The 57,671-nt window shown below is 68.8% G+C and carries 51 protein-coding genes and 1 riboswitch (1 of these 52 running past the window's edge); of the genes, 25 read left to right on the top strand and 26 right to left on the bottom strand.

Features of this window, described 5'->3' with window-relative positions; genetic code table 11:
• Positions 1–112 precede the first annotated feature (112 nt).
• Positions 113–2,401, bottom strand: a complete 2,289-nt coding sequence (gene metE, locus MOQ72_RS11995; protein WP_242183074.1) for a 5-methyltetrahydropteroyltriglutamate--homocysteine S-methyltransferase — start codon at positions 2,399–2,401, stop codon at positions 113–115.
• Between the two features lie 139 nt (positions 2,402–2,540).
• Positions 2,541–2,788, bottom strand: a riboswitch (cobalamin riboswitch).
• A gap of 424 nt (positions 2,789–3,212) precedes the next feature.
• Entirely contained in the window at positions 3,213–4,079 is an 867-nt protein-coding gene (locus tag MOQ72_RS12000; RefSeq protein ID WP_242183077.1) for a dioxygenase family protein, read from the bottom strand.
• A gap of 115 nt (positions 4,080–4,194) precedes the next feature.
• Here MOQ72_RS12000 and MOQ72_RS12005 point away from each other — a divergent pair, with 115 nt between their 5' ends.
• The 4 genes from MOQ72_RS12005 to MOQ72_RS12020 all read left to right on the top strand — a co-directional run bounded on the left by MOQ72_RS12005 (position 4,195) and on the right by MOQ72_RS12020 (position 8,539).
• Positions 4,195–5,001 carry an IclR family transcriptional regulator domain-containing protein gene (locus MOQ72_RS12005; RefSeq protein WP_242183079.1) on the top strand — a complete coding sequence of 269 codons (807 nt, stop codon included), beginning with the start codon at positions 4,195–4,197 and terminating at the stop codon, positions 4,999–5,001.
• A gap of 83 nt (positions 5,002–5,084) precedes the next feature.
• Positions 5,085–6,248 (top strand): CaiB/BaiF CoA transferase family protein, encoded by a 1,164-nt coding sequence (locus MOQ72_RS12010; protein WP_242183081.1) that lies wholly within the window; start codon positions 5,085–5,087, stop codon positions 6,246–6,248.
• Between the two features lie 16 nt (positions 6,249–6,264).
• On the top strand, positions 6,265–7,077 hold the full coding sequence (locus MOQ72_RS12015) for a citryl-CoA lyase (protein ID WP_242183083.1): 813 nt from the start codon (positions 6,265–6,267) through the stop codon (positions 7,075–7,077).
• Positions 7,070–8,539, top strand: a complete 1,470-nt coding sequence (locus tag MOQ72_RS12020; protein ID WP_242183085.1) for an amidohydrolase family protein — start codon at positions 7,070–7,072, stop codon at positions 8,537–8,539. The genes MOQ72_RS12015 and MOQ72_RS12020 overlap by 8 nt, the downstream gene beginning before the upstream one ends.
• A 6-nt stretch (positions 8,540–8,545) precedes the next feature.
• Here MOQ72_RS12020 and MOQ72_RS12025 read toward each other — a convergent pair whose 3' ends face one another.
• The 7 genes from MOQ72_RS12025 to MOQ72_RS45155 all read right to left on the bottom strand — a co-directional run bounded on the left by MOQ72_RS12025 (position 8,546) and on the right by MOQ72_RS45155 (position 15,524).
• Positions 8,546–9,400: an SMP-30/gluconolactonase/LRE family protein gene (locus MOQ72_RS12025; protein ID WP_242183087.1), complete on the bottom strand. Its 855-nt coding sequence runs from the start codon at positions 9,398–9,400 to the stop codon at positions 8,546–8,548.
• Positions 9,401–9,421: 21 nt separating this feature from the next.
• A complete protein-coding gene (locus MOQ72_RS12030; RefSeq protein WP_242183089.1) occupies positions 9,422–10,435 on the bottom strand; it encodes a zinc-dependent alcohol dehydrogenase in 1,014 nt (337 codons plus the stop codon).
• Positions 10,432–10,722 carry a hypothetical protein gene (locus tag MOQ72_RS12035; RefSeq protein ID WP_242183091.1) on the bottom strand — a complete coding sequence of 97 codons (291 nt, stop codon included), beginning with the start codon at positions 10,720–10,722 and terminating at the stop codon, positions 10,432–10,434. Before MOQ72_RS12035 ends, MOQ72_RS12030 begins: the two co-directional genes overlap by 4 nt.
• A gap of 36 nt (positions 10,723–10,758) precedes the next feature.
• On the bottom strand, positions 10,759–12,426 hold the full coding sequence (locus MOQ72_RS12040) for a sodium:solute symporter family protein (protein WP_242183093.1): 1,668 nt from the start codon (positions 12,424–12,426) through the stop codon (positions 10,759–10,761).
• A gap of 260 nt (positions 12,427–12,686) precedes the next feature.
• A complete protein-coding gene (locus MOQ72_RS12045) occupies positions 12,687–13,466 on the bottom strand; it encodes a patatin-like phospholipase family protein (protein ID WP_242183096.1) in 780 nt (259 codons plus the stop codon).
• 119 nt (positions 13,467–13,585) lie between these two features.
• Complete coding sequence (locus MOQ72_RS12050) at positions 13,586–14,188, bottom strand: response regulator (protein WP_242183366.1); 603 nt, start codon at positions 14,186–14,188, stop codon at positions 13,586–13,588.
• 28 nt (positions 14,189–14,216) lie between these two features.
• Positions 14,217–15,524 carry a sensor histidine kinase gene (locus MOQ72_RS45155; protein WP_242183098.1) on the bottom strand — a complete coding sequence of 436 codons (1,308 nt, stop codon included), beginning with the start codon at positions 15,522–15,524 and terminating at the stop codon, positions 14,217–14,219.
• A 71-nt stretch (positions 15,525–15,595) separates the two neighbouring features.
• Between MOQ72_RS45155 and MOQ72_RS12060 the strand changes: the two genes are divergently transcribed.
• Together MOQ72_RS12060 and MOQ72_RS12065 are read left to right on the top strand one after the other, a co-directional pair.
• Complete coding sequence (locus tag MOQ72_RS12060) at positions 15,596–16,093, top strand: RNA polymerase sigma factor (RefSeq protein WP_242183100.1); 498 nt, start codon at positions 15,596–15,598, stop codon at positions 16,091–16,093.
• A complete protein-coding gene (locus MOQ72_RS12065; protein WP_242183102.1) occupies positions 16,090–16,707 on the top strand; it encodes a methylated-DNA--[protein]-cysteine S-methyltransferase in 618 nt (205 codons plus the stop codon). The genes MOQ72_RS12060 and MOQ72_RS12065 overlap by 4 nt, the downstream gene beginning before the upstream one ends.
• A gap of 58 nt (positions 16,708–16,765) precedes the next feature.
• Here MOQ72_RS12065 and MOQ72_RS12070 read toward each other — a convergent pair whose 3' ends face one another.
• Positions 16,766–17,461: a hypothetical protein gene (locus MOQ72_RS12070; protein ID WP_242183105.1), complete on the bottom strand. Its 696-nt coding sequence runs from the start codon at positions 17,459–17,461 to the stop codon at positions 16,766–16,768.
• A 151-nt stretch (positions 17,462–17,612) separates the two neighbouring features.
• Here MOQ72_RS12070 and acs point away from each other — a divergent pair, with 151 nt between their 5' ends.
• Positions 17,613–19,727: an acetate--CoA ligase gene (acs, locus tag MOQ72_RS12075; protein ID WP_242183107.1), complete on the top strand. Its 2,115-nt coding sequence runs from the start codon at positions 17,613–17,615 to the stop codon at positions 19,725–19,727.
• Positions 19,728–19,734: 7 nt separating this feature from the next.
• Here acs and MOQ72_RS12080 read toward each other — a convergent pair whose 3' ends face one another.
• Positions 19,735–20,232 (bottom strand): DUF4396 domain-containing protein, encoded by a 498-nt coding sequence (locus MOQ72_RS12080; RefSeq protein WP_372495347.1) that lies wholly within the window; start codon positions 20,230–20,232, stop codon positions 19,735–19,737.
• Positions 20,233–20,303: 71 nt separating this feature from the next.
• Between MOQ72_RS12080 and MOQ72_RS12085 the strand changes: the two genes are divergently transcribed.
• Positions 20,304–21,317: a LysR family transcriptional regulator gene (locus tag MOQ72_RS12085; RefSeq protein WP_242183109.1), complete on the top strand. Its 1,014-nt coding sequence runs from the start codon at positions 20,304–20,306 to the stop codon at positions 21,315–21,317.
• A gap of 99 nt (positions 21,318–21,416) precedes the next feature.
• Positions 21,417–22,577: an NAD-dependent formate dehydrogenase gene (locus tag MOQ72_RS12090; RefSeq protein WP_242183111.1), complete on the top strand. Its 1,161-nt coding sequence runs from the start codon at positions 21,417–21,419 to the stop codon at positions 22,575–22,577.
• A 54-nt stretch (positions 22,578–22,631) separates the two neighbouring features.
• Here the strand turns inward: MOQ72_RS12090 and MOQ72_RS12095 are convergent, their stop codons facing one another.
• Complete coding sequence (locus MOQ72_RS12095) at positions 22,632–24,095, bottom strand: CehA/McbA family metallohydrolase (protein ID WP_242183113.1); 1,464 nt, start codon at positions 24,093–24,095, stop codon at positions 22,632–22,634.
• Positions 24,096–24,355: 260 nt separating this feature from the next.
• Here MOQ72_RS12095 and MOQ72_RS12100 point away from each other — a divergent pair, with 260 nt between their 5' ends.
• Positions 24,356–25,813, top strand: a complete 1,458-nt coding sequence (locus tag MOQ72_RS12100; RefSeq protein ID WP_242183115.1) for a DHA2 family efflux MFS transporter permease subunit — start codon at positions 24,356–24,358, stop codon at positions 25,811–25,813.
• A 10-nt stretch (positions 25,814–25,823) separates the two neighbouring features.
• Here the strand turns inward: MOQ72_RS12100 and MOQ72_RS12105 are convergent, their stop codons facing one another.
• The 3 genes from MOQ72_RS12105 to MOQ72_RS12115 all read right to left on the bottom strand — a co-directional run bounded on the left by MOQ72_RS12105 (position 25,824) and on the right by MOQ72_RS12115 (position 28,030).
• A complete protein-coding gene (locus MOQ72_RS12105) occupies positions 25,824–26,879 on the bottom strand; it encodes an LLM class flavin-dependent oxidoreductase (protein ID WP_242183117.1) in 1,056 nt (351 codons plus the stop codon).
• The gene (locus MOQ72_RS12110; RefSeq protein WP_242183119.1) at positions 26,879–27,403 is read right to left on the bottom strand and encodes an SRPBCC family protein; all 525 of its coding nucleotides are present in this window, start codon (positions 27,401–27,403) and stop codon (positions 26,879–26,881) included. The genes MOQ72_RS12105 and MOQ72_RS12110 overlap by 1 nt, the downstream gene beginning before the upstream one ends.
• Before the next feature lie 129 nt (positions 27,404–27,532).
• On the bottom strand, positions 27,533–28,030 hold the full coding sequence (locus MOQ72_RS12115; RefSeq protein WP_242183121.1) for a winged helix-turn-helix transcriptional regulator: 498 nt from the start codon (positions 28,028–28,030) through the stop codon (positions 27,533–27,535).
• A 316-nt stretch (positions 28,031–28,346) separates the two neighbouring features.
• Between MOQ72_RS12115 and MOQ72_RS12120 the strand changes: the two genes are divergently transcribed.
• Both MOQ72_RS12120 and MOQ72_RS12125 read left to right on the top strand, forming a co-directional pair.
• Positions 28,347–28,904, top strand: coding sequence for a TetR/AcrR family transcriptional regulator (locus tag MOQ72_RS12120; protein ID WP_242183123.1), 558 nt, complete (start codon positions 28,347–28,349; stop codon positions 28,902–28,904).
• 76 nt (positions 28,905–28,980) lie between these two features.
• Complete coding sequence (locus tag MOQ72_RS12125) at positions 28,981–29,799, top strand: aldo/keto reductase (RefSeq protein ID WP_242183125.1); 819 nt, start codon at positions 28,981–28,983, stop codon at positions 29,797–29,799.
• 4 nt (positions 29,800–29,803) lie between these two features.
• Here the strand turns inward: MOQ72_RS12125 and MOQ72_RS12130 are convergent, their stop codons facing one another.
• Both MOQ72_RS12130 and MOQ72_RS12135 read right to left on the bottom strand, forming a co-directional pair.
• Positions 29,804–30,388 (bottom strand): thiamine pyrophosphate-dependent enzyme, encoded by a 585-nt coding sequence (locus MOQ72_RS12130; RefSeq protein ID WP_242183128.1) that lies wholly within the window; start codon positions 30,386–30,388, stop codon positions 29,804–29,806.
• Entirely contained in the window at positions 30,385–30,936 is a 552-nt protein-coding gene (locus MOQ72_RS12135) for a thiamine pyrophosphate-binding protein (RefSeq protein WP_242183130.1), read from the bottom strand. The genes MOQ72_RS12130 and MOQ72_RS12135 overlap by 4 nt, the downstream gene beginning before the upstream one ends.
• 344 nt (positions 30,937–31,280) lie before the next feature.
• Between MOQ72_RS12135 and MOQ72_RS12140 the strand changes: the two genes are divergently transcribed.
• The 10 genes from MOQ72_RS12140 (at position 31,281) to MOQ72_RS12185 (ending at position 44,335) form a co-directional block, all read left to right on the top strand.
• Positions 31,281–32,297: a Bug family tripartite tricarboxylate transporter substrate binding protein gene (locus MOQ72_RS12140; RefSeq protein WP_242183132.1), complete on the top strand. Its 1,017-nt coding sequence runs from the start codon at positions 31,281–31,283 to the stop codon at positions 32,295–32,297.
• A gap of 1 nt (position 32,298) precedes the next feature.
• A complete protein-coding gene (locus MOQ72_RS12145; RefSeq protein WP_242183134.1) occupies positions 32,299–32,778 on the top strand; it encodes a tripartite tricarboxylate transporter TctB family protein in 480 nt (159 codons plus the stop codon).
• 5 nt (positions 32,779–32,783) lie between these two features.
• Positions 32,784–34,298: a tripartite tricarboxylate transporter permease gene (locus tag MOQ72_RS12150; RefSeq protein WP_242183136.1), complete on the top strand. Its 1,515-nt coding sequence runs from the start codon at positions 32,784–32,786 to the stop codon at positions 34,296–34,298.
• A gap of 25 nt (positions 34,299–34,323) precedes the next feature.
• On the top strand, positions 34,324–35,910 hold the full coding sequence (locus tag MOQ72_RS12155; protein WP_242183138.1) for a sensor histidine kinase: 1,587 nt from the start codon (positions 34,324–34,326) through the stop codon (positions 35,908–35,910).
• Positions 35,907–36,563, top strand: a complete 657-nt coding sequence (locus MOQ72_RS12160) for a response regulator (protein WP_242183140.1) — start codon at positions 35,907–35,909, stop codon at positions 36,561–36,563. The genes MOQ72_RS12155 and MOQ72_RS12160 overlap by 4 nt, the downstream gene beginning before the upstream one ends.
• A gap of 96 nt (positions 36,564–36,659) precedes the next feature.
• On the top strand, positions 36,660–37,451 hold the full coding sequence (locus tag MOQ72_RS12165; protein ID WP_242183142.1) for an FkbM family methyltransferase: 792 nt from the start codon (positions 36,660–36,662) through the stop codon (positions 37,449–37,451).
• Positions 37,448–39,133 carry an ArnT family glycosyltransferase gene (locus MOQ72_RS12170; protein WP_242183144.1) on the top strand — a complete coding sequence of 562 codons (1,686 nt, stop codon included), beginning with the start codon at positions 37,448–37,450 and terminating at the stop codon, positions 39,131–39,133. The genes MOQ72_RS12165 and MOQ72_RS12170 overlap by 4 nt, the downstream gene beginning before the upstream one ends.
• A 27-nt stretch (positions 39,134–39,160) precedes the next feature.
• A complete protein-coding gene (locus tag MOQ72_RS12175; RefSeq protein ID WP_242183146.1) occupies positions 39,161–41,080 on the top strand; it encodes an acyl-CoA dehydrogenase family protein in 1,920 nt (639 codons plus the stop codon).
• A 218-nt stretch (positions 41,081–41,298) separates the two neighbouring features.
• On the top strand, positions 41,299–43,365 hold the full coding sequence (locus tag MOQ72_RS12180) for a TRAP transporter permease (RefSeq protein ID WP_242183148.1): 2,067 nt from the start codon (positions 41,299–41,301) through the stop codon (positions 43,363–43,365).
• Positions 43,355–44,335, top strand: a complete 981-nt coding sequence (locus MOQ72_RS12185) for a TAXI family TRAP transporter solute-binding subunit (protein WP_242183151.1) — start codon at positions 43,355–43,357, stop codon at positions 44,333–44,335. Before MOQ72_RS12180 ends, MOQ72_RS12185 begins: the two co-directional genes overlap by 11 nt.
• Before the next feature lie 229 nt (positions 44,336–44,564).
• Here the strand turns inward: MOQ72_RS12185 and MOQ72_RS12190 are convergent, their stop codons facing one another.
• The 5 genes from MOQ72_RS12190 to MOQ72_RS12210 form a co-directional block, all read right to left on the bottom strand.
• A complete protein-coding gene (locus MOQ72_RS12190; protein ID WP_242183152.1) occupies positions 44,565–45,779 on the bottom strand; it encodes an MFS transporter in 1,215 nt (404 codons plus the stop codon).
• Between the two features lie 212 nt (positions 45,780–45,991).
• The gene (locus MOQ72_RS12195) at positions 45,992–47,416 is read right to left on the bottom strand and encodes an ABC transporter substrate-binding protein (RefSeq protein WP_242183154.1); all 1,425 of its coding nucleotides are present in this window, start codon (positions 47,414–47,416) and stop codon (positions 45,992–45,994) included.
• 203 nt (positions 47,417–47,619) lie between these two features.
• A complete protein-coding gene (locus MOQ72_RS12200) occupies positions 47,620–48,771 on the bottom strand; it encodes an MFS transporter (RefSeq protein WP_242183156.1) in 1,152 nt (383 codons plus the stop codon).
• Between the two features lie 105 nt (positions 48,772–48,876).
• Positions 48,877–49,803 (bottom strand): ketopantoate reductase family protein, encoded by a 927-nt coding sequence (locus MOQ72_RS12205; RefSeq protein WP_277953961.1) that lies wholly within the window; start codon positions 49,801–49,803, stop codon positions 48,877–48,879.
• 97 nt (positions 49,804–49,900) lie between these two features.
• Positions 49,901–51,253, bottom strand: coding sequence for an HNH endonuclease signature motif containing protein (locus tag MOQ72_RS12210; RefSeq protein ID WP_242183160.1), 1,353 nt, complete (start codon positions 51,251–51,253; stop codon positions 49,901–49,903).
• 640 nt (positions 51,254–51,893) lie between these two features.
• Between MOQ72_RS12210 and MOQ72_RS12215 the strand changes: the two genes are divergently transcribed.
• A complete protein-coding gene (locus MOQ72_RS12215; RefSeq protein ID WP_242183162.1) occupies positions 51,894–52,415 on the top strand; it encodes a lytic polysaccharide monooxygenase auxiliary activity family 9 protein in 522 nt (173 codons plus the stop codon).
• 63 nt (positions 52,416–52,478) lie between these two features.
• On the opposite strand, the gene MOQ72_RS12220 is transcribed toward MOQ72_RS12215, so the two are convergent.
• From MOQ72_RS12220 to MOQ72_RS12230, 3 genes are read right to left on the bottom strand one after another with little or no spacing between them, the layout of a single operon-like run.
• Positions 52,479–53,180 carry a YqjF family protein gene (locus MOQ72_RS12220; protein WP_308197871.1) on the bottom strand — a complete coding sequence of 234 codons (702 nt, stop codon included), beginning with the start codon at positions 53,178–53,180 and terminating at the stop codon, positions 52,479–52,481.
• Between the two features lie 3 nt (positions 53,181–53,183).
• Positions 53,184–54,215, bottom strand: a complete 1,032-nt coding sequence (locus tag MOQ72_RS12225; RefSeq protein ID WP_242183166.1) for a type III polyketide synthase — start codon at positions 54,213–54,215, stop codon at positions 53,184–53,186.
• Positions 54,216–54,220: 5 nt separating this feature from the next.
• Complete coding sequence (locus tag MOQ72_RS12230) at positions 54,221–55,015, bottom strand: class I SAM-dependent methyltransferase (RefSeq protein ID WP_242183168.1); 795 nt, start codon at positions 55,013–55,015, stop codon at positions 54,221–54,223.
• A 27-nt stretch (positions 55,016–55,042) separates the two neighbouring features.
• Here MOQ72_RS12230 and MOQ72_RS12235 point away from each other — a divergent pair, with 27 nt between their 5' ends.
• Both MOQ72_RS12235 and MOQ72_RS12240 read left to right on the top strand, forming a co-directional pair.
• Entirely contained in the window at positions 55,043–55,858 is an 816-nt protein-coding gene (locus MOQ72_RS12235) for a UbiA family prenyltransferase (RefSeq protein ID WP_242183170.1), read from the top strand.
• Between the two features lie 125 nt (positions 55,859–55,983).
• Entirely contained in the window at positions 55,984–57,582 is a 1,599-nt protein-coding gene (locus MOQ72_RS12240) for an alkaline phosphatase D family protein (protein ID WP_242183172.1), read from the top strand.
• Here MOQ72_RS12240 and MOQ72_RS12245 read toward each other — a convergent pair whose 3' ends face one another.
• Positions 57,583–57,671: the final stretch of a class F sortase gene (locus MOQ72_RS12245; RefSeq protein ID WP_242183174.1), read on the bottom strand. Its footprint extends 571 nt past the window's final position; the window shows 89 of its 660 coding nt (coding positions 572–660); its start codon lies off the right edge, out of view — the gene reads right to left on this strand; its stop codon occupies positions 57,583–57,585.

The following is a 57,671-nucleotide window of genomic DNA, read 5'->3' on the forward strand; positions in this document are numbered from 1 at the left end:
CCCCCCCCCCCCCCCCCGCGGTCCCCCGCCCCCCCCCCCCCCCCCCCCCCCCCGGCGGGGGGGGGGGGGGCGCCGGCCCCCCCCCCCCCCCCCCCCCCCCCACGACCGGTGATCAGCACAGCGAGCGGCGCACCTCGGCCGTCGCTTCGACCATGTGCTCAAGCGCCTCCTCGACCTCGGCGTAGCCGCGGGTCTTCAGGCCGCAGTCCGGGTTTACCCACAACCGTTGCGCCGGAACGGCGTCCAGCGCGGCCCGCAGGAGACTGGCGACCTCGGCGACGTCCGGCACGCGCGGTGAGTGGATGTCGTAGACGCCAGGACCGACACCGCGTCCGAAGCCGACCGCGTTGAGGTCGCCGAGGACCTCCATGTGCGAACGGGCGGCTTCGATGCTGGTGACGTCCGCGTCCAGCGCCACGATCGCGTTGATCACGTCGCCGAACTCCGAATAGCACAGGTGGGTGTGGATCTGGGTGGACTCGGCAACGCCGCAGGTGGCCAGCCGGAAGGCAGCCACCGCCCACGCCAGGTACTGCTCGTGCCGCGCCGCGCGCAACGGCAGCAGCTCGCGCAGGGCCGGTTCGTCGACCTGGATGATCCGGATACCGGCGGCCTCCAGATCGCTCACCTCGTCCCGGATGGCCAGCGCGACCTGCGCGGCGGTGTCGGCCAGCGGCTGGTCGTCGCGGACGAACGACCACGCCAGGATCGTGACCGGCCCGGTGAGCATGCCCTTGACCGGTTTCTCCGTCAGCCGCTGGGCGCAGGTCGCCCACTCGGTGGTGATCGCCTTCGGCCGGGAGACGTCGCCGAACAGGATCGGCGGGCGCACGCAGCGCGACCCGTAGGACTGCACCCAGCCGTTGTCGGTGCTGGCGAAGCCGTCCAGGTGTTCGGCGAAGTACTGCACCATGTCGTTGCGTTCGGGTTCGCCGTGCACCAGGACGTCTAGGCCGAGCTCTTCCTGCAACCGGATGACCCGTTCGACCTCGTCCCGCATCCGCTGCTGGTACGAGGCCCGGTCGATGCGGCCGGAGCGCAGCGCGGCACGTGCCTTGCGAATGTCCGCGGTCTGCGGGAACGATCCGATCGTCGTAGTCGGCAACAGCGGCAGCGACAAGGACTTCTGCTGGGCCACGCACCTTTCGGCGTACTCGCTGCGTTGCGTGGACTCCGGTCGCAGCGCCTGCAACCGGGCCCGGACGCGGTGGTTGCGCACCCGGTCGGCGTTCGCGCGATCGGCAACCGCGACGCGAGCCGCGGCCAGTTCCTCGGCCACCGCGTCGCGGCCCTCGCGCAACGCTCGTCCGAGCACGACCACTTCGCGAACCTTCTGGTCGGCGAACGCCAACCACGACTTGACCTGCGGGTCGATGTTCGGTTCCGCCGCCACGTCGTACGGCACGTGCAGCAGCGAACAGGACGTGCTCACGGCCACCTCCCCAGCTGAACCCAACAGCGTGGCAGCCGTCGCGAGCGCCTTGTCCAGATCGGTGCGCCAGATGTTGCGGCCATCGACCAGCCCGGCCACCAGCGTCTTGTCCCGCAGCCCGCGAATCGAGGACAGCGCGTCCGCCGTCGCGCGTCCGGCGACCAGGTCGACACCGAGCGCCTCGACCGGGCAGGACGCCAGCAACTCCAACGCCTCGCCGAGATCACCGAAGTAACCGGCGACCAGCAGATTCGGACGCTCGGCCAGGTCACCAAGCCTGCGGTAGGCGTCGCGCAGCGCGGCCAGCTCCACCGGCGAGCGGTCGGCGGCGAACGCGGGCTCGTCGAGTTGCACCCATTCGACGCCCTCGCGGCGCAGTTCCACCAGCAGCTGCGCGTAGGCGTCGAGTAGTTCGGGGAGTTTGTCCAACGGCCGGAACGACTCCGCGGCCCCGGTCGCCGACTTCGACAGCAGCAGGAACGTCAAGGGGCCGACCAGCACCGGGCGCGTGGTCACGCCTTCCTCGGCGGCCTCCCGGTACTGCTCCACCGGAGTTCGGTCGGCCAGCGAAAACCGGGTGCCAGGATCTATTTCGGGCACCAGGTAGTGGTAGTTGGTGTCGAACCACTTCGTCATCTCCAGCGGCGGCGTGGCTGCCACTCCACGCGCCATGGCGAAGTAGGTGTCCAACGGGCTCAACCCCAGGCTGGTGTAGCGCGGCGGGACCGCGCCGAAAGTGACCGCAGTGTCCAGCACCTGGTCGTAGAACGAGAAAGTGTTGCTGGGCACCGAATCCAGCCCCGCGTCTCGCAGCGAGTGCCACGTGTCGGCGCGCAGCCTGCGGGCGATCTCGCGCAGTTCTGCCTCGCTGCTGCGTGACGCCCAGTAGCTCTCCAACGCGCGTTTGAGTTCCCGGTTGAGGCCGATCCGGGGGTAGCCGAGTACGGTCGATCCGATCTTGCTGGTCAACGCCCTCTCCTCGCGAGCTCGACGACGGGTGCTCCGAGGTGCGGCGAAGGGACGGGCGAACCAAGCCAGCGCCGCGCGGCGGCTACCAGCCGATCATCCGCCAGGTCTTCCCGCGAGACCTCGGATCCGCGCGCACCACCGGGTACGCGCACCGGCGGCAGGTCTTCGGACTCGCGGGCACCTCCCGGTCTGTGCCGGGCGTTCCTACTGGCCGTCGCTTCCCAGGCACGCGTGCCCAGTGCTGATCCCGGTCGCCTGCGACCGGGGACGGCGGTCGTTCCCACTCACCGCTGCGGGGCAGTCCCGGATTCGCACCGGGTTCCCTCTTGCCTCGTCCACCCGCAGCCACCGGCCGGGGGCGGACGAACCACCAGCACCTCGGAGATTACCGACTGGCGAGCCGTTGGCAAGGGCCCGCGGCACGCGCACCGCGTCGGCGATCGGATCGGCTGCCGCGCTGAAGTCGCCGTCCACCACGCCACGGCTGTGGAGGTATCGTCGATTTCCCGGCACAGGCCCTCGAACCGCTCCGCCAGCTGCGGGGCGCGGGCGCGGAGCTCGGTCAGGTCCTCATGTTGGTCCAACGCCTCGGACAGCAGCATCGCACGCCCCTGTTCGGCCAGCACCGCCGCGCGCTCCAGATCCCCCGCGCCGATGGCGCAAGCGGTGGCGTCCAAGGCCAAACCGGCCAGTTCCGCCAGCCAGTACTCCCTCGTGCGCCGTTCGAGATCCCGCGACGCGACCTGGGGCAGCAATCCCACCCCAGTTGCCAACGACGGACCGCTGTGCCGGTAGCAAGGCCCGACCAGGCTCAGCCGCTGGTCGGTTCCAGGACGAAGTCGTAGGTGGCGTGCAGGTAGGGCTGGTCGATCGAGTTGCCGTCCGGTGTCTCGCCCGCTGGCCGCTCGGCGAATTCGACCACCAGCGCGTCCTTGGTGCCGAAGACCACGTCGCTGTCGAGGTACTGGGCACCGTTCTGGAACAGGTGGGTGATCAGCTTCCGGTGGCCGGGCTCGTCGATGAGGAAGTGGATGTGGGCCGGGCGGAAGTGGCTGATGTCCGTCTTGCCGATCAGGTCGCCGACCGGGCCGTCCATCGGAATCGAGTAGCCCAGCGGCGCGATGGTACGGACGCAGAACGTGCCGTCCTCGCGCGTCTGGTACTTGGCGCGCAGCCGGGCTTCGTCGACCTCCGCGATCTGCGATTCGTAGTAGCCCTCGGAATCAGCCTGCCACACGTCGAGAACCACCGACGGCATGGGTTTTCCGTCGGTGTCGGTGACCTTTCCGGTGATGAACAGCGGTGTGCCGGGCAGGCCGTCGGACATGTCGTGGCCGAACGGCACCGGCGGTGAGCCGTCGATGTGGAACGGGCCGAGCACGGTGGCCGGGGTCGCGGCCGGTGAGAAGCGGTTGTTCAGCTGCACGACGAGCATGCTCAGCCCGAGGACGTCGGAGGCGAGGATGAATTCCTGCCGCTTGTCGTCGCTGGCCTGCCCGGTGGCGGTGAGCCATTCGATGGCCGCCAGCCACTCGTCCTCGGTGAGCTCGACTTCGCGGGCGAACTCGTGGATGTGCCGCACCAGAGCGGTCATCAACTCCGCCATCCGCGGTGCGTGCGCGGTGCCCCACCGCTGGAGGGCGATCTCCGTAATGTTGTCGTCGTTGACGAACGCCATGGCGAACTTCCTCCTTGCGGACATGCGTCCGTGTCACGGACATCGTGGCGGAAGGGATCCGCTCGTGGCAAGGACGTCGCTGCCGCGCCGATCCCGGACCGGATAGCCTGCGGTCATGCGTCGTGACGGCAACCCCGAGTTCATCGAGGCCCTGGCCAGGGGACTCGACGTCCTCCGCTGCTTCCGGCCTGGACCTGCGGCGATGTCGCTGTCCGAAGTCGCCACGGCCGCGGACCTGGCCCGGCCCACCGCACGCCGGATCCTAATCACCCTCGAACAGCTCGGGTACGTGCGGCTCACCGACGGCGGCTTCACCCTCACCCCGCGAGTGCTCGAACTCGGCATGGCCTACATCGGTACCAGCAATCTGTGGGAACTGGCCAGACCACATCTCCGGGAGCTCGTGCAGACCACGCACGAGTCGTGTTCGATCGCCCAGCTCGACGGGTCGGACATCGTGTACGTGGCGCGGGTGGCCGTGCCGAAGCTGGTGACCCTCGCGGTGACGATCGGCACCCGCTTCCCCGCGCCGCCGACCTCGCTCGGCAAGGTGCTGCTCGCCGACCTGCCGAGCACCGAACTGGACCAGGTGCTCGACGAACCCAGCCGGTCCGGGATCACCCCGAGATGGCAGCCCGATCGCGACGAGATCGACGCGGCGCTGCGCGACGTGCGCGCCAAGGGTTGGGCCGCCACCGACGAGCAGCTCGCGCCCGGCATCCGCTCGATCGCGGCCCCGATCCGCGACGGTGACGGTCGAGTCGTCGCGGCGGTGAACGTCAACGCGCACGCCGCGGAGACCACAATGGACACCCTGGTCCACCACCACTTGCCGTTGCTGCTGCGGGCCGCGAGCGCCATCGCGGCCGACTGGGATGTCTGGCGCTCCCGTCCGATCGAGGTCATCACCAGCGCTCGTTGAGAAGCGTTGACATGCGGGCGGTGTTCCGCGCACGATAACGGACGTTCGTCCGCTGTACGGACGTCGCTCGCTTGGGAGGTGCAGTGACAGGCACCGACGGCTCGGCGGGACCGCTCGCCGGATTGTTGATCGCAGACTTCTCCCGCATCCTCGCCGGGCCATACGCCACCATGCTGCTGGCCGATCTGGGCGCCGAGGTGATCAAGGTCGAGTCCCCGGCGGGCGACGACACCCGCACCTGGATCCCCCCGGAACGGGACGGGGTGGCGACCTACTACCTCGCGATCAACCGCAACAAGCGGTCGATCAGCCTCGACCTGGCGGATCCGGACGATCGCGCGGCGGCCCGCGAACTCGCCAGGCGCGCCGACGTCCTCATCGAGAACTTCAAACCCGGTGGACTGCGCCGGTTCGAACTGGACTACGCCTCGGTCAGCGCGACCAACCCAGGGGTGATCTACGCTTCGATCAGCGGGTTCGGCACGGCCGGTGGCGCCGCGCTGCCCGGCTACGACCTGCTGGTGCAAGCCGCGTCCGGGCTGATGAGCCTGACCGGTGACGCGGACGGCCCGCCGTACCGCGCCGGGATCTCGGTGTTCGACCTGATGACCGGGATGCACGCCGCGATCGGCATCCTCTCGGCGCTGCACCACCGCGAGCGAACCGGCGACGGCCAGCACGTCGAGGTCAACCTGCTCTCCTCGGCACTGTCCACTCTGGTCAACCATGCCACCGCCCACGTCGCCGGGGGCGTGGTGCCGCACCGCATGGGCAACGCGCACCCCAGCCTGTTCCCGTACGAGCCGCTGCCGACGGCGGACAAGGACCTCATCATCATCGCGGGCAACGACGGCCAGTTCCGCATCCTGTGCCGCGAACTCGGTTTGGACCAACTCACCACTGACGAGCGCTTCCTGCACAACGAGGACCGCACCCGAAACCGCGAAGAACTCCGGCCACTGCTCGTGGACAAGCTCAGGCAGCGCTCCGCTGAAGATTGGTTCCGGAGGTTGTCCGCGGCGGGCGTGCCGTGCGGTCCGATCAACCACGTCGACGACGGCGTGGCGCTGGCCGACGAACTCGGCCTCGATCCCGTCGTGCGCCTGGGCGCCGGGGCCGACGCGGTGCCCCTGATCCGCAACCCGATCTCGCTGTCGGCGACCCCGACCCGCCACGTCCTGCCACCACCGGGGCTGAACCAGCACGGCGACGAGATACGCGCCTGGCTCGCCGAACCCGCCGACTGATCCGAGGAGCGACCGCGTGTCCGACGAATCCCAGGGCTACCCCACCTCGATCGGTACTTCCGACGCCACCACGATCAAGCTCCTCGGCCACGACCTCGCCGGGGAGTTGCTGGGCGAGGTCGGTTTCGGCGAACTCGCCTTCTGGCTGACCACGCTGCGCCGCCCGACGCGATCGGAAGTCCGCGTGTTCGAAACCGTGCTAGTCGCGTTGGCCGACCACGGCTTCACCCCGACCGCGATCGCAGCGCGCCTGACCCTGCTGTCCGCACCCGAATCAGTGCAGGGCGCAATGGCCGCCGGTCTGCTCGGCGGTGGGTCCCGGTTCCTCGGCGTCACCGAGGACACCGGCCGCTTCCTCGCCGAAACGCTCGCCGAGGGCACCGAAACTCCCACTACCGAACGGGAATGGGACGCGCTGGCCCGCAGTGCGATCGAACGCCGCCGCGCGCAGCGGAAACTCGTCCCCGGTCTCGGTCATCCCGTCCACAAGGGACAGGATCCGCGAACCCCTGTCATAATCCGCATCGCACGCGAAGAAGGGCAGTACGGCCCGCACCTGGCGCTCTTCGAGGCGATCGGGCGAGTGGCGCCCGACGTGCTCGGCCGGGCGCTACCGCTCAACGGGGCCGGTGTCTGCGGCGCGGCGCTCGCCGACCTCGGCCTGCCGATCGAACTCCTGCGGGGCTACGCCCTGCTCGCACGGGCGGCCGGGTTGCTCGGCCACCTCGCCGAGGAACTGCGGCATCCCATCGGAAACGACGTCTACCTCTCCGTCGACCGCAACGCGCACTACGCCGACCCGAGCAGCGAGGTGCAACACGATGCCTGATCCGCAGGTAGCTGACTTCACACCAGATCGGCCCGTGCTGCTGCGCGGTGCGACCGTGCTGTCCATGGACCCGGCGATCGGCGTGCTCGACCGCGGCGACGTGCTGGTCCGGGGCGACCGGATCGAACAGGTGGGGCGGGACCTCGCCGTCCCGGACAACGCGGTCAAGGTGGACGCGACCGGTGGCATCCTCATGCCCGGCATGGTGGACACGCATCGCCACATGTGGCAGACCGCGCTGCGCGGCCTCGGCGCGGACTGGACGCTGTCGCAGTACTTCTCCTTCTACTACCTCAACTGGGGCCAGCTCTTCCGCCCAGCCGACATCTACGCGGGAAACGTGCTCTCCGGCATCGAGGCGCTCGACGCCGGTGTGACGACCACGGTGGACTGGTCGCACGGGCTGCAGACCGTCGAGCACGGCGAGGCGGCGGTCGAGGCGCTGCGCGCGCTGCCCGGTCGATTCGTCCTGGCATACGGCAACATCCTCGGCGCGCCCTGGGAATGGGCCAACGACAGCCGATTCCGGGACTTCGTGAGCCGTTACTTCAGCGCGCCGGACGAAATGCTCAGCCTGCAATTGGCGTTCGACGTCACCGGCGACGCGGAATTCCCGGAGCGGGGCGCGTTCGAGGCCGCCAGGGAGCTCGACCTCCCGGTGACCACCCACGCGGGCGTGTGGGGTGCGACGACCGATGATGGCATCCGGCTGATGTGGGAACACGGCTTCATGACGCCGAAGGTCACCTACGTGCACGCCACCACGCTGGCCGAGGACTCCTACCAGCGGATCGCGGCTTCCGGTGGCACCGCCTCGGTTTCGACGGAGAGCGAGCAGAGCGCGGGCCAGGGCTACCCGCCCACCTGGCGGCTGCGCAAGCACGGCATCCCGGTGTCGCTGTCGATGGACACCAGCGTGTGGTGGAGCGCCGACCTGTTCTCCGCCATGCGGGCGACGCTGTCCGCGGACCGGTCGCGCGAGCACCTGGAAGCCCACGCGCGCGGCGAAACGGTGGTGCACAACAAGCTCCGCGCCGCGGACGTCGTGGACTGGGCGACGATGGGTGGTGCCCGTGCGATCGGCCTCGACCACCTCATCGGCTCGTTGACGCCGGGCAAGAAAGCCGATCTCGTGCTGCTCAAGAACGACCGGTCACCAGCGATGTTCCCGATCCTGCATCCCCACGGGCACGTCGTCTACCAGGCCGGTCGCGGCGACGTGCACACCGTGCTGGTCAACGGCCAACTGGTCAAGTACCAGCACCAACTGGTCGGGATCGACCTCGAACGGGCCCGCACCGACGTCGCCGCCACGGTGGAGCACATCCACGCCGGGATGGGCGAGGAGGCGTGGCGGCAATGCATGGCACCGGAGATCCCGGAGACGGAGCTGATCCCGAATCCCTACACCTACGCGGAATACCGGGGCGACGGTGTCGCGGTGCAGCAGACCGACTCCTGAGCCCGGTCAGCCGGAATAGGGCAGCACGGCCTGGCCGCGGCCCGCCTCCGGCACCCGGAACACCGCGCCCGCCAACGGGTGGTCGGCCAAGTCGGTACCCACCTGGGAGGTCGTGATGTACAGGTCGGTCAGGCCGGGGCCGCCGAACGTGCAGGCGGTCACCTTCGGCGCGGGCACTTCGACGCGGTCGACGAGTTCACCGTCCGGCGAGTAGCGGTGCACGGCTCCCCCGCCCCACAGCGCGACCCAGATGTGCCCCTCCGCATCCACGGTGAGCCCGTCCGGCGCACCGGCTTCCGGTGCCACCTGCGCGACGTGGCGGCGGCTGCGCAGCTCGCCGTCGACGTAGTCGAACGCGTCGACGCACTGCGTGGGGGTGTCCACGTAGTACGCGGTCGATCCGTCCGGGCTCCACGCGAGGCCGTTGGAGATCGTGACTTGGTCGACGACGACGGAGACTGAGCCGTCGGCGTCCAATCTGTACAACGAACCCCTGCCGGGTTCGCTCTGGTAGGACATCGATCCGCAGTAGAAGCGGCCGTCGGGATCACAACCGCCTTCGTTCATCCGCACCGTCGGATCGCTCCAAACCTCGCCGAACGGCCGCACCTCGGTCAGGTCGTCGTCGGCCAAGGCGAACCCCCGCTCCAACGCGAGCACCGCGCCACCGCCGATTCGCGGTCGCAGCGCGGCCGCCACCGATCCGACGTGGGCGCGAAGCACCTCGCCGGTCGCCTGGTCCAGCGTCAGGACGTCCCCGGCCAGCATGTCCACCCAGCGCAACCCCGGCCAGTCCCGGTGCCACACCGGACCTTCCCCGTGGTGCGCGCACGGGTCGGTGAGCTGCTCTGCTTCGGTCATGGGGCGTCTCCTCTGATGCTGTCAGGGGTGCAGGAGGACCTTCACGATCTTGGCACGTTGTTCGGCTCCGACGCGCAGTGCCTCCGCCGCGTCGTCGAGCCCGAACTCGCGGCTGATGATCCGGGCCGGGTCGAGCGCGCCGCTGGCGAACGCCCGCACCGCGTGGACCCAGGCTCGGGAGGGCGCGCCGAACACCGTGTGCAGCGTGATCTGGTTGAGCGTGAGGTGTCCCGCCGACAAGCCTTGTCCGTCGTAGGCCGGAATCCCGGTCAGCACGACGCGCCCGCCTCGGCGGACCAGCCGGGTGGCGACGTCCGCGGTGCCGGACGCACCCGCGGCTTCCAGCACCGCATCGAAACGCCCGGAGTGCTGCGCTGCCTCGTCAGGGCCCAACGATGTGGTAGCCCCGCAGGTCGCGGCCAGTTCCGCGCGCGCTGGCTCGGCGTCGATGACGACCAGTTCCGCCGGTGCCGCCGCGGCCAGCAACTGCGTGGCGAGCAACCCGAGGCTGCCTCCCCCGACGACCGCAACCCGCTCACCAGGCACGGTTGCCAGCTTCAGGCATGCCTCCGCCACGCAGGCAGCCGGTTCGAGCGCTGCCGCGGCCCGCAGATCGGCGTGCGGGGGCAGCACGTGCAGCAGACGTGCCGGGATGGTCAGGTAATCGGCCCAGGCGCCGGGCTGGGTGAACCCCGTCTCGTCGTACCCCGCGCTGCACAGGTTGTTGTCGCCGCGACCGCAGGCCGCGCAGACCTGGCAGTTGCGAAACCCCTCGCCGACCACGGGTTGGCCGACCAACTCGGCGCGGACGCCCACACCGACCTCGACCACGGTGCCAGACCACTCGTGGCCGGGTACGACGGGGTAGCGAACGAGCTCCGGTGGGCGTCCGCCGGTGAACAGTTCGCGGTCCGATCCGCAGATCCCGGTCCACGCCACCCGGACCAGGGCCTCCCCCGGCCCTGGCGGCACCGGCTCGGCGGACCCCACCCGCAGGCTGCCCGGTTGATCGATGGTGACTGCGCGCGGGTTCATTCGGCGTTGTCGTGCTTGAGCGGACGCCGCCAGACCCAGAGGACGAACAGCGCGCCGACGACCACCATGGCCAGTCCCGTCCACAGGTTGATGTTGATCCCCTGCGACTTCGCCAACCCGTCCTCGGTCGGGAACAGACCGGCACCACCGATCAGCAGGCCGTAGAGCAGGAACAGCCCGCCGATCACCGTCCGGACGTCGAAGAGCGTGCGCGCTGTTCCGGACTGCTCCTCCAACTCCGCGACAGCCGCCGCGTGCCTGGTGCGCTCAACCGCGTCTTCCCGCATTCGGTTCCTCCTCGCGCGTTGCGGAATCATCCTGGCTCAGACCGAGAACGGCAGGTAGCAAAGTGCGGCCAAGACTATGGCGCTCCACCCGAGCACGGCCGGACGCCGGTACCAAACCGAGTCGCCCGGTGCCCGCGCACCCGCCGAGCGGGCAGCCGCCCTGGTGTAGACGAGCCCTTCCAACTCGGCGTCCGTTTTGGGCGATGTCGCCAGCGCGATCGGCACGCTGACCGCGACGTCCACGCAGAAGGCGATCATCGAGGAAATCATGTTCGCGCCCTGGTCGGTGCTGATCGGCACCATCCCGTTCTTGTACGCCGCGTAGAAGCTGATCGGTGCGAGGGTACCGATCAGCAGTCCCCAGAACCCGGCCTTCGCGGTCATCCGCTTCCAGAACAACGCCAGGATGAACGTCGCGAACAGCGGAACGTTGAAGAACGAGAACAGGGTCTGCATGTAGTTCATGATGTTGCTGAACGACGCCGCGATGAACGCGGTGCCCATCCCGATCAGCACGCCGACGGCGGTGATGACCCGCCCCACCCGCAGGTAGTGCGCATCGGGCATGCCCGGCTTCAGGTACGCCTGCCAGATGTCGGTGGTGAACACCGTGTTGAAGCTGGACACGTTGGCCGCCATGCCCGCCATGAACGACGCCATCAGGCCCGTCACCGCGAGCCCCAGGACGCCGTTGGGCAGCAGATCGCGCATCAGCAGCGGGATCGCGTCGTTGTACTCGTAGCCGCTGCCCGGTTGTCCGATGCCGGGCTCCACCAGCAGCGCGATGATTCCCGGCAGCACCACGATCAGCGGGATGAAGATCTTCGGGAAGGCCGCGATCAGCGGAGTCCGGCGGGCCGCCGAGAGGTTCTTCGCCGACAGCGAGCGCTGCACCTCCGCGAAGTTCGTCGTCCAGTAGCCGAACGACACGGCGAACCCGAGGCCGAGCGTGATGGTCAACCAGTTCGCGCCGAGCGGGTTCTCCTGCCCGATCCCGGTGCCGCCCCACGCGGTGAGGAAGTCCGCGCCCGGCCCTGCCACGACCTTGTCGATGAGCCCGTCGATGCCCCCGACGCGCGCCAGTCCCAGCACCGTCAGCGGGATCAGCGCGGCAACGATCACGAAGAACTGCAGGACCTCGTTGTAGATCGCGGAGGACAGCCCGCCGATGACGATGTAGGCGAGCACGAAAACGCCCGCGACCAGGATCGAGACCGGCAGCGGCCACCCGAGCAACGCGCGCAGCACGATGGCCAGCGCGTACAGGTTGACCCCCGCGATCAACACCGAGGCGACCGCGAAGATCACCGCGCTGAGCAGGTGCGAGGACTTGCTGAACCGCAGCAGCAGGAACTCCGGCACGCTGCGGACCTTGGAGTTGTAGTAGAACGGCATCATCACCAGGCCCAGGAAGACCATCGCGGGAATCGCGCCGATCCAGTACCAGTGCACCGTGTAGGCGCCGTACTGCGCGCCGTTCGCCGCCATGCCGAGGATTTCGGTCGCCCCGAGGTTCGCCGACACGAACGCCAGCCCGGTCACCCACGCGGGCAAGGACCGTCCGGACAGGAAGAAGTCCAGGCTGTTGCTGACGCTGCGCTTGGCAGCCAGCGCGATTCCCAGCACCACTACGAAGTAGACGACCAGGATCAGGTTGTCCATCCAGTTCATCGACAGGCGCAGGTCGTCGGCGAGTACACGCATGGTTGAGAATTCCTCGTCTTCATCGGCGAAGTCGGGCGGCCGGTCACCGGTCAGTCCGTTTCGTCCGACTGGTCGGACATTGTTCGAAAGGCCCCGCACACCGCGTCCGCCCCGGAGATGTTAGCGATAACACGGCAAGCGTCAACCCCCGCGAAATCTCCCGGCCACACAAACCTTTCGAAAGCCGCAAAACGACAAGTCAGGTTCGAGTCGATGCGGCTCGATCCCGCCAGCCCGCCCGTGCGACTACATCATTTCTGTTAACGATCACACCGTGCGACGACCACATCAACACGGCGGCCCCGCTGGGCGAGATCGCGCAGCTGCCAACTCGTCGTGCGATAGCCGCGCTCGATGAGCCTGCTCGTCCGGGAGAACGTCCAACCCGTGCCTGGGCTGGCGGCACCGCCGAGCACGAGAACCCGGCGGTCGTCGACCGGGGCTGACGACCGGTACCCGACGGGGCGAGGCCAGCGGGTCGTCGGCAGTGCGATCACGGTCGCGGCGCCGAGCTCGAATGCCTCGGCGATGGGGAGGTCGTGCCGGATTCCCCCATCGATCAGCCGGACACCGTCGATCTCAACGGCGGGGAGCAAGAACGGGATCGCGCAACTCGCGAGCAGCGCGGGAAGCAGCGGTCCGCCGCTGAGGACGTGTTGTCGACGAGTTCCGCCGTCGGTCGCGAGCACGAACAGCGGCACGGCGAGTTGTTCGAAGGTGCACCGGGGCGAGAGGACCGATTCGGCGAGTCGGCCCAGTCCCGCATTGCTGAACACGGCCCCTCGATCGCGCATCGATCCGCCGTCCAAGCAGAAGAGATCCCGTGCACCAGCGCGCCGCCACAGGGCGTCCAGATGTGCGACCGCCGAAGCGGGTTCGGCGGCCCGCACCGCGGCGTTGAGCGCGCCGACGGAACAGCCGACGATGAAATCGGGGTGCACACCGTGCTCGGCGAGCGCCCGCAACTGTCCTACTTGGACAGCTCCGTGACTGCCTCCTGCTCCGAGGACGAACGCCACCGGACGGGGCCACCCGGTCATCGTGCCTCCTCGTACGGCGTCGGTTCGCACCCGACGATGCCGTTTCGGGAAGCCGCTGCGCGTCTATCCGCGGTCAGCGATCGATGTGACCGGAGGTGGAGACGATCCGGTTCGCGGTGTTACCTGCCGGGGCGGATGAGCCGGTGCTCGTAGGCGAAGACGACCGCTTGGATCCGGTCCCGCAGTCCCAGTTTCATCAGGATCCGCCACACGTGGGTCTTGACGGTGCCCTCGGACAGGTGCAGTTCACCTGCGATTTCGGCGTTGGACCTGCCTTTGCCGACCAGCAGCAGGATCTCGCGCTCCCGCTCGGTCAGCGCCGCGAGCGGATCCGGCTCGGTCGACGGCACCGGCAGGTCGGCGGCCATGTGGTCGAGCAGCCGCCGGGTCGTCGACGGCGCGATCACGGCGTCGCCGCGATGGACCGTGCGGATCGCGGCGAGCAGTTCCTCGGGGTCGGCGTCCTTGACCAGGAATCCGCTGGCGCCCGCGCGCAACGCGGCGAAGGCGTGCTCGTCCAGGTCGTAGGTCGTCAGCATGATGACCTTCGGCGCGCCGTCGCGGGACAGCAGCCGCCGGGTCGTCTCGACGCCGTCCAGCCTGGGCATGCGCACGTCCATGAGCACCACGTCCGCCGAGGTCGTCGCCAGGCGGTCCAGTGCCTCGCGACCGTCACCGGCCACGCCGATCACAGTCATGTCCTCCTGCGAATCCACCACCATCACGAAACCAGCGCGCACCAAGACCTGATCATCGACCAGGAACACCCGAATGCTCACCCGCCACCTCCCCCACCCGGCGCGGCAACCACGCCTCCACCAGGAATCCGCCATCGCTGCCCGGACCAGCGGTGGCCCGCCCACCGACCACCGACAGCCGTTCCCGCATCCCGACCAGCCCGTGTCCGGGATCGCCGGTGCCCCCACCCGCGCCATCATCGCGCACCGCGATCACCAGGCAGTCCGGGGACCACGCGAAACTCACCTGGGCGCGGGCACTCGGCCCGGCATGCTTCAACGTGTTCGTCAACGCCTCCTGGACCGCTCGGAACGCGGCGAATTCGGCGCCCGGACTCAGGCCGATTTCGCCGTCACCAGGCGGATCGCGCTCCTCGAACACGACGGGGACGCCCGCCGCGCGGATCCGGTCGAGCAGTTCTGGCAGATCGGCCAACTGCGGATGTGGGAACTGCTCGTCGTCCCGCGTCCCGGTGCGCAGCACTCGCAGCAGTCCGCGGATGTCGGCCAGCGCTTGGCGTCCGGTCCGTGCGATGGTCGTCAACGACTCCACCGCGCGGGCCTGGTCGGCCTTGGCCACGTACCTGCCGCCGTCGGCCTGGCTGATCACCACGGACAACGCGTGTGCGACGACGTCGTGCATCTCGCGGGCGATCCGGGCTCGCTCGTCGGCAACCGCGCGCCGAGCACGCTCCTCCCGTTCGGCCTCCGCACGCATCGCCCGTTCTTCCAGCGCAGCAACATAGGCGACGCGCACCCGGCGGAACATGCCGAGGCTCCACGCCGCGACCACGAACGGGACCAACCGCACCGCCGCGTGTCCGAACCACCCCGCCGGTCCAACGGGAAGACCGGCGAGCGGGAACCCGCAAACCGAGACCACCACGGCCCCGGCCACGCCGGTGACCAGGCCAACGGCCGGAGCGGACCGCGCTCCGTAGCCGCTGAGCGAATACAGCGCCACCAGGAACAGCGACGTGGACGGCAGGAACCACCAGATGCTCGCCAACATCTGGACACCCGTCGCGACGCCGACAACCGCGAACGACGGGACGGGCCGAACCCTCCGCCACACCAACGCACCGTGCCCGGCGACGACCGACACCACGACCAGCTCCCGCCACGGCGGACGCGTGGCCGGTGCCCCACCTACCACCGGCTCGCCGGTGCTGTCGAACAGCAACAGCACCGTCCACGCACCGAGCGTCGCGGCCAGCAGGACCGCGAACCCGGAATCGACCAACAGCGGGTGTGCGCGCGTCATCCGGCCGATGCGCTCCAGCCAGACCGGCACCCCGGTATCCCGCCCGAACCTGCCCACGGCGCCGAGCATCCCGCATGCTGTTGCGCATCCGCACCTCACGTTCCGCTGGTTCGGGGCGTTTACCGGGGGTGAAGGTGAGACCGTTCGAGCAGATCGTTGACGAGTACGGGTCGATGGTGCTGCGGGTTTGCCGGGCCGTGCTCGGACCTGCCGACGCCGACGACGCGTGGTCCGAGACGTTCCTGGCCGCCCTGCGCGCGTATCCGGAACTGGCCGAGGACGCGAACGTCGAGGCGTGGCTGGTCACGATCGCCCACCGCAAGGCGATCGACGTCGTCCGGGCGGCGGCGCGTCGACCGGTGGTGGTCGAGCGGCTGCCCGAGCGGACCAGCACCACGGGCCGACCGGAGGACTGGGACGGTGACCTGTGGGCCGCGCTCAGCGAGCTGCCGACCAAGCAGCGCACCGCGGTGGCCTACCACTACCTGGCCGGTCTGCCCTACGCCGAGATCGCCGCGATCACCGGCGGCAGCACCGACGCCGCCCGGCGGGCCGCCGCGGACGGCATCAGAACCCTGCGCACGACTTATCAACGCGCCACGAGCACCGAAGGGCGAGTGCGATGATGACGATCCACGAATCCGACGACCAGCACCTGTTCGACGCCCTCCCGGCGATCGACGACGACGCCAGCACGCGGCTGCGCGCCCGGCTGGTGCAGGCCGCCCAGCGGGACGGGCTGCTCGACGTCGCCTACCGCACGATCGACACCCCCGTCGGCGAGCTGCTGCTGGCCACCACCGAACGAGGGTTGGTGCGGGTCGCCTACGCCCGCCAGGGACACGACCAGGTCCTGGAGTCGCTGGCGGAGGCGATCAGCCCGCGCATACTGCGCGCACCGCAGCGGCTGGACGAGGTCGCTCGCGAGATCGATGAGTACTTCGCCGGGCAGCGGCGCACTTTCGACCTCCCGCTGGACTGGCGCCTGTCGCGCGGCTTCCGGCGCAACGTGCTCTCGCACCTGTCGGAAATCGCCTACGGCAGCACCGCGAGCTACGCCGCGGTCGCCTCGGCCGCGGGCAGCCCGAAGGCGGTGCGCGCGGTGGGCACGGCGTGCGCCACCAACCCGCTGCCGGTCGTGGTGCCGTGCCACCGCGTCGTGCGCTCGGACGGCACGTCCGGCGGGTACGTCGGTGGCCCGGAAGCCAAGACCACCCTGCTGACCTTGGAGGCTGCCTGAGCAGCACCGCTAGCCGCGCGCCGTGAAATGTCCACTATGGACAGCACGGCGGCGCGGTTCAGTGCGCGAACGCTGTTCCGGCGGCCGGGGCCCGGTCGACTTCTGGTCGGTACATCATCAACGCCGAGGTCACGCCGATCCACACCGCGAACACCACACCGGTCACCAGCGCCGCGATCATCACGAACCCGGTCGGCATGTAGAAGGCCGTGACACCGGCGACCAGCCCGATCAGGCCCACGGCGAAACCGAACCACCCCAGCCACGGCGCCATCAGCTCGCGCCGCACCATCGCCGCCCCGGCGGTAGCCGCGAACAGCGCGATCAGCAGCCCGATCGCGCCAAGCGACAACCGGTGCAGTTCGGCCAGCACGAAGACCATCGACTGGCTGGCGCTCTCCACGTTCTGGCTCAGCGAGACCAGTGTGGTGACCGGGAGCGCGCTCAGCATCGTCAACGTCGCCAAGCTGACGCCCGCGCCGAAGACGACCGGGGAGAACGCTTCCGCACCACCTTCCGCTCGCTGCAACAGGTGGCGGAGGTGCCCCACGAACCACAGGAACACCACGCCCGCAACGGTCGCCAACAACGCGGACAGCAGGACCGTCGCCCGGTTCGCGGCGACGTAGAAGAAGGTCAGGACCGGCTCGTCGCTGGACGGCGGCAGCGGGTTGAGGAACAGGCTCACCAGCAACAACACCGCCGCGGCGAGCCCGCTGATCGCACCTGCTCGCTCCCATGCGCGTTCATTCATCACAGCCCCCTCGGCAAGAGAAAAGCGGACGCCCAGACCCACGGGTACCCAGCAGGAGCGCCCGCCACCTCGTCGGCGGATACGATGGGGTGTCCGCAGAGCTCTACGAATTCGGCGCGTGCGCTGGCCTGCTCGGGCAGGAGGTGGAGCAATGACCACGGCACACGAGTCACCGGCCTCCGAAGCGCAGATCTCCGTGCACTGGCGCGAGGAGGACTACTACCAGCCACCGGCGAAGTTCATCGGCCAGGCCAACGCGACCGACCCGGGCATCTTCCGCCGCTTCGACGAAGGCCACTTCCCGGACTGCTTCAAGGAATACGCCGACCTGTTGAGCTGGGACGCCTACTGGCACACCACACTGGACACCTCGAACCCGCCGTTCTGGCGGTGGTTCGTCGGCGGGCGGCTCAACGCCTGCTACAACTGCGTCGACCGCCACCTCGCCGCCGACCGCGACAAGGCGGCCCTGATCTGGGTTCCGGAGCCGGAAGCCGAGCCGACCAGGACGATCACGTACCAGGAGCTCTACCGGCAGGTCAACGAGTTCGCCGCGCTGCTGCGCGAGGACTGCGGACTGCGGACCGGCGACCGGGTCACCTTCCACCTGCCGATGGTGCCCGAACTGCCGGTCGCGATGCTGGCCTGCGCGCGGCTGGGCGTGATCCACTCCGAGGTCTTCGGCGGGTTCAGCGGCACCGCCTGCGGCGAGCGGATCGCCGACTCCGGCAGCCGCATCCTGGTCACCACGGACGGTTACTACCGCAACGGGCAACTCGTCGACCACAAGGCCAAGGCCGACGAGGCGGTGCGCACCGCGAACGGGCTCGGCCAACCGGTCGACAAGGTGCTGGTGTGGCGGCGCCACGCGGGCCAGTACGCCTCGCGGGCCGCGATGGTCGACGGTCGGGACTTCTTCGTCGACGAACTGCTCGCCGAGCACCACCGGGCGGTGGTCGAACCGGTCTCGATGCCCGCCGAGGCTCCGCTGTTCCTGATGTACACCAGCGGCACGACGGCGCGGCCGAAGGGCTGCCAGCACTCCACCGGGGGGTACCTCGCCTACGTCGCCGGGACCTCGAAGTACTACCAGGACATCCACCCCGACGACACCTACTGGTGCTGTGCCGACATCGGCTGGATCACCGGCCACTCCTACATCGTGTACGGCCCGCTGGCGCTGGGCACCACGAGCGTGGTCTACGAGGGCGCGCCGACCTACCCGGACGCCGGTCGGGTTTGGCGGATCGCTGAACGGCTCGGGGTGAACATCTTCCACACCGCGCCGACCACCATCCGCATGCTGCGCAAGCTCGGCCCGCACGAGCCGGACAACTACGACTACCACCTCAAGCACATGACCACCGTCGGCGAGCCGATCGAACCGGAGGTGTGGCGTTGGTACCACGATGTGGCTGGCAAGGGCGAAGCCGTCGTGGTCGACACCTGGTGGCAGACCGAGAACGGCGGTTTCCTGGGCAGCACCCTGCCCGCCCTGCAGGCGATGAAGCCGGGCAGCTGCGGCCCCGGCGTGCTGGGCGTGTACCCGGTGATCTACGACGAGGACGGCAACACCGTCGAGGCGGGCAGCGGCAAGGCGGGCAACATCTGCATCCGCAACCCGTGGCCCGGCATCTTCCAGACCATCTGGGGCCAACCCGACCGGTTCGAGCAGATCTACTACGCGAAGTACTGCCGGAACCCGAAGAGCACCGACTGGCGGGACTGGCCGTACTTCGCCGGGGACGGGGCGGTGCAGGCCGCGGACGGCTACTTCCGAATCCTCGGCCGGGTCGACGACGTGATCAACGTCGCCGGGCACCGGCTGGGCACCAAGGAACTCGAATCCGCCTCGCTTACCGTCGACCAGGTCGCCGAGGCCGCCGCGGTCCCGGTGATCGACGAGATCCGCGGCCGGGCCGTCGAGATGTACGTCTCGCTGAAACCGGGCATGGCGCCCACCGCGGACGTCGAGCACGCGGTGACGGCTGCGATCGAGCGGGAGATCGGCAAGATCGCCCGGCCGAAGAACGTCTGGATCGTCGAGGACATGCCCAAGACCCGATCCGGGAAGATCATGCGCCGAGTCATCGCCGGGATCTCGAACTTCGCCGACGTCGGTGACGTGTCCACATTGGCCAATCCGGAGATCGTCGAGGAGATCCGCCACCACATACAGGGCGAGAAACTCGCGCACGGCGAAGTGCCCCGACAACTCACCCGCGAGGAAGCGGACGAGATCAGGGCCTTCGGCCGCGACGCGTGAACTCGCCTCAGTGGTGGTACTGGTGCACGACGGCGTGCCCCTTGCCGCGTCGGATCAACGCCCGGTTGACCGGAACGGTCACCACGAACGCGATCGCCAGTGCCACGACGAGGGAACCCCAGAACAGCGGACTGGTCGGCCCGGCCGTCATGGCGCCGGGGATCAACACCATGATGGCGTTGTCGACGATCTCCATCACGGCGATCGACACGGTGTCCGCGGCAAGCGCCACGCCGAGCGCGGCCCCGATGCCGACACCGGCTCGCAGCACCGGCGCGATGGTCAGGCTGTATCCGAAGAAGAACGCCAGCACGACGGACAAGACGATCGTGGCGCCGTTGGACCACCCGAGCGCCGTGCCGATGACCATGCCGAGGACTTCGCCGATGGCGCACCCGGTCAAGCAGTGCAGCGTGGCCGCGATCGCGGTGCGGGTCAGCGCACGCCCGCCAACGGCGTGGTGTCCAGCGTGCTGCTCGTGCGAGTGCGTTCCGTGGTCGACCACCGCAGTACTCCCCTCCTCCGCGCCGCTCACCTGGCAGCGCCAGTGCCATTTATACCCTAGGGGGGTATGGCATGCAAACCACAGGTCCTGAGCCGGGCCGGGTGTCGCTGGACGGGAGGGCGGTCGGTGCGCAAGGCTGTGGCGTGCTGTTGCGCCAGTTGGAGTACCTCGTCGCGTTGGCCCGGGAGCGCCACTTCGCCCGCGCGGCCGACGCTTGTCACGTTTCGCAGCCTTCGTTGTCCGCAGCCATCCGCAAGCTGGAGCGGGAGCTCGGGGTACCGATCGTGCTGCGGGCGCACCGGTTCGCCGGGCTCACCCCGGAGGGCGAACGCGTCCTGCAGTGGGCGCACCGCATCCTCGCCGAGTGCGACGCGCTGCGCCACGACCTGTCGACGATGCGCGAGAGCCTGTCCGGCGTGCTGCGCGTCGGCGCGATCCCCACCGCGCTCACCGCTGCCCCGCTGTTGACCACGCCGTTCTGCGAACGGCATCCGCACACTCGGATCTCACTGGAATCCTTGTCCTCGCGGGAGATCACGCACCGGCTCGCGGAGTTCGAACTGGACATCGCGATGACCTATGTGGACGATCCGGAACTCGGGAACGTTCGGACGACGCCGCTCTACGAAGAGCGCTACCTGCTGCTGACCCCCAACGACGGTGAATTCGCCGACCGTCCGATGGTGCGTTGGGCCGAGGTCGCGTCGCTGCCGCTGTGCCTGCTGACGGCGCGGATGCGAAATCGGCGCATCCTCGACGAGATCTTCGCCGACGCCGGGGTCACCCCGGTGCCCGCCATCGAGACCGACACGGTGGCGGCGCTCTACGCGCACGTCGGGACGCACCGGTGGTCGAGCGTGATCTCGCACGCTTGGCTGCACATGTTCGGCACCCCGGAGGGAATGCGGATCGTGCCGCTGGAGCGCCCCACGCGCTCGCCGCAGATCGGCCTCGTGGTGGCCGACCGCGACCCGGAGCCGATTTTGGCGCGGGCCTTGCTGAACCTGACTCGCGACTTGGACGTGCGCAGCACGCTCGACCGCGTGCTGCACGGTCATTTGGCCTCGTCACAGCACGCTGGATAGAATTGGGCTATTCCCGCATAGGAAGTTTCATTTTGACCGCGCCCGCTGGGCACGGGAAAGGTCGAAGGCACCTGGAAGAACGATCTCGGGAGCCGAACCATGGCAAAGGTGCTGTGCGTCCTCTATGACGATCCGGTGGACGGATACCCGACCACCTACGCGCGGGACGACCTGCCGCGCATCGAACGCTATCCCAGCGGCCAGACCCTGCCGACGCCCAGCGCTGTCGACTTCACGCCGGGCCACCTGCTCGGCAGCGTGTCGGGCGAGCTGGGACTGCGCAAGTTCCTGGAAAGCCAGGGCCACACCCTGGTGGTCACCTCCGACAAGGACACTGCGGACTCCACGTTCGACCGCGAACTGGTGGACGCGGATGTGGTGATCTCCCAACCGTTCTGGCCCGCTTACCTGACCGCGGAACGGATGGCCAAGGCGAAGAACCTGAAGCTGGCGATCACCGCGGGCATCGGTTCGGACCACGTCGACCTGGATGCCGCGATCCAGCACGGCGTCACGGTGGCGGAGGTGACCTACTGCAACAGCATCAGCGTCGCCGAGCACGTGGTGATGATGATCCTCTCGCTGGTGCGCAACTACCTGCCCTCCCACAAGTGGGTGCTCGACGGCGGCTGGAACATCGCCGACTGCGTCGCGCGCTCCTACGACGTGGAAGGCATGCACGTCGGCACCGTCGCCTCCGGTCGGATCGGGCTCGCGGTGCTGCGCCGCCTGGCGCCGTTCGACGTGCACCTGCACTACACCGACCGGCACCGGCTGCCGGAGGAGGTCGAGCGGGAGCTGAACGTCACCTTCCACCCGAGTGCCGCGGACATGGTGCCATTCTGCGACGTGGTCACCATCAACGCGCCGCTGCACCCGGAGACCGAAGGGCTGTTCGACGACGAGATGCTGGCGTCCATGAAACGCGGCGCCTACCTGATCAACACCGCCCGTGCCCGGATCGCGGACCGCGACGCCGTGGTCCGCGCCCTGGAGAGCGGGCAGTTGGCCGGGTATGCCGGTGACGTGTGGTTCCCGCAGCCCGCACCGGCGGACCACCCGTGGCGGACCATGCCGCACCACGGCATGACCCCGCACATCTCGGGCAGCTCCCTGTCGGCCCAGGCCCGCTACGCCGCTGGTACCCGGGAGATCCTGGAAGCCTGGTTCGCCGGAACACCGATCCGAGACGAGTACCTGATCGTCGACCGCGGGAAGTTGGCCGGAACCGGCGCCCACTCCTACTCGGTCACCCGCTGACCGGGTACCCGTCGGCTGGACCGCCGCGACCACCGGGGAACCGGCGGTCGCGGCTCACCTGCCCAGGAAGATGGGATTCGTCATCGCCACCATCGCGCTGGCTCGGCGCACCTCGGCCCGCACCCAGCGCGTGTACCGCGGGTAGGCGGTCCAGCTCGTGGTCAGCGAACCGGTGGCCGGTACCGCCGCCGAATGCTGCGGTCCGACCTGGTCCAGCAGCCGCACCGTGGTGCCCGGTACGCCGCTGACGGTCAGTTCGAAGGTCACCGGGGTACCGGTGTCCACCGGCAGCCGCTCCCCGATGCCCACCGTGCGGCCGCCGCCGGTGGCCGTGAAATTCAGTTGCACGGCTGCGGATTCGGCCAACCACGAACGCCCCGCGCGCAGTCCGGCGAGCAGCGCTTCGCGCCGCAGGCTGTCCGCGAGGACCACGGTTTGCGGGCTGCCGACGGTGTGTTCCGGGTTGTGCGCGTCGGAGTTGCCGATCAGCGGGATCCAGTGACCGGTGCGCAGCAGCCCGTCCCAGTGGTGCACCGCCGCTTCCTCTTCCTCAGTCCAGCCCTGGTTCCACACCTCGACGAGATCCGCCAGCTCGTAAGCGAATTCGTAGGTGCAGCCGAAGCAACTGGCGAACGGGTGCGCGGCGGTCACCAAGCCGCCCGCCTGGTGCACCTGGTCGACGAACCGCCGGAAGCTGCGCGCGTCGTCGGCGCGGTACCGCCAGTCGATCCAGGCGCCCGGTGGCAGCCCGATCGCGGGCCAGTGCCCGGAGCGGGTGGTGACCTCTTCACCGTTGAGGATCAGCAGGTCGTCGGTCGCGTGCTCGCCCCACTGCAGCGATGCCGACGGCGTGTTGTGTTCGGTGGAGGTGATGAAGTCCAGCCCGGCGGCTCGTGCGGCAGCGACGAGTTCCTCGGGGCTCCGGCGCCCGTCGGAGTGCACGGTGTGCAGGTGGCAGTCCCCGCGGTACCACGCGCGTCCCCGGTCGCGGGCCGGTGCGGTCTCAGGTGCCGGGTTGGGGCGGGTCGGCGGACCGGGTGGTCCGAACCGCAGCGTGATGTCGACGCGGTAGTTCATGCCCTGCGGGGCGACGGTGTACGGGCCGAGGATGACGTGCCAGGTGCCCGCGGTGATCGGACCGGCCAGGTAGCCGGGTGTCGCGGTGGTGGCGTTGATCGTGAAGCGATCGCGGAAACCTCCGGACCAGCCGCGGAACCCGCGCGCATTGCCCAGTTCATGCCCTTCCGGGCCGAAGATGCCGATGTCGCAGGCGTTTCCGCGAGTGCCGGGCGGAACTGTTGGCTTGTCGTAGGAGTAGCTCACCTCGATCTCGGCCACCCCGCGCGGCACCTCGACCGGGAGGTAGAACCAGTCCTCGATGCTCGGCCCGAACGTGCCGGTGACGGTGCGGGTCTGGTCTCCGTCGGCTTGCGCCGCGAAGGCCACGCCCGGCAGCAGGTTCGCCGCCGCGACGACGCCCCCGGCGGCCAGGAAACCGCGCCTGCTCAGCAGATCCACTCCTACCTCCCACGCTCGAAGTGCCAAGAATCTAGCTGGGCGGAACCGACCAGAACCAACACGCCGGGTGAACCCGACGCGGCCAGCGGACGAACTCCCCGGCCGCGGCCGGGGCGGCGCAGTGATCGGCCAAGCACATTGACAGAGTGAGTCTGCTTATAGAACTATCGAGGTAGACGCGGGTTTTGGGTGCGCCGAGGCGTTCATTTCGAATCATCGGAGCAGCTGCACCGGTACCACTGACCAACTGGAAGAGGACCATGGACGATTCCCAGGCCGGGCCGGAGCTCTGCTGCGCCGACTCGAAACCGACGTCGACAGTGCAACGCGCGTTGCCGCAGCCGCGCGCCGATCAGCGCCCGACAACGGTTCTGCTCCTCGCCTCGGCAGGAGCGTTCCTGGCCAATCTCGGGTTGTTCATCGTCAACATCGCGCTGCCGGACATCCGCCAGTCCTTCGCCGGAACGGACCTGGCCGGAGTGGCATGGGTCCTCAACGCCTACACGGTCGTGTTCGCCGCGCTGCTCACCCCGGCAGGTCGCCTCGCTGACCGGTACGGCCGACGGCTGGTGTTCCTGATCGGAGCAGTGGTCTTCACCGTCGCCTCGGCCGCCTGCGCCGCTGCCGTCTCGGTTCCGCTGCTGGTGGCGTTCCGCGCCGTGCAGGCCATCGGCGCGGCCCTGATGATCGCCACCTCGTTGGCGCTCATCCTCGCGGCGTTCCCGCCGGCCAAGCGGACGACCGCGGTCGGGTTCTGGGCAGCGATCAACGCGCTGGCCGCGACCACCGGGCCGCCGATGGGTGGCCTGCTGGTCGAGCTGTCCTGGCGCTGGGTCTTCCTGGTCAACCTGCCGATCGGCGTGCTGATCCTGCTCATCGGGCCACGGGTGCTGGCGGAGCGCAAGGCGCCGACCGCTGGCATGCCCGACGCGCTCGGCGCGGTCGGACTCGTGCTGGGAGTCGGCGCGCTGACGTGGGCGTTCGTCGAGGCTGGCGCGCTCGGCTGGACCGGCGGCGCGGTGCTCGCCGCGTTCGGCGTGGCGGCGCTGTCGCTGGCCTGGGTGGTTTGGCGCTCGATGCGCCACCAGGTACCCGTGCTGGACCTCCACGCACTGCGGGTTCCGAGTTTCGGCTTGGCTTGCGCTGCGATGCTGCTGTTCTCGGCCGGTTTCGGCGCCATGGTCTTCGGCAATGTCCTGTTCCTGACCGGGATCTGGCACATCTCGGCAGCAGTGGCCGGGCTGATGCTCGTGCCCGGAGCGCTCGCGGTGGTCGTGACCGCACCGCTGGGCGGACGCCTGACGGACCGGTTCGGTTCTGGCCCCGTCGTGGCCGCCGGAGGCATCGTTTTCGCCGTTGGCGCGGCGTGGTGGATCTGGTTGCTCGATTCGACCGCGGACTTCACCAGTGGGCTGCTGCCCGGACAGGTACTCGCGGGCATCGGCATCGGCCTGCTTATGCCGAGCCTCAACGGCGTGGTCGGCTTGACGCTCCCGGCGCCTCGCTGGGGTGCGGGATCGTCGATGATCAACACCTCGCGACAGGTCGGCATCGCGCTGGGAACCGCGGTCACGGTCGCGCTCTACGGCAGCGAACTGAGCCTTCCGGGCTTCCAGCACAGCTGGCTGCTCATCATCGCCACCACGCTCGCGACAGCGGTGGCCGGATTCATCATCGCCGCACAACGCGCGAACCCGAGCACATCAGATCCACAGTAGACTCGTCCACTCAGGACGGTGCCACTTCGTGGACGAGGTCGATCGCGCGAGCGAGCGTGGTCAGCCGCGCGTCGAGGGTGTCACCAGCGGGGTACAACCGAACGGTGTCCACTCCGGCGTCCTGCCACACGCGCAACCGTTCGCGGACCATGTCCTCGGTGCCGAGCAGCGTGGTGCCGAGCACCATCTCGTCGGTGACCAGATCAGCGGCGCCCTCGCGGTCACCAGCCTGCCACCGCTGCCGGACCTCGGCGGCGACTTCGGACCAGCCCTGGCGACTGTAGGCGTTGTGGTAGAAATTCGTGCTGGCCGAGCCCATCCCACCCAGGCTGAAAGCCAGTTTCTTCTTGCGGCTGACCAACATCTCCCGCAGCTCGTCCTCATCGGCGGCGAAGGCCACTTCCGCGCCTTGGCAGACATCGAGGTCGGCGCGCGTCCGCCCGGCCTCCGCAAGACCGGCGTCCAGGTGCGCGAAATAGGCTTCCGCGGCACCCTCCGGCACGAAGCTGGTGCCCAGCCAGCCGTCCGCGATCCGCCCGGTCAGCCGGAGCAACGCGGGCGACAGGGCGGCGAGGTAAAGCGGGATGTCGTGTTCGGCGCGCATCGACAGGCGCATCGGCCTCGCATCACCGCCGGGCAGCGGGATCTGGAACTGGTTGCCGGAGAACGCGATCTTCTCGCCCGCGATCGCCTGTCGGATGATCTCCACGGTCTCGCGCATCCGCATCAGCGGCCGGGCGAAGGCAACACCGTGCAGGCCCTCGATCACCTGCGGCCCGGACGGCCCCACCCCCAGCAGGAACCGGCCCCGCGACAGTTGCGACACGGTGATCGCCGCCTGCGCGATCGCCACCGGAGTCCTGGTGCCCAACTGCATGATCCCGGAGCCGAGCAGCATGTGGTCGGTCCGCGCCGCCAGGTATCCCAGGAACGACGGTCCGTCCGAACCCCACGCCTCAGCCACCCAGCAGACGTCCAGCCCGAGCTTCTCCGCCTCCACCGCGAATTCGACCGGCTCGGACCAGTTGTCACCGCCCGACGCTTCGATCGTGGTGGCCGTGCGCATCAGGCGTCCACCCGCGCCGCGCCCTCGGCCAGCTCCTTGATCGCCTCGACCGTCGCGGTCATGTTCCGCTCGAACTCCCGCATCCGCACGAACACGATCTTCTGCTCCTTCTCCGGCATCCGGTCGATCGCCAGCGACAGCCCGGACCGGCCCGGCCCCATCCGCATCCACTCCTGCAGCCACGTCCCGCCATCGGCCGACTCGACGGTGAACCGCCACCGCGCCGATGGAGCGTCGAAGCCCTGCACCTCCCAGGCGAACACCCGCGGTGGTTCGAACTCGACCACGCACGACGTCGTCGACCACTCCCCCAGCGCTTCGTGCGTGCTGCGACCGACGAACCGGGCGCCGAGCGCCGGACAGGTAGCCCCGTCCACCCACTCGATCGACTGCAACTCCGCGCTCAGGCTCGGCATCAGGTCGACATCGGAGACGAGTTCCCACACCCGCCGCGGTGCGGCGTCGACCCACGTCCGCACCTGGGCCGTCGGTCCGTCCGCGTACCGCGCGCCCGTCCACTCCATCTCGGCCGACCTCCTCGTCACCGCCGGAAGACCGCTCGGAAAATGGTGCCGACCACGAGAGTTGCGTAACAAAACTCGCGTGTCAAGGCGGACTGCCGACCGCGGCCGACAACGTTCGAGGCCGACGTCTCAGCGCGCGAACCGCCGCTGCACGTCCGGACGCTGCGCGAGCCGCGGCGGATAGCCCGGCCCCATCCGCTTGGTCGTGTCCGCGGCCGTCAACGGCTCCCCGCAGACCGCGCACACCACCTCGGCATGCGTGTCGTGTCCGCACTTCTCGTGGTGCAAGGTGACCGGCGGCCCCTCCTCGCCCGCGAGCCACTTGTCGCCCCACCGCGACATCGTGACGAGCACGCCGTGGAAATCGCGCCCCTTCTCGGTGAGCACGTAGTCGTAGCGCACCGGATTGCTGTCGTACTGCTGCTTCTCCAGCAACCCCTCGTCCACCAGCCGCCGCAACCGCTCCGAGAGCGTGTTGCGGGCGATGCCCAGTTCCTGCTGGAACTCGTCGAACCGGCGGATCCCGTAGAAGGACTCACGCAACACCAGCGGCGTCCACCAGTCACCCAGCAAGTCCATCGTCCGCGCGATCGAGCACGGCCACCGTGCGAAAGAGGTACGCCTCATCCACCCAGACTACAAGTCTCACGACAAAACCCACCAGGTAAGGCCAGGTCGCGCGACCGACGCGGCACCCGTGGCCAGCGAGCGCACATCGGATTCCTGATGGGCGGTAGTGGATTTTCGATTGGTCCAGCGATGCCGGTCCGGTCTATGGTCGATGCCGTCACTGCTGACAAGATGTGCACAGATCGTCAGACCGCCAGATCGGGAAAGTTGAGGAATGGCAGAGATCTTGTTCGTGCGGCCCGCGGCTACCACAGGACGTCGACCCAGCGCCCCACCGGCCAGCGCGCCGCGGAGAAGGCGCTAGGTTGAGCCGATGGGTGGTGATCGGCTGGCGGAAGTTCTGGACGCCACCTACGACTGCCTCACCCGCTTCGGCGTCCGGCGCACCACGATGGACGACATCGCCACGGCGGTGGGCATGTCGCGGTCGGCCGTCTACCAGTACGTCCGCAACAAGGACGACGCGGTGCGGCGAGTCGCCGGGCGGTTGCACGACCAGGCGCTGGCCCGAGCCGAGGCCGTGGCCAGCACCGAGTTGCCCCCGGCCGACCGGGTGCGCGGCATCCTGCAGGCCAAGCTGGACCTCGTGCTGGCGCTCGCCGGAGCGTCGCCGCACACCGCCGAGCTCCTCGACGCCAAGGCGAGGCTCTACGGCGACATCTGCACCGACTTCACCACTCGGCTGCGACAACTGCTGGCCGAGGTGTTCACCGAGGCCGGGATCAGCACCGTCGAGCCCACCGAGGCAGCCGACATCGGCATCGCCCTCGTGGTCGGCCTCGAATCGACCCACGACGCGCGGCGCCTGCTCGGTCCGGCGACCGAGGCCCTGCTGACCGGACTGCTGGGCGCGCCCGACGCCGCCCGCTGATCGGCTCCCCATCGACCGCTCGCGCCGCTGCCGCGCGTCGAATTCCCGCACACCACAACGAGAAGAAGGCAAAACCATGCAACACGTCACCCTCAACAACGGCGTCACCATGCCCCAGCTGGGCTTCGGTGTCTGGCAGGTTCCGGACGACCAAGCCGAAGCAGCGGTCACCACCGCCTTCGAAGCTGGTTACCGCGCCATCGACACCGCCCGCATCTACGGCAACGAGGCGGGTGTCGGGCGTGCCGTCCGCGCTTCGGGCCTGCCGCGGGAGGACGTGTTCCTCACCACCAAGCTGTGGAACGACGACCAGGGCTACGACGCCACGCTCAAGGCATTCGACGCCAGCCTGGCACGCCTCGGCACGGACTACGTCGACCTGTACCTGATCCACTGGCCAGCCCCGGCGCGGGACAGCTACGTCGATTCGTACCGCGCGATGGAGAAGATCTACGCCGACGGCCGCGCCAAGGCGATCGGCGTCTCCAACTTCACCACCGACACGTTGGACCGGCTGCTGCGGGAGACGAGCGTCGTGCCGGTGCTCAACCAGATCGAGCTGCACCCCTACTTCGCGCAAAGCGAGCTGCGCACCCTCGGCGCCGGACGCGGCATCGCCACCGAGGCGTGGAGCCCGCTCGGCCAGGGCAAGGGGCTGCTCGACGAGCCCGTCCTCGCGCGCATCGCCGAGAAGCACGGCAAGTCCGCTGCCCAGGTCGTCATCCGCTGGCACCTGCAGCTCGGGAACGTGGTGATCCCGAAGTCCGTGACGCCGTCCCGGATCGAGGAGAACATCGACGTCTTCGACTTCACCCTCGACGACGCGGACCTGCACGCCATCGCCACCCTCGACCGCGGTGGCCGCATCGGCGGCGACCCGGCCACCGTGAACTAGCCGATCAGTCCACAGCGGACAGGCGCGGTACCAACCACTGCCGGAACCGGGCGCCGAGCACCACCGGATCCTCCAGCAGCAACGGGATTCCCGACGTGTTGCCCGGCTCGATGCGGGTGTGGATCAACATCGGACCATCGGATTCGAGCGCCTTCGCCAACGAAGCGCGCAGCGAGTCGACGCTGTCGGCGCGCAGCACTTCGAGGTCGCATGCCTCGGCGATGCGACCGAGGTCCAGCCGTTGCGCCTGCGTCGGGATGTCGGCGGTCGAGGCGTAGGTGCCGTTGTCCAGCAGCAGCACGACCAACGGCTTGGGCAACAGGTATCCCGCGGTGGCCAGCGCGCCCAGGTTCATCAGCAGTGAGCCGTCACCGTCGATGGTGACCACCTTCGACACCGCGGTGCCTTCGCAGGCCAACGCCAGGCCGGTGCCGACCGAGGTGGTCAGGCCCATCGCGTCGAGCAGGTAGAAGTGGTTCGGGCGATCGGCCACGGCGGCGAGTTCCCGGCTCGTCGCCGCGCAGGTGGCCACCACCGGCACCTCGGCGGTCAACGCCACAGTGGCACGCAGGGCTTCGATGCGCTTCATGCTGCGTTCTTCTCCTCGGTGGCGTCGAAGAATTCCATCAGCACCACGACCGGCCGGAACGTCATCCGGGCGTGCTTGCCCGCTTCGGCGACGGTGCCGCGCCAGTCCTCGGGCGAGTCCCGACGGTCCACTGTGAACACCGGGATCGCGGTCGCCGACAGCACCGCTGGCACCGCGCCGGAAATGCTGTGGATCATCGAGTTGTACTCGCCGAGACCGCCGCGGGTGTTCGCCACGATCAGCAACGGCAGGTGGTAGGACAGCGCGAAGGTGGTCAGGGCGGTCAGCGCATTGCCGAAACCGTTGTCCTGCATGACGATCGCGCCGAACTTCCCCGCCAGCGGCAGTGCGCCGATGATGCCCACGGCCTCCTCCTCGCGGGACACCGGGAACACCCTCGGGCGCTCGGTACCGGCCGCCGGGTCGGTGCGCTCCAACTCGGTGATGATCGGCGCGATGCTGTTGGACGGGACGTAGGCGACGAAGTCGCAGCCCAGGTCCCGGATCGCGGCCGCGACCCCGGACCGCCGTTGTTCGATCCTGCTCATGCTTCCCTTTCCGACGACACCGTGGCCGCCTGCCATGATGCGCGATCTGGCGCGCCAAGAGCGCGTCAATCCACCCTTTGCCGCAACAACGAATTCTGGCGGAAACGCGGCCGGAGAAAAAGCCCGAGCGCGGCTGACCGGACCGAGCCGAACACCGTACCTGCCGGAACAGTGCAGGACAACGGCTGTCATCTAGCAGTTCACCTGATAGATTCGGCTCCGCGCAACACGATATGTCCACTCAGGATCGCCGAGTCCGATTCGGTTGCAGCTGACGTCGTACCTCCGCTGCCGAGTCCACCAACCGGTTCTCGTTCTGCCCGCAGCACGAGAAGGGACGGTCGATGTTGAACAGAGCCATCGCTTCCGGCACCGCCAAGCCGACGAAGAAGATCGCGGCGGCCGCCGCACTGCTCGCCGCGCTCGTGCTGCCGGTGGCCTGCGGTTCCGGAGCGAAGTCGGCGTCGGACTACCCCTCCGACGAGATCCGGCTGATCGTGCCCTACACCCCCGGCGGGCCCACCGACCTCGCGGCGCGCACCATCGGCGACTACTTCCACCGCAGCATGGGTCAGCCGGTGGTGGTGGAGAACATGCCCGGTGCGGCCGGTTCGATGGCGATGAACGAGCTGGTGTCCAGCAAACCCGACGGCTACACGATGACGCTGGTCGCGGCTCCGTCGAGCGTGGTCACGCCGTTGATCCAGGACGTCGGCTACGGGCCGGGCGACTTCGAGACGGTCGGGGTGATCACCGAAATGCCGTCGGTGCTCTCGGTCGGCCCCGGGTCGAGGTTCAGCACGGCCGAGCAGTTCTTCGCCGAGGCCAAGGCCCGCCCGCAGCAGCTCAAGGTGGGCGTGCCGGGTGCGACGACCTCGCAGGCCATCGAGCTGCGCCGGTTGGCCGACGAGTACGGGGTGCCGGTGACCGTGGTGCCGTTCAACGGCAACATCGAGATGATCCCGGCGCTGCTCGGTGGCAACGTCGACGCGCTGTTCTCCAACCTCTCCGAGGACGTCCGCGCGCAGTTCGACGCGGGCGCGTTCCGGCCGCTGGCCATCAGCCCCCGCGACCGCGTCGACTACCTGCCGCAGGTGCCCACCCTCTACGAACTCGGCTTCCAGAACCTCACCTACAGCACCTCGCTGTTCGGGCTCGGCGTGCCCAAGGGCACCCCGCCGGAGATCATCGACGAGCTGGAGCAGACCCTGCGGGCCGGACTCCAGGATCCGCAGGTGCGCGAGCAGCTCGACGAGGCGTACGTCCCCGACCAGTTCATCGACCGCAACGCGTTCCGGGCCAAGCTGGACGAGATCGTCCAGGTCTACGGCCCGGTGGCCAAGCGGATCGGGGGGAACTAGGTTGGCCACCCGCGAACCGGGCCGCCGCCCCGGTTTCGCGCACCGCATCGGCGGCGTCGTGGCGCTGCTGGTGGGTGTCTTCTTCACGGTGCAGGCCGCGATGCTCCCGCTCGGCGACTTCGCCCGGCCGGGGCCGGGGCTGTGGCCGCTGCTGGTCGGACTGGTCATGATCGGCGCCTCGATCCTGGTGCTGTGCACCGATTCCGGCGCCGACCACGAGCCGTTCACCGCATCGGCGCGCTACGTGGCCTTCGGCGTCGCGGGACTCGCGGTGTTCGTCACCGCGTTCAACTACCTGGGTTTCATCCTGCCCGCGCTGGTGACGTTCACCTGTTGGCTGCGGTTGCTGGCCCGCGAGTCGTGGCGGACCGCGCTGCTGCTCGGGGTCGTGCTCACCGCCCTGTTCTACGTCCTGTTCGTGCCGGTGCTGGGTGTGCCGTTCCCGCAGGACGTGGTGGCGTCGCTGTGGGGAGGTGACTGACCGCGATGGGGTTCGAATCGATCCTGACCGGGTTCGAGGTCGTCTTCGCGCCGGAGAACCTGCTGTACGTGTTCCTGGGCGTGCTGATCGGCACCGTCATCGGCGTTCTGCCGGGGCTGGGGCCGACCGCGACCATCGCGCTGCTGCTGCCGCTGACCTACGGCATCGAGCCGGAGTCGGCGGTCATCATGCTCGCCGGGATCTACTACGGCTCGATGTACGGCGGGACCATCACCTCGGTGCTGCTGCAACTGCCCGGCGAAGCCGCGTCGGTGGTCACCACCTTCGACGGGTACCAGATGGCCAAGCAGGGCCGGGCCGGTCCCGCGTTGGGCATCTCGGCCATCGGGTCGTTCATCGGCGGAACCGCGGCGGTGATCGGGTTGACGCTGTTCGCCCCGCTGCTCGCGTCCTTCGCGGTCCGGTTCGGCCCACCGGAGTACACCGCGCTCACCGTGCTGGGCATCCTGCTGGTCACCTACCTGGGCACCAAGTCGGTGCCCAAGAGCCTGGTGGCCGCCGCGCTCGGCTTGTTGCTGGCCGCCATCGGGCAGGATCCGATCGAGGGCACCGCGCGGTTCACGCTGGGCATGACCGACCTGTTGGACGGGTTGGACTTCGTCGCGATCGCGATGGGCCTCTTCGGCGTCGGCGAGGTGCTCTACAACCTCGAACGCGGCACCGGAGGCTCGATGGTCACCGAGAAGATCGGCCGGTTGTGGCCGACGATGCGGGACTGGGCGGCGTCGCGGGGCGCGATCCTGCGCGGTTCGGTCCTGGGCTTCGTCATCGGCGTGCTGCCCGGTGGCGGCGGTGTGGTTTCCTCGCTGGCCTCATACGCCTTGGAGAAGCGGCGGTCGCGGCATCCCGAACAGTTCGGCACCGGCGCCATCGAAGGTGTCGCGGGTCCGGAGACGGCGAACAACGCCTCGTCGGCGTCGGCGTTCATCCCGTTGCTGACCCTCGGCATTCCGTCGAACGTGGTGCTGGCGTTGATCTACGGTGCGCTGCTGATGCAGAACATCACGCCCGGACCGCAGCTGGTGTCGCAGCACCCGGAGATCTTCTGGGGCGTGATCGCCTCGATGTACCTGGGCAACTTGATCCTGCTGGTGCTCAACCTGCCGCTGGTCGGGGTGTTCGTGCAGTTGCTGCGGTTGCGGGTCGGGATCCTCGGCGCGATCGCGGTGATGGTCACGATGGTCGGCGTTTTCAGCATCAACAACGACATCTTCGACATGTGGGTCGTGCTGGTGTTCGGGGTGCTGGGCTACCTGATGCGCAAGTCCGGTTTCGAGCCGGGTCCGCTGGTGCTGGCCTTCGTTCTCGGCGCGATCATGGAACGCTCGTTCCGGCAGTCGATGCTGCTGTCCAACGGCGACCTCGGCATCTTCGTGACCCGGCCCATCTCCGGCACGATCGTGCTGATCGCGCTGGCGCTGATCGCCTTCTCGACCTACCGATTCGTGCGCGCCCGCCGCAGGACGCCCGAACCCAGCGCGGAGAACATCACCCGCTGACCACACCCTCTCGTAGGCTGGGGGCGTGTCGGAGAGCGGGAGTCGGTTCGCGGATCGGCTTCGCCTGTTCTTCGCGCAAGTGCGGCCGCCGACCCGCCGCGCGACCGTCGTCGACGGTGCGCTGCTCGTGGCAGCGCTGGTGGTCTCGGTGGGCGGCGCGATCGCGTATCCGGTTTCGGCACCTGAACCGTGGCTTCCGGTCAAGCTCGCCGCGCCGGTCGTCCTAACGACGATGGCGGTGGTGCTGCGTCGTCGCTTCCCGGTCGTGAGCGTGCTGTCAGCCGCAGTGGCCGCCGCGCTGCTTCCTCCTGCACTGCCCCTGCTCATCGGCATGAGCTACGCGGCCGGTTATCGAGTCGCGCGGGTCGAGAACGCCCTTGCTGGACTGGCGCTCGCTGCGGTGCTCTACCCGTTGACCAGTTGGCTCGCCTACGGAACCGCCTACCTCAGCAGCGACGCCAGAACCGGCCTGTACCTCTTCCTCTGGTTGGGCATGACCGTGCTGCTGGGGCGGTATCGGCGCCAGCGCAGAGATCTCGCGGTGGGCGGGTGGGAACGCGCCGAACAGCTCGAATCCGAGCGGGCCTTGGTCGCGGAGCAGGCGCGCCACGCCGAGCAGCTGCGAATTGCCCGCGACATGCACGATTCACTCGGCCACGAGCTGAGCCTGATCGCGTTGCAAGCGGGTGCCCTGGAGCTGGACAAATCGTTGGACCCGCGGCACCGGGAACTCGCGGGCAAGCTGCGGTCCAACACCTCCACGGCCATGGAACGGCTCCAGGACGTGATCGGGCTGCTGCGGGAAGACACCGGCTCGGCGACGACCGGCGGGATCGACGAGCTCGTCGAACGCGCGACCGAGGTCGGAGTGGCCGTTGGGCTCCGGCGCGAGGGCGATCCGCACCGCGTGCCGTCGGAGGCCGCGGAGGTAGTGCGTCGGGTTGTCCAGGAATCGCTGACCAACGCCCTGAAGCACGCGCCGGGAAGTCCAGTCCACATCAGACTCACCTACGGCGGGGACCGGGTCGAGGTCGAGGTGACCAACCCGGCACCGACGCCGCGGGAAGTCCGCTCCGGTGGTCACGGGCTGACCGGGCTCGCGGAGCGGGTTCGGCTCGCAGGTGGGACGCTGCGAACTGACCACCAGGTCGGCGAATTCCGCCTCACCGCGACGATCCCGCATCGCTCCAGCGGCCCTGCGCCCGGAGCCGACCGGCCATCGGTGGATCCCGAACGCCGCACCGGCAGCGAGGCATCCACGGCCCTGCGCCGGTTCCGCCGCAGGGTGCGCGCGACGGTGGTCGGTCCATTGATCGCCGTCGCGTTGGTACCGATGGGGCTGCTGCTGTTCACCAACTACCTCGAAATCCGGGACACATCGATGCCGGCCCCGGACTACGAGGTGCTTCGGATCGGGATGGCCGAAGCGGCCGTGCGAGCCCGATTGCCTCCCCACGAGTCCCCAGCCGCCGAGCAGTACGATCGGCTGCCCAGACCGACCGGGGCGAACTGCCTGTACTACGGCCAGCGCATCGGCTTCGGTACCGAAGGTTTCTACCGGCTGTGCTTCTCGTCCGGGAAGCTGATCGCGAAGGATGTCGTCGAACAGTGATCCGAGTGGTGGTCGCGGATGACGAGGCGCTGATCCGGGCGGGTATCCAGGCGGTGCTAGGCAACGACGACGACATCGAGGTGGTGGGTGACGCGGCCGATGGCCGTCAGGCCGTCGAGCTCGTGCTGCGCCACCGCCCGCAGGTCGCCGTCCTGGACATCCAGATGCCGGAGCTCGACGGGATCGCCACCACCGCCGAGGTGCTCCGGCTGGCGCCAGCGACAGCCGTGGTCATCTTGACCACCTTCGGCGACGACGAGTACATCGCCGGAGCTCTTGCCGCCGGTGCAACCGGATTCGTGCTGAAAGCCGGTGATCCGCGGGAACTGCTGCAGGCGGTCCGGGCGGTGACCGACGGAGCGGCGTTCCTCTCGCCGCGCATCGCCCACCGGGTCATCAAGAAGCTCACCGCGACCGATCAGCCCCGCCACCGCAGAGCGGCCGAGCAGATCGCGGAACTGTCCGATCGGGACCGGGATGTGCTGGCCCTGCTCGGGCGCGGACTGCCGAACGCGGCCATCGCCGCCGAGCTGAACCTGACCGAGGGCACGGTGAAGGTCTACGTCAGCTCGTTGCTAGCCAAGCTCGGGGTCGAAAACCGGGTCCGGGCCGCAATCCTGGCGTACGAAGCCGGACTGGTCGAACAGGGCTGAAACTTCCCGATCGGCCAGCCCGATTAACTTCGGTTAATCGCGACTGTTGACTTCCACCAATGTTTTCAGGGCTCGGCTCGCTGCTGGAATTTCCGCATGGCAATGGTGAAATCCCAGAATTCAGCCCTACCGGGATCGGAAATCCGCAGCAGGCGGTTGGCCGGTGCAGCTGCCCTGATCCGGTTCTGCTCCCGCTGGTCGTGGTTCGTGGAACGAGAAATCGGATTCCTGGACGGTTTCGTGCGGCCGGGCTCGGTGTGCATCGATGCGGGCGCGTCGTACGGGAGCTATTCGCTTCCGCTGGCGCACCGGGTCGGTGTGACCGGACGCGTGCACAGCGTTGAGCCCATTCCGGTTTCCGCGCGGTTGCTGTCGCGCTTCGCCCGGCTGTGCGGAGCGACGAACGTCGTGGTCCACCGAGCGGCGTTGGGCCGGACCGGCGGCACCGGGCACATGAGCCAGCCCCGCCGGTTCGGCGTCGCGGTGAGCACGCGGAGCTTTCTGACCACGGACAGCCGGGGCCGGGGTGCCAACGCGGGGTTCCCGGCCGAGCGGCTGATCGGCACCCGCGTCACGAGCATCGATCAGATCCGCGACGACCACGGCCTCACCGGGGTTGACTTCATCAAGGCCGACGTGGAGGGCAACGAACTAGCGGTTCTCGAAGGAGCTCGCGAGACCCTGGCGGCACACCACCCGGTGCTGTTGCTGGAAATAGAACAGCGACACGTCGAGAAGTACGGCGCCAAGGCCGATGACGTCCCGGCCTGGTTGGCGGACTACGGCTACACCATGTACGTGCTGCGCCGCGACCAGTGGCAGCCAGCCGAGCGAATCACCGGAGCTTTTCGCAACTACCTCTTCACAACCGAGGTCGACGCGTCATGAAAACCATGTCGCAGCAGGAGAAGAGCATCCGTCACGAGTCGTCTCGCGCACCACGCGCGCTCGTCGGGTTCGCGAAAGGGCCGCTGTTGCTCATCTTCGCCGCCGTGGTGCTGGTGTTGCTGGCGACCAGCGGTCGCTACGGCTACTTCGCCGACGAGCTCTACGCGTTGGCCGCCGGGCGGAGGTTGGACTGGGGGTACGCGGACCAACCTCCACTGGTTCCGCTGCTGGCGGTTGCCATGGACACGTTGCTGCCCGGTTCGGTGGTGGCTTTGCGGATTCCGGCGGCGCTGGTGACTGGCGCGGGAGTGTTCGTCGTGGCGCTGTTGGCCCGCGAGTTCGGTGGTGACCGTCGTGCGCAGGCGCTCGCGGCTGGCGCGTGGGCTGTCACCGTCCAGTTCGTCAGCGCTGGGCACATGCTCGTGACCTGGGCGTTCGATCCGTTCCTGTGGGCGGTGATCACGTGGCTGCTGGTGCGCTGGACCAGGCTTCACCACGAGGGCCGAGCAGCGGACGGCCTGCTGTTGTGGGCCGGAGTCGTGACGGCGGTCGCGTTGCAGGTCAAGTTCCTGATCCCGGCGTTCTGGGCATGCGCGGTCCTTGCGGTGGTCGCGACCGGGCCGCGCGAGCTGCTGCGTCGCCCGATGCTGTGGTGCGGGGCGGCGACCGCGCTGATCACCACGGTCCCGACGCTGGTCTGGCAGCACACCCACGGGTGGCCGCAACTGCGCATGCCCACCGCCATCGCCGCCGAGAACTGGTACGGCTGGCTGTTCGTGCCCTTGGCAGTGACTTGCGCTGGCGCGGTCGGTGCGGTCCTCGTCTGCTATGGACTGTGGCACCTCTTGTCCGCACCGGAACTGCGGGCCTATCGCTACTTGGGTTGGACCGCCCTCGGCGTCACCGCGGTCTTCTTCCTCGCCGAAGGCAGGCCGTATTACGTCGCCGGGCTGTACGGCCTGCTCTACGCCGTCGCGTCCGTCGGACTGCAGCGCCGTCGGGAAGCTGGGGCCCGACAGCGGTGGGTCGCCTGGCCCGCGTTCGGGGCGTCGGCGTGCCTGGCGCTCGCGGCGTTGCCGATCTTGCCCGCATCCGCGATCTCGCCGCACGACGTGTTCAGCAGGGGCAGCGTCGGATGGCCCAAGATCACCGCGATCGTGGCCGACACCTACCACCGCCTGCCGAGCGATCGCCAACGGACCACGGCCGTCCTCACCCACGACTACTGGTCGGCCGCCGCTCTCGATCGCTACGGCCCCGAGTTCGGAGTTCCGCGCCCCTACAGCGGGAGCCGGGGGTTCTGGTACCTGGGCCAGCCGCCAGACGACGCCGAGCAGGTCGTCTACCTCGGCGGCAACGAGCGCTACCTGCGCGCCTTCTTCCACGAGGTCCGGTTGGCGACCACCGTGCACAGCGGCCTGGAGGTCGAGACCTACTACGAGGGCACGCCCGTCTGGCTCGCCGCTGGCCCGAAGCAACCCTGGCCCCGGCTGTGGCCCCAGCTCAGGCGGTTCGGCATCTTCGACGGTTCCACCGGGTCCGGCAACGACGTCCCCGGAGGGGACGGTGCGCGCCACCTGGCGATGTCCCCGGACCGGGCGAATGCGGTGGGCGGCAGCCACGACCGGGTCATGACAGGTGTCGCGGGTTACCGCCCGGTAGTACCGTGGTGTGACCGGTAACACACGCTTGACCGGTAGGGGGAAGCGATGACCACATTCGCCAACAGCCACTCGACGCAGGTCGATGCCCAGCAGGCCCGGCAGGTCGCCGAAGAAGCCCGCGAAACCCGGTGGGACCGGCCGAGTTTCGGCAAGGAGCTGTTCCTCGGCAGGTTGCGGCTCGACCTGATCGACCCGATGCCCGAGGGCCGGGCCTGCCCCGAAGGCGAGGCGTTCCTCGAACGGCTGCGCGAATTCTGCGAAACCAAGGTCGACACCCACCAGATCGAGCGCGACGCCTGGATTCCGGACGAGGTGATCAACGGCCTGAAGGACATCGGCGCCTTCGGCATCAAGATCCCCGCCGAGTACGGCGGCCTGGGCCTGCCCGCGGTCTATTACCACCGGGCGCTGATGCTGGTCGCCACGGCCAACCCGTCGATCGGCGCCCTGCTGTCCGCGCACCAGTCGATCGGCGTACCGCAGCCGGTGAAGATGTTCGGCACCGAGGAGCAGAAGCGGCGGTTCCTGCCCCGTTGCGTTCGCGAGATCACCGCGTTCCTGCTCACCGAACCGGACGTGGGCAGCGATCCGGCGCGGCTGGCCACCAGCGCGGTGCCCAGCGAGGACGGCCGGAGCTACACGCTCAACGGGGTCAAGCTCTGGACGACCAACGGGGTGCTGGCCGATCTGCTCGTGGTGATGGCGCGGGTGCCGCGCTCCGAGGGGCATCGCGGCGGGGTCACCGCCTTCGTCGTGGAGGCCGATGCCGACGGCATCACCGTGGAGAACCGGAACTCGTTCCTCGGGCTGCGCGGCATCGAGAACGGCGTGACCCGGCTGCACGACGTGGTCGTGCCCGCGGCCAACCGGATCGGACGCGAGGGCGACGGCCTCAAGATCGCGTTGACCACATTGAACACCGGACGCCTGTCGCTGCCCGCGATGTGCGCCGCCGCCGCGAAGTGGTGCGTGCTGATCGCCCGCGAATGGTCGGCGAACCGGGTCCAGTGGGGGCGGCCGATCGGCGAGCACGAGGCGATCTCCGACAAGGTCTCGTTCATCGCCGCCACGGCCTTCGCGCTGGAAGCGGTGCTCGAAGTCTCCGGGAGGCTGGCCGACGCCGACCGGCACGACATCCGCATCGAAGCGGCGCTGGCCAAGCTCTACGCCTCCGAGCAGTCCTGGTTGATCGCCGACGAACTGGTGCAGATCCGCGGCGGACGCGGCTACGAGACGGCCGACTCGCTGGCCGCGCGCGGCGAACGCGGGGTGCCCGCCGAGCAGCTGCTGCGCGATATGCGGATCAACCGGATCTTCGAGGGCTCCAGCGAGATCATGAAGCTGCTGATCGCCCGCGAAGCGGTCGATCAGCACCTGTCGGTGGCTGGCGACATCATCGACCCGAAGGCCGACCTGTCCCGCAAGGCCCGCGCCGCGGCCCGCGCAGGCGGGTTCTACGCGCGGTGGCTGCCGACGCTGGTCGCGGGCCGCGGGCAGTTGCCGCGCGGTTTCGGCGAATACGGCCCGCTGGCCGGGCATCTGCGGTTCGTGGAGCGCGCCAGCCGTCGCATCGCGCGGCAGACCTTCTACGGAATGTCGCGCTGGCAAGGCAAACTGGAACACCGGCAGCTCTTCCTCGGCCGCATCGTGGACATCGGCGCGGAGCTCTACGCGATGAGCGCCAGTTGCGTGTTCGCCCGCTCGGCAGGCCAGGATCCCTCGGCGGTCGAGCTGGCCGACGCGTTCTGCCGCCAGGCGCGCCGCCGCGTCGAGACGCTGTTCCGGCAGCTGTGGCACAACACCGACGCCGCCGACCGGGGGCTCGCACGGCAGGTCCTGGACGGCCGGTACTGCTGGCTGGAGGACGGAATCCTGGACACCTCCTCGCCCGGACCGTGGATCGCCGAGGCGCTCGACGGTCCGTCGCAACGCAGGAACCTCCGGCGGACGGTGCCCCGCGCCTGACGCCCGGCGGTCCACAGTGCAGTCCAACGGTCGCCCCTATTGACCCAGCCGAGTGACGGCAGTTACATTCCCGCAGCAAAAATGACTTTTGCACGGTGAGAGCGGGAGCGGATGGCTGACTGGCATCGATTGGGATTCATGGTGCCCCGAGGCGGCTCCGGCCGAACCGCCGTCACGCGCTTGTCTGCCCACCGCCGACGGGGCAGAAGGGCGAGCGAATGAGTCAGGCGACGCGGCCTGAGCACGACGACGAGCGCCGCGACGGCGCGCGGACCGATGTCGGCGAGATCGTCGCCGCGCACGACGAGGAACGTCCGGCCCGGCAGTTGTCCCGCCGACCGGACCTGTTGGTCTACCTGGCCGCCCTCGCGGTCGCGGTGCTGGTGCTCAAGCAGGTCTTCTACCCGCTCACCAAGGGCAACCAGTACTACCTGGTGATCTTCCTCGGCTGCACGCTGCCGCTGGTCTTCCTGTGCTACCGACCGGGCGGGCGCCGCCCGAAGGGCGACCGCGACGACCCCGCGTGGTACGACTGGGCGCTGTCGGTGGTCGCGCTGCTGGTCGGGTTCTACCCGGTGCTGCCGTTCCCCTCCGGCGGTTTCGACGAATTCCTCAACCGGCAGGGTAGTCTGTCCACTTTGGACGTGGTGGCCGGTGCGCTGCTGCTCCTGCTCGTTCTCGAAGCGACCCGGCGCACCACCGGTTGGATCCTGCCGGTGATCTGCGTGGCGTTCATCGGCTTCGCCTACTACGGCGGATATCTCCCGCAGAACTGGGGAATCGCGCACGCGGGCGTGGATTTCAACCAGATCATCAACGCGCTCTACAACGATGCCAGCGGTTTCTACGGCACCCCGCTGGACGTCGCGGCGAGCTACATCGTGCTGTTCACCATCTACGGTGCGGTGCTCAACGCCTCCGGCGCGGGCCAGTTCTTCGTCGACTTCTCCTTCGCCGCGTTCAAGCGCTCGCGCACCGCGCCGGGCCGCACCACGGTGCTGTCCGGTTTCCTGCTCGGCACCGTGTCCGGGTCGGGCACCGCGACGGCGGTCAGCCTCGGCGCGATCACCTGGCCGATCCTGCGCCGCGCTGGCTATCCGCAGGACAACGCGGGCGGTCTGCTGGCGGCCTCCGGCATCGGCGCGATCCTCTCGCCACCGACGCTCGGTGCGGCGGCGTTCATCATCGCCGAATACCTCCAGACCTCCTACCTGTCGGTGCTGATCTGGGCCATGATTCCAACGGTGCTGTACTACCTCGGCATCGTGTTCGCGGTCGAGGCCGACGCCCGCCGCTTCGGTGCCAAGCCGGTCGACACCGAGCACGGCAGCGCCTGGCGACTGCTGCTGCGCGGCGGATACCACTTCCTGTCGCTGGCGATCATCGTGGTGTTCCTGGCCATGGACATCCCGCCGTTCGCGGCGGTGGTCTACGCGACCGGAGTGGCCGCACTGTTCGCGCTGATCTCGGGACTCGTGCAGGCCGAACACGGGCCGGGACAGGCGGTGCTGAAGTGGCTGCGGGACATCGTCGATGCGCTGTCGAACGGCGTGCGCGGCGCGCTGCCGGTGGTGGCGGTGTGCGCGGCGGCCGGGATCATCACCTCGACGATCACCAAGACCGGCCTGGGGCAGGAACTGGCGGACGCATTGGTAGAAGCCGCCCAGGCGATCACCAGCAACCCGACCGCGATCCTGGTGCTCACCGTGGTGTTCTCCGCGCTGGCCGTCGGCGTGCTCGGCCTGGCGGTGCCGGTAACGGCGTCGTTCATCATCGCCTGGGTGGTGATCGGCCCGGCTCTCGGCGCGCTCGGCGTCGCCGATGCCGAACGGGCCATGTTCATCTTCTACTACGCCGTGCTGTCCGAGGTGACCCCGCCGACCGCGCTGGCCGCGGTAGCCGCCGCCGCGATCACCGGCGGCCGGATCACCGGCACGATGATGCAGGCGTGGAAGTACACGCTGCCCGCGTTCCTGGTGCCGATCGCGTTCGTGCTGACCGACAACGGCTCGGCGTTGCTGCTGCAGAACGACCCGCTCACCGTGCTCTGGGTCGCGGCAGCGTCCATTGTGGCCGTTGCCGCGCTCAGCGTGGTGACCGGTGGTTGGCTGTTCGGTCCGGTCAGCGGCCCGGTCCGAGCGCTGTTCGCGCCGGGCGCGTTGTGCCTGCTGTACTTGGAGCCGCTGGCGGTGGCGATCGGACTCGGGTTCTGCGTGCTGGGCGTCGTCGCACAGCTGGTCCTGCGCCGCAGGGAAACGATCAAGGAGGTTCGTGATGCGGATTAAGGCATTACTGGTGACCGCCGCGGCGGCGATGCTCGTCGTGTCGGGCTGCGGCGGCAAACAGGTGCAGGACGCCCCGGCAGGTGCGGGGCAGGCTTGCGAGGCATCCGATGGCCGGTTGACGATCGCCACCGGCAACACCGGCGGCGTGTACTACGTGCTCGGCGGCGGCCTGGCCCAGCTGATCAGCAACAACACCAAACTTCGTGCCACTGCGGCGGAAACCGGCGCTTCGGTGCAGAACATCCAGCAGTTGGTGGCCGGGGACTACGACATCGCGTTCACCCTCGCCGACACCGCCGCCGACGCGGTGCAGGGCAAGGACAGCTTCGCGGGCCAGCCGCAGAAGATCCAGGCGCTGGCTCGGATCTACCCGAACTCGACGCAGGTCGTGGTGCGCGCCGACTCGGGGATCAACAGCGTCGCCGACATGCGCGGCAAGCGGATCTCGACGGGTTCGCCGAAGTCCGGCACCGAGGTGATCGCCAACCGGGTGCTGTCCGCCGCCGGGCTGAACCCGGACACCGACATCCAGGCGCAGCGCCTCGCGCTGGGCAAGGCGGTGGACGGCATGAAGTCCGGCACCGTCGACGGCCTGTTCTGGTCCGGCGGTCTGCCGACCCCGGAGATCACCGATCTGACCACGTCGCTGGGCGGTGCGGTGAAGTTCATCGACATCACCCCGCAGCTGCCCGGTCTGAAGCAGATCAGCGAGGTCTACGAGACGAGCACGATCCCGGCGGCCACCTACAAGCTGCCCGCGGACGTCCCGACGGTCGTGGTGCCCAACCTCCTGGTGGTCCGCGACGACTTCCCGGCGAACAACGCCTGCGCGATCACGAAGCTGCTCTTCGACAAGCGCGCGGACCTGGAGCAGGTCCACCCGTCGGCCAAGGAGATCACGAAGGAGAACGCCGTCAAGACCGACCCGGTCCCGCTACACCCCGGAGCTCAGCAAGCCCTCGGCGGCTGACGTTCGCGGCGAAAAGTCGTGAGGTCTCGCCGTTATTCGATCACCCCGCGCGCCCGCCACTCACTCCGCCGGGTGGGTAATGTGGCCCGGCGCGAGTCCCGTTTCATCGTCGGGGTTCGCGCCACATTCGGTTGGGGATCGCGAGCCGCCGGGTAGGGCGATCGGCTCGCCGCACGGGTGGAAGCCGCGACCGCTCGACGGGGTCGCGGACTTCCTCCCCGACCGGACCTCAACGACTCGCCACGAAGCGGCTGCGCGGGACGTAGCGGGGCACGTACCGCAGCAGCAAACCCGCGCCGAGCAGCCCGAGCACGCCCATGCCTGCTCCGGCGAACCCGACACCGATCAATGCGGTCAAACCGGACACGGTGACCGGTCCGACCGCTTGCCCGAAGTCGCCGGTGAAGCGCCAGGCGCCGAGGAAGGGAGCTGGACCGGGTTGTGGCGCGAGGTCCGCGCCGAGCGTCATCAGGATCCCGCTGCTGGTGCCGTTGGCCAGCGCCAAGCCGATCGCGACGATGGCGAACGTGGGCACGTCGGCCACTATGAACAGGGCCAGGTGGCCGATGGCCAGTCCAACCATCGACGGCACCGCGGCCCAGGTCCGGCCGAATCGGTCCATGATCTGGCCTGAACTGTACGAGAGCGCGAAATCGATCCCACCAGCGATGCCGATGATCATCGCAGTGGTCGAGGGCGGCAGTTCCGCAGCGACCGCAACCAGCGGCAACACCACCATCCGAGACGCCCGGAGCCCGCCGATCAGCGCGGCGCAGCTGCCCATCCGAAGCAGCACCCCGCGGTGACGCACCAGCGTGGCGAGCAAACCCTGGCGGTGCTCGGGCTCGGTGACCTCCTCGGCCGCCGCGGTCCCGAGGTCCTTCGTGCACAGCAGCAGGATCAGCGTGGCGACCGCGAACGCGATGTGGATCAGGAACACCGACCGCTTGTCCGGGGTCACCATCAGCACGAGCACGGACAGGAACGGGCCGATGAAGTAGCCCGCCCGGAACAGCCCGCCGAGCACGCTCAGCGCTCTGGCCCGGTAGCGCAGCGGCACGCTGGTGGTGATGAACGCGTGCCTGGCCAGCGCGAACACGGCGGTGGCCAAGCCGACGAGGAAGACGCTCGCGCCCAGCATCCACGGGCTCACCGAGAAGTAGCAGCCGAGCAGCCCCAGCACGGACACCAGGGACGCGATGATCATCGCCGTTCGCTCGCCGAGGCGGTGCACGAGCGCGCCGCTGGGCACGTCGCCGATCAGCTCGCCGACCATGATCATGGCGCCGATCAGCCCGAGCACACCCAGGCTCGCCCCCTGATCAGCCGCGATGAGCGGAATCATCGGAATGATCGCGCCTTCGCCGGTGGAGAACAACAGGGTTGGTCCGAAGGCCGCGATCGCAACGGTTCTCAGCTCGAAAGGCCGCTCGTCTGCCTGCAATGTGTTGTTGACTCCTCGCTGTGCACGCCCAAGGTCGGGCCTACTCAGCTTGCCAGACGGCGCATACCTGCGGGAACACGAGCGTGCCGCCGAAAAGCCCCATCGGAACGTGAAATTCGTTACTCCACAGGCAACAAGTTACCCGCCGTGAGCGATCGTGTTCGCTCCGAGCAGCGGTTTTCAGAGTCCTAAATAGACCGGACCAGCCGTGCTCACTGCGGAACTCCGAGCTGCCGGAAGAGGTCCGCGATCCGCCGGTGGGTGTCGGCCACCGCCTGCTGGACCGGAACTCGCTTCTGCAGGATCTCGGCCATCATGTCAGTGAGCAGGTAGCTCTGCAGCACCGCCTGCCGACCGGCGCTGGGCGCCTGCGGGAACCGCAGTCCGGTGCGAGTCTCGATGGGCAGTGGCTGGGTCATCAGTTCGCGGATGGTGCGGAACGCCGGGTCTCCGTCGCGGTAGAACGGGTCGGAGTCCCACACGTTCTGGTAGACGGGCATCACCAGGCCGTCGGAAACCCGCGCCATGGACAGCAGCGGCGGTCCGGCGACCAGGTACTGGGCGACCACCTTGGCCAGTCCGGGGTTGCGCGCACCGTTGAACACCACCAGGGCGTGGCAGTCGCCTGTTTCGATCGGCCGGTCGGTGGCCGGTCCGGCCAGCCCGACCAGGGTGGCGGTGTTGGGGTAGACCGGGTTTCCGGTCACCTTCGAGTCCGCGTAGACGCTGAACTGGTTCTGGGTCAGCCCGATGACTCCGGCGAGCCATGCCTCGTTGTTGCCGCTGTCGGTCCAGCTCTCGATGCCCGGCGGCCGCATCGCCGCGTAGCGCGGGTTGGCGTAGAGGTCGGCGAGGAACGAGATCGCGTCGACCGTTTCGGGCGAGTTGAAGATGACCTGGCGCCCGTCGTCGGCGACGATCGAGCTGCCGTAGCCGTTCATCACCCGTTCGATCATGGCATTGCCGTCGCCGCTGCGGTTGATGGTGATGCCCCAGCCGTAGCGGTTCTTGCCTGGATCGCTGATTTCCAGCGCGATGTCACGTGCGTCGGCGAGGGTGCGCAACTGGTCGAGGGGAATGCCCTTCTCCGCCAGCCAGTCCTTGCGCACCAGGCTGCCCTGGCCGATGGAGTAGTAGGGGATCCCCCACCACGCGCCGTCGATCATGGCGGTGCTGCGGGCCACGTCCGCGGGCTTGCCGTGCTGTTGTTCCAGCTGTGCCACCACATCCGAGACATCGGTGAGGTCGCCCAGGTCGCGGAACTGCGCCACGAACCGGCTCGCGGAGAAGAATGCCAGGTCAGGTCCATTGCCTGCCTTGACCGCCGCGTCGGTCTTGGCGACGGCGTTGCCCGCGTCGCCTTCCAGGAAGGAATTCTTGATCGTCGTCCCGGTGCGATCGGCGAACGCGCTCAACGCCGTTTCCAGCGCCTGGTTCGCGGTCTTGGCGTAGGTGCGTTGCGAGAGCACCGTCAGCGACGTGCCTTTGAACGGCTGCGCCGCCGCGACCAGGTCATCCGGGACGGTCGGCGGTGCGGCGGCAGGGGCGGATCGGCCGCATCCGGTCAGCACCGCCGCGCCCGCCACCCCGGCGCTGACGAGGAACTGGCGTCGACTCCACGGGTTTCGTGACCTCATCGCGCCCTCCGGCGTAGTTCGCCCGATGATCAGCAGTGCGCGGACACCACGGCTGCATTCGCGCCGGAACGCGTTCGGCCGTTTCGAGAAACCGTTCGGATGAAAGTGAACTTCACGCTACGATTCGATGGCGGGCCTGTCAAGAAGGGATCTTCGCATCCAAAGAGTGTCCACACTGGACTTTCTGGGGACAACGTGTCCGGTCAATCTGGCGCGTCGCGCGGCCACCAGACGGCGACAACGGGAATCGCCAGTGCCAGCAGCGCGGCCGGAAGCAGGAATCCCAACGCCGCATCGGATCGGTAAAGCTCGGTGAAGGCCGCGGGTGCGGCCGACATCCCGAGGAACCGCAACGCGGTCACCACCGAGATGATCGCGCCACGACCGCTGGTTCCGCCGACGAGCACCGTGGCGTGGATGCCGACCAGGATCAACTGACCGCAGACCCCACCAACCGCCCACGCCACGACGATCACCGGCAACCACGCGACCAGTCCGATCGCCCCGACCGACAGGGCCCCGACGAGCAGCCCCGCGCACACGATCGCGCGTTGCGCGAAGCGGTCCACCGCTCCCCCGGTCAGCCGGGCGCCGATCACCCCGGCCACGCCGTAGGCGGTGAGCACGAGGCCGCGAGCGCCGGGACTCAGCGAAAACGCATCGTCGAGCCGGAACGAGACCAGGAAGGGCAACCCTGCCAGACATGCCCACGCGACGAAGGCGACGCCGCCGATCAGCAGCACCGAAGACCGCCAGGCGCCCCGCAGCGCCACCGGAGCTCGCGGCGAGCCATCGTGCGACTCACCGGGCAGCGGGCTGACCGCCAGCACCCCTGCCACTAGGGCGAGCCCGACGAAGGCCCACTGCCAAGCCCCTTCGGCGGCGATCCCGCCGAACAGCGGCGCGGAGGTCTGGCCGACGGCTTGCATCGCGCCGTAGGTGCCGAGTGCTCGGCCGAGGCGGTCCTTGGGCGTGACGGCGGCGAGTTTGGCCAGCAGCAGCGGCGTGGTGAACGCATTCGCGATGCCCTGCAACACCCGGCTGACTTGGAAGAGCCAGAACCACGGAGCGACGGCTGCCAGCAGTGCGACGACCGCATAACCGGCATAAGCGACACGGATGCTGCGGCTCAAACCCCAACGCTCGCCGAGACCTCCAGACACGAGCATGACAATCGCGAACGGCAGCAAGTAGGACGTCAGCGACGAGGCAGCGGTGCCCTGCGAGACCGCGAAACTCCTGCTCAACTCCGGCAACATGGCGGCGACGACGCCGGAGCCGAATGGTCCCAGCAGACCACCGATGTAGAGCGCGACCCGAGAAGTCAACGAACAACCGGCCGGATCATCAGCCACCGCCCTCCAACGGCCACCTCGCCAACAGTCGATCACAGCACCGCGGACGAAGTCGAGCAACCCGCTGGCCGATCGTCCCACCACGCGGACCGCCCGTCGGATGCGTCAAGCGGCGAAGCCGACCTCCCGGGCCTTGACGAGCGCGGTCACCGTGTCGTTCACCGGAGCCGCCAGACCGACGGTGGCCGCTTGCCGAGGAATCGCGCCGTTGATCACGTCGATTTCGCTGCGCCGACCGGCCAAGTGGTCCAGCAGCATCGAAGGCCGGGCATTCGGGATCTTCCCCCCGAGTTCCCGCACGTGCTCGACCGGGTCGCCGACCTGGAGCGAAATGCCGCGCGCCTGGGCGACCGCAACAGCTTCCTCGGTGCAACGACGCGCCACGTGCCAAGCCTCCGGGTGTGCGAGCACCTCGCCGATGGTCATCCCGGTCAGACAGGTGGAAGCGGAGAAGGCCACGTTCATGATCAGCTTCTCCCAGACCATCCGCTCAATGTCGTCGAAAACCTGGACGGCGAAACCGGCCGAGCGCCAGACCGACGCACCACGCTCCACGGCGTCGCCGGACAACCCGCCGTAGGCCCCGAACCGCACCATCTCCATGCCGTTGTGGTGCACGTGTCCGGGCGCCGTCAGCGAAGCGCCGAATCCACCGACGACCCCGACGGAAAGGCGTTCCGCACCAAGGACTTCCGCGACCCGATCGGCAGACCCGAGACCGTTCTGGATCGTCTGCACCACGGTCGACTCGCCCACCAACGCCTTGGCCGATCGAGCCGCATCCACCACGTCCGCCGCCTTGCAGGCGATGATCACCAGATCGCACGGTCCGATCCCGTCGGTGGTCGTGGCGGCCTGCAGGCGCACTGTCCGATCGCCGCTGGCACCCTCGACGCGCAGGCCGTTGGCACGCATCGCCGCCACGTGATCGGCCCACAGCGTGATCGCGTGGACCTCGTGCCCGGCATCGGCCATCAGACCTGCATAAACCGAACCCATTGCACCAGCGCCGACAACCGCAACTCGCGCCATTCCGAACCTCCCGCAACAGTTCCGATGCCGTGGTGAATCGTAATGCGCCGAGGAAGGGCGGCCAGGGGCGCTGGAATCGACGTTCGTTTTCCGGGCGTCATGGTTTGCCCGCCGGGGTTCTCGGGGTGGGGATGAGGTCCCGGAAGTCGTGATGGTGGGTGGCGGGTTGGGCTTGTCCGCCTGGTCGAGGTTTTCGTCTCTGGTCCACTGTGGGCGGTGGGATGAATACGGGCCGTCCGTTGTGGATGGCGATGTCCCACCGGGTGTTGTGGACGACGCGGTGGTGGTGACCGCACAGCATGACCATGTTGGACAGTTCGGTGGTTCCTCCGTCGATCCAGTGGTGGATGTGGTGCGCGTCGGGTGTTCCCGGCGGCCGATCGCAGCCGGGGAAGGCGCACACGCCGTCGCGTTGAAGAAGCGCGGCACGCAAGTGGGCGGGTGCGGTCCGCTTGCTGCGACCCACATCCAACGGGAGGCTGTCGCCATCGAGCACCATCGGCAACACCTCGCTGTCGCAGGCGATACGACGCACGTTCTCGGCGGTGATGGATCGGTCGGTGGCGCGCAGGTTGCCCGGCATGCCGTGGTCGGTGGTGAAGCCGAGTCCGCGTTGGAGGTCGGCGAAGTCGATGGTGACCGTCAGATGCGGCCGCTGACCCCCGACACGCGGCGTCTGGTCAGAGTCCAAAGCGAGATCGAGCAGGGCCGCGAACCCATCGGCATTGCGCTGCCCAGCGGTGCGGGGATCCTTCTCCCCGTCGGCTTCCGGGCGCGGAGCAGACAGCGGTTGCATCAATGCGGCGAATTTGACACCGGTTTCCCGATCCAGCCGAGCCTTGATGACCGTCATCCCGTCCCGCGCGGTCGTGTAGTGCAACTCCCGCGCCTCGTGCTGGGCTTCCTCATCCCGGTAAGCGCCGTCCTGATCGAGCAGATACCGGATGCGCTCCGCCACCTTCGCCAACTCACGCGGCGGCATTTCCCGTGCGTACGCGGCCAGAGTCGACTCCACCTCGCCAACCATGTGGCACCGGGCGTACTCGGGCAGTGCGCGTACTCCATCGACGATGACGCGAGCGTGTTCCACACTGATCGCGGCTTCGGACAGGGCCTGGGCGGTTTCGGGGAGCTCGGCGGGCATGGTCTCGCCGTACAGCGTGGCCCGGTCTTCGACGTTACGGGCCACGACCACGCGAGTTTTGGCGTCGCCGTGGTCGATGTTGAGCAACTCCCGCACCCACACGATCATCGACCTAGCCCCATGCTCGGCGAACAGTCCCCGATGCTCCGCCTCGGCGATCAACCGCAACTGTTCCACCATCGCCGTCCGCACAGCCTGCTCGGCCGCTTCGATCCCGGCGACGAGCTCGGCATCCGAGCACGACACCACCGACTGCGGAGGCATCGCCCCGGCAGCCGCGTCCTGTGCGTTCGTCAGTGGTGTCATACCCCTAATTCTCCCGCATTCGAACACGCATTCGCACGCTTTTTACAGTCACATGATCAGGTGAAAACCCCAACACGAACCGCGAAAACCACTACCCCACAACACGAAACGCCCACACGACACGCCGCAGGCGACCACATTCAACAACCAATCCCAGCTGACGCCCCACCACCACACATCAACAAATCACCAAAAACCCCTCGCCGCCAGGCGACCCCCCAGAACACCAATCCCAAACCCGCTCCACCACCGCCGAACGAACCACCCCACAGCTAAGACAACCCAACACCCAAAAGCCCCAACCACGCACCAAAAGCCGAACCCCGAGCCCAAAATTCGAACGTGAAAAACGGGAAACGCCCTGGGAAAAACCCGTTCACCCAACCAAAACCCACGTCTCCGCTGGCCAAGGCCAGCATCGCACTGCGCCATCACGGTGACACATCGGACAATTCTTGACCCCACCACGCCACCAAACTTATGGTCCAGACCATCGGTCAGCCGAGCCGGAACCCAGCTGACCGCTGGTCGTCGGAATGTCCCCTCTCCCCTTCCTCGGCCGAGTTCCACCCAGCACCGCCGATCAGGACTCGCTCGCCTGATGACGCGGTTTCCCAGCGGTTTCCCCGAAGGAGCTGAGATGAACAAGAAGCCGAAGCTCGCCGCGGCCGCGGTCGGTGCGGCCCTCGCCCCGTTCCTGGTGGTCGTTCCGACCGGCACCGCCAGCGCCCACGGCTACATCGATTCGCCACCGAGCCGACAGGCCCAGTGCGCCGCCGAGACCGTTCCCTGCGGCGCCATCAAGTACGAGCCGCAGAGCGTCGAGGGCCCCAAGGGCCTGACGAGTTGCAGCGGCGGTAACTCCGCCTTCGCCGAACTGGACGACGACAGCAAGGGCTGGACGGTGACACCGGTCGGCAACTCGGTGACGTTCAACTGGACGCTCACCGCCGCCCACTCCACCTCCACCTGGGAGTACTTCATCGGCGGCAACCGCGTCGCGGTGTTCGACCAGGGCGGCGAGCAGCCGCCGTCGCAGCTTTCGCACACCGTCGACCTCAGCGGCGTTAGCGGCCCGCAGAAGGTGCTGGCGGTTTGGAACGTCGCCGACACCGCCAACGCCTTCTACGCCTGCGTCGACGTCAACGTCGGCGGCAAGTGACCGGAGGTCCCCGAACGAACCGGGCCCGCGCTCCTCGGAGCCGGGCCCGGTTCGTTCGCGGCCTCACACCAGGGCGGGCATGCCGAATCTCGCGTCGATCCGGGACGCGCAGCGGACGATGGGGATGCTCGGTGGGGCCAGTCCGAGTTCGCCGAGCAGCCCGGAGTCGACGAAGTCCAGCAGTTCCGCCGAATCCAGCGCCCACGGTTCGTGCTGCACCGGGGTCCGCACGGTGCAGCCGTGCCAGGTCGAGTACATCCGCCAGCGCGCGGTGAGGAATCGGTCCGACTCGGTCGGGGCAACCCGGTCCCCGCGCCGGACGCGCAGGCGCAGTCCGACACCGGATCGTTCGACGTGATAGCCGATCTCGCCAGCAGAGGTCGAGCATTCGACCACCGACGTCCGGTACGGCAGGCGGGCCACCGCGCTCGCAGCTGTGGCGAAGACCGGGTTCGACGCCTCCATGGTCAGGAACGCCAGCCCGCGACGGCCTCGGCAGTCGACGACGTAGGTGCGCACGTTCAGCTCGGTCAGCCGCAACCGAACCGGGCAGCCCAGCAGGCTGGCGACCGACATCCGCAGGCCGACCAGTCCGATCCAGCTCGTTCCGGCGAACAGGTCGGGTCTGGTGCCTGGCGCCAACATGGGCGCGATTTCCCGTGTCTCGCAAGGCCAATGCATCAGCACGACATCGCGCCAGCACTGCCTGGTGAACGACCCGCGCGGGTGGTGCGGCGGGGTTAGCGTGATCGGTTCGGGTTCCACGACCTATCCGGTGACTCGCAACAGGGCGGCGTACAGCGTCAACCCCGGCCCGAAGGCGAGCGCCACGACGTGGTCTCCGGCATCGACTTCGCGGCGAGCCAGCAGTTCTTCGATCACCAGCAGCAGCGTCGCGGACGAGCAGTTGCCGTGCTCGGCCAGGACGGTGCGCGACGCCTGTAGCGCCGTGGGCGGCAGGTCCAGGGTGTGCTCGACGGTGTCCAGGATGCGCGGGCCGCCCGGATGCACCGCCCAGCCGCGGATGTCGGCGCGCTGCATCGCGTTGCGGGCCAACAGGTCGTCGAGCACCGCGCCGAGGTCGCGGGCCAGCAGGTCCGGCACCCGTGGTGACAAGCCCATCCGGAAGCCGAGATCGGTGATGTCCCAGGTCATGTGCGCGCTCGAGCTGGTGTCGGTGAAGGCGGCGAGGTCGACGACCGCGAGACCGGCCGCTCCCGGTTGCAGGACCGCGGCCACTGCCGCGTCGCCGAAAAGCGCGTGCGATACGACTTGTTGCGGGTCGTTGGTCGCGGGCTGGATGTGCAGCGAGGTCAGCTCGACGCACAGCAGCACTGCTGCTTGCCCGTGCGCGGCCACGAAGTCCGCGACTCCGCCGAGCGCGGGAAGTGCCGCGTAGCAGCCCATGTGGCCGACGAACAACCGCTGCAAGTCCGGGCGCAGCCCCAACGATTCGGCGATCTTGACGTCCAGGCCGGGTGTGCCGTAGCCGGTGCACGAGACGACGGTCAGCAGGCCGACGTCCTCGGCGCCGATGCCCGCGTCGGCCAACGCGGCGGCGACAGCCTGGTGGCCCAGTCGCGGGGCCTCCTCGTCGAACCGGCGCATCCGGGCCGCCGTGGACCAACCGGACAGGTCTTCCTTGATCGGGTTCGCCACGGTGTGCCTGCGGCGCACCCCGGCCGCGGCGAACACCTGCCGGGCGACGCGGCTGCCGCGGAAGTGCTGTTGGAAGAAATCCTCCCACAGCACCTGCTGTTCGACGGCGTCCGGCAGTGCGGAGCCGAGTCCGGCGATCATCGGGATCACCACCGCAGCGACTCGGGGTCGAGCGCGGCGGCCGGTGCGGCCGGGTCGGTGATCGGGAACGGCGACAACGGCTTTGCCCCCTTCTTGCGGCCGACTCCCTGGAACAGCACGGCGGTGGTGCGGATCGGGAGCATCCGAACGTTCCCCCGCCGACCGGCGGTCCATGCCAGCAGGTCCAGCAGCGAAGGGCGCACCCCTCGTAGCGTCAGCGCCACGCCGTGCCGGGCCGCTTCGGCGATCAACACGTCCCGGTCGACCAGCAGCGCGGGATCGTGCACCCCTGGCACCGCCATGCCCGGCAGGCGCTCGGCGATCCCGATCGCGAGCACCCGGCACAGCGCGGTCGCCGCCAGCGTGTCGAGGACCAGCAGGCCACCGGACCGCAAGAGGCGGCAGGCTTCCGCGACCGCGGTGCGCAGGTCGGTGACGTGTTCCAGGATCTCCCCAGCGACCACGCAGTCCGCGCACTCGTCCGGCAGCGGAACCGCGAGCACGTCCCCGACGACCGGCTGAACGCCGTGCCCGGCGGCCTGCCGCAGGGCGGTGTGGGACGTGTCCACACCGATGTGCCGGTAGCCCTTGCCCGCCACGTGCGGTGCGAGCAGGCCCGCGCCGCAGCCCAGGTCCACGAGCACCGCTCCGGTGCGCGGTGCGGTCGGGACGAGTGCCCCGCGAGCGGCGGCGAGCCAGTGCAACATCGCGAAGATGCCACGCGGTTGCCACCACTGATCGGCGAAGACCTCGTACAGCAAGGGGTCGTTGCGCCGCACGGTCCGGCCGGAGCGTGCCATACATCCCAGGCTGGCACACTCGGCCGGGTGCGGCACCTCGCAACCGCTTCCTCGCTGCTCCTGGCCTCGCATCCGGTGCCAGCGGTGGGCGTCACCGCGATCACCGCCGGGCTGGCCGCCACCGTCGGGCAAGGCGCTACCGGTGTGCTGGTCACGGCGGCTGCGGTGTTGGCCGGGCAGTTGTCGGTCGGTTGGCTCAACGACCTGGTGGACGCGGACCGCGATGCCCAGGTCGGTCGGCGGGGCAAGCCGGTGGCTGCCGGGACGATCTCCCGGCGCGCGGTGCTGGTCGCCGTGCTGTTGGCGGCTCCGATGGCCGTGGTGCTGTCGCTGCCCTTCGGCGGACCGGCGACCGCGGCGCACTTCGTCGCTTTGGTGTCGGCATGGGCGTACGACCTCGGGTTGAAGGCGAGTCCGCTTTCGGTGCTGCCCTATGCCTTGTCGTTCGGACTGCTGCCCGCGTTCGTGACCTTGGGCAGCACGGGGCCGCCACCGATGTGGCTCGTGCTCGCCGCGGCGCTGCTGGGTTCGGCCGCGCACTTCGTGAACGTGTTGCCCGACCTCAGCGACGACGCGGCCACCGGGGTGCGCGGCCTGCCGCAGCGGCTTGGCGCGGTGAAAAGCACTGTGGCGGCGTCGTGCCTGGTGTTGGCCGCGTCGGCGACCATGGCGCTCGGTCCGCTGCGCGTGGGCTGGCTGCTCCTGCCGCTGGCCGTGCTCGTGCTCGGTGCGGGGTTCGTGCTCGGCCGCCGTCCGGGGTCGCGCACCGCGTTCCACGCGGTCGTGCTCGTCGCACTGCTCGACGTCGCAGTGCTGCTGACCACCGGTATCGAGCCGGGTTGACCGAATCCACTGTGGACGAAACTGGCGAATTGGTCGATGTGGGCGAACCCGGACACAGTGGACCACTTCCCGACGCGCAACCCGCTGTTGTTTCCTTCGTGATGTCGGTCGGGTATCCAGGTCAGGTGACCGAGTTGGTGCTGGGCCCCTTGCTGCGCTACGTCGACAACACTCGCGCCACCGTTTGGGTGGAGACCGACGGCCCCTGCACTGTCTCGGTGCTGGATGCCTCGGCGCGCACCTTCCAGGTCGGTGGCCACCACTACGCGCTGGTCATCGTGCGGGATCTGGACACCACCGCCCCGTACGAGGTGCGGTTGGACGAACGCGTGGTCTGGCCGGAGCCCGGCAGTCCGCCGAGTTGGATCCGGCCGGTGCCGAGATCGGCGAAGTTGCGGTTGCTGTTCGGCTCCTGCCACTTCGACCGCCCCGAAGACGCCAGGCTCCGCAACGCACTGGGACCGGACGCGCTGACCGCCTATGGCGCCCAGTTGGCGCGAACGCCCGAATCCGACTGGCCCGATGCCCTGCTGCTGCTCGGCGACCAGGTCTACGCCGACGAGACCACTCCGGAGTTGCAGCGCGTCCTGCGCGCCCGGCGCGATGTCCGGCGACCGCCCGGCACCGAGGTCGCCGACTTCGAGGAGTACACGCTGCTGTACCGGCAGGCATGGCGTGACGCGGGAATCCGGTGGCTGCTGTCGACGGTGCCGACGATGATGATCTTCGATGATCACGATGTGCGGGACGACTGGAACACCTCCCGCGAATGGCGGGTGCGGATGGCGCGCGAGCCGTGGTGGCCGGAGCGCGTCCTCGGCGGACTGATCTCCTACTGGATCTACCAGCACATCGGCAACCTCAGCCCGGACGAACTCGACCGCGACGAGACCTACCAGCAGGTGCTGGCCGCCGGGCGGTCCGGTGATGCCCTCCCGGTGCTGCGCGAGCACGCCGCGCGCGCCGACACCGAACGGGACGGGGAGAAGGGCGCGCGGTGGAGCTACTACCGCGACCTCGGCCCGGCTCGGCTGGTCGTGCTGGACACCCGCTGCGGCCGAATCCTGGAAACCGCCGAACGCGCCATGCTCTCCGACGGCGACTTCCGATGGCTGCGCAAGACCGCCGACAGCGACCGCGAACACCTGGTGCTCGCCTCATCGCTGCCGTGGCTGCTGCCGCACGCGGTGCACCACATCCAGTCCTGGAACGAGCTCGCGTGCACCGACCTCGGTCGGCTGCCGAAGCTCGCCGAAACGCTCCGGCAGTTCGGCGACCTCGAACACTGGGCCGCGTTCCGGACCTCGTTCGACCGGCTCACCGCGCTCATCCGGGACCGCGCCGACGCGGCTTCCGCGCCAGCGACGATCAGCGTGCTCTCCGGCGATGTGCACCACAGCTACCTGGCCGAGGCCGAGTTCACGCGCCCGACCCGATCACGCGTGCTCCAGCTGACGTGTTCACCGCTGCACAATCCGGCGCCGCGCGTGCTGCGCGGACCACTGCGCGCAGCGTGGACGGCACCCCTGGCAGGGCTGTTCCGACGGCTGGCGGAACGGGCCGGTGTCGCGCCACTACCGGTCGAATGGCGCAAGAGCGCCGGTCCGTTCTTCGGAAACGCGATCGGCGAGCTGGATTTTGACGGTCCGCGCGCGGAAGTCCGGCTGCTGGAGGCGGCCAGCGAGCGGCGGCTGACCACGGTGTGCCACGAGCAGCTGTCCTGACTATCCGTTGTGGACAGTGCCGGTCAGGGTGGCGAAGGCGATGATGTTGTCGCGGTAGCTGCGGGCGGCGTGGTCGAACGAGCCGCCGC

Origin of the sequence: Saccharopolyspora soli (genome assembly GCF_022678645.1) — a bacterium.
Classification (GTDB): domain Bacteria; phylum Actinomycetota; class Actinomycetes; order Mycobacteriales; family Pseudonocardiaceae; genus Saccharopolyspora; species Saccharopolyspora soli.

Coding starts and splice junctions, on each gene's coding strand:
- MOQ72_RS12000 (WP_242183077.1), bottom strand. CDS start 4,079: ATGGCGTTCGTCAACGACGACAACATTACGGAGATCGCCCTCCAGCGG.
- MOQ72_RS12005 (WP_242183079.1), top strand. CDS start 4,195: ATGCGTCGTGACGGCAACCCCGAGTTCATCGAGGCCCTGGCCAGGGGA.
- MOQ72_RS12020 (WP_242183085.1), top strand. CDS start 7,070: ATGCCTGATCCGCAGGTAGCTGACTTCACACCAGATCGGCCCGTGCTG.
- MOQ72_RS12025 (WP_242183087.1), bottom strand. CDS start 9,400: ATGACCGAAGCAGAGCAGCTCACCGACCCGTGCGCGCACCACGGGGAA.
- MOQ72_RS12030 (WP_242183089.1), bottom strand. CDS start 10,435: ATGAACCCGCGCGCAGTCACCATCGATCAACCGGGCAGCCTGCGGGTG.
- MOQ72_RS12035 (WP_242183091.1), bottom strand. CDS start 10,722: ATGCGGGAAGACGCGGTTGAGCGCACCAGGCACGCGGCGGCTGTCGCG.
- MOQ72_RS12040 (WP_242183093.1), bottom strand. CDS start 12,426: ATGCGTGTACTCGCCGACGACCTGCGCCTGTCGATGAACTGGATGGAC.
- MOQ72_RS12045 (WP_242183096.1), bottom strand. CDS start 13,466: ATGACCGGGTGGCCCCGTCCGGTGGCGTTCGTCCTCGGAGCAGGAGGC.
- MOQ72_RS12050 (WP_242183366.1), bottom strand. CDS start 14,188: ATGGTGGTGGATTCGCAGGAGGACATGACTGTGATCGGCGTGGCCGGT.
- MOQ72_RS12065 (WP_242183102.1), top strand. CDS start 16,090: ATGATGACGATCCACGAATCCGACGACCAGCACCTGTTCGACGCCCTC.
- MOQ72_RS12070 (WP_242183105.1), bottom strand. CDS start 17,461: ATGAATGAACGCGCATGGGAGCGAGCAGGTGCGATCAGCGGGCTCGCC.
- acs (WP_242183107.1), top strand. CDS start 17,613: ATGACCACGGCACACGAGTCACCGGCCTCCGAAGCGCAGATCTCCGTG.
- MOQ72_RS12085 (WP_242183109.1), top strand. CDS start 20,304: ATGCAAACCACAGGTCCTGAGCCGGGCCGGGTGTCGCTGGACGGGAGG.
- MOQ72_RS12090 (WP_242183111.1), top strand. CDS start 21,417: ATGGCAAAGGTGCTGTGCGTCCTCTATGACGATCCGGTGGACGGATAC.
- MOQ72_RS12100 (WP_242183115.1), top strand. CDS start 24,356: ATGGACGATTCCCAGGCCGGGCCGGAGCTCTGCTGCGCCGACTCGAAA.
- MOQ72_RS12105 (WP_242183117.1), bottom strand. CDS start 26,879: ATGCGCACGGCCACCACGATCGAAGCGTCGGGCGGTGACAACTGGTCC.
- MOQ72_RS12110 (WP_242183119.1), bottom strand. CDS start 27,403: ATGGAGTGGACGGGCGCGCGGTACGCGGACGGACCGACGGCCCAGGTG.
- MOQ72_RS12115 (WP_242183121.1), bottom strand. CDS start 28,030: ATGAGGCGTACCTCTTTCGCACGGTGGCCGTGCTCGATCGCGCGGACG.
- MOQ72_RS12120 (WP_242183123.1), top strand. CDS start 28,347: ATGGGTGGTGATCGGCTGGCGGAAGTTCTGGACGCCACCTACGACTGC.
- MOQ72_RS12125 (WP_242183125.1), top strand. CDS start 28,981: ATGCAACACGTCACCCTCAACAACGGCGTCACCATGCCCCAGCTGGGC.
- MOQ72_RS12130 (WP_242183128.1), bottom strand. CDS start 30,388: ATGAAGCGCATCGAAGCCCTGCGTGCCACTGTGGCGTTGACCGCCGAG.
- MOQ72_RS12135 (WP_242183130.1), bottom strand. CDS start 30,936: ATGAGCAGGATCGAACAACGGCGGTCCGGGGTCGCGGCCGCGATCCGG.
- MOQ72_RS12140 (WP_242183132.1), top strand. CDS start 31,281: ATGTTGAACAGAGCCATCGCTTCCGGCACCGCCAAGCCGACGAAGAAG.
- MOQ72_RS12150 (WP_242183136.1), top strand. CDS start 32,784: ATGGGGTTCGAATCGATCCTGACCGGGTTCGAGGTCGTCTTCGCGCCG.
- MOQ72_RS12165 (WP_242183142.1), top strand. CDS start 36,660: ATGGCAATGGTGAAATCCCAGAATTCAGCCCTACCGGGATCGGAAATC.
- MOQ72_RS12170 (WP_242183144.1), top strand. CDS start 37,448: ATGAAAACCATGTCGCAGCAGGAGAAGAGCATCCGTCACGAGTCGTCT.
- MOQ72_RS12175 (WP_242183146.1), top strand. CDS start 39,161: ATGACCACATTCGCCAACAGCCACTCGACGCAGGTCGATGCCCAGCAG.
- MOQ72_RS12180 (WP_242183148.1), top strand. CDS start 41,299: ATGAGTCAGGCGACGCGGCCTGAGCACGACGACGAGCGCCGCGACGGC.
- MOQ72_RS12185 (WP_242183151.1), top strand. CDS start 43,355: ATGCGGATTAAGGCATTACTGGTGACCGCCGCGGCGGCGATGCTCGTC.
- MOQ72_RS12195 (WP_242183154.1), bottom strand. CDS start 47,416: ATGAGGTCACGAAACCCGTGGAGTCGACGCCAGTTCCTCGTCAGCGCC.
- MOQ72_RS12205 (WP_277953961.1), bottom strand. CDS start 49,803: ATGGCGCGAGTTGCGGTTGTCGGCGCTGGTGCAATGGGTTCGGTTTAT.
- MOQ72_RS12210 (WP_242183160.1), bottom strand. CDS start 51,253: ATGACACCACTGACGAACGCACAGGACGCGGCTGCCGGGGCGATGCCT.
- MOQ72_RS12215 (WP_242183162.1), top strand. CDS start 51,894: ATGAACAAGAAGCCGAAGCTCGCCGCGGCCGCGGTCGGTGCGGCCCTC.
- MOQ72_RS12225 (WP_242183166.1), bottom strand. CDS start 54,215: ATGATCGCCGGACTCGGCTCCGCACTGCCGGACGCCGTCGAACAGCAG.
- MOQ72_RS12230 (WP_242183168.1), bottom strand. CDS start 55,015: ATGGCACGCTCCGGCCGGACCGTGCGGCGCAACGACCCCTTGCTGTAC.